The organism is Actinacidiphila sp. bgisy160 (genome assembly GCF_057707815.1).
Genome location: NZ_JBYIQW010000006.1, coordinates 57,672 through 112,212 on the forward strand (window position 1 = coordinate 57,672; position 54,541 = coordinate 112,212).

Annotated in this window: 58 protein-coding genes (2 of these 58 only partly in view); 33 read left to right on the forward strand and 25 right to left on the reverse strand. The window is 72.7% G+C overall.

Going from position 1 to position 54,541, the window contains the following annotated elements:
* Window positions 1-315, forward strand: the final stretch of a protein-coding gene (locus AC3EUJ_RS07980) for an ABC transporter ATP-binding protein (RefSeq protein ID WP_431960309.1). 735 nt of this gene lie to the left of the window's left edge; 315 of the gene's 1,050 nt are visible here — the last part of the coding sequence; the start codon falls outside the window, past its left edge; it ends in the stop codon at window positions 313-315.
* A 223-nt stretch (window positions 316-538) separates the two neighbouring features.
* On the opposite strand, the gene AC3EUJ_RS07985 is transcribed toward AC3EUJ_RS07980, so the two are convergent.
* The 5 genes from AC3EUJ_RS07985 to AC3EUJ_RS08005 form a co-directional block, all read right to left on the reverse strand.
* On the reverse strand, window positions 539-1,609 hold the full coding sequence (locus tag AC3EUJ_RS07985) for an ABC transporter ATP-binding protein (RefSeq protein WP_431960437.1): 1,071 nt from the start codon (window positions 1,607-1,609) through the stop codon (window positions 539-541).
* Between the two features lie 35 nt (window positions 1,610-1,644).
* On the reverse strand, window positions 1,645-2,736 hold the full coding sequence (locus tag AC3EUJ_RS07990) for an ABC transporter ATP-binding protein (RefSeq protein WP_431960310.1): 1,092 nt from the start codon (window positions 2,734-2,736) through the stop codon (window positions 1,645-1,647).
* Between the two features lie 37 nt (window positions 2,737-2,773).
* The gene (locus AC3EUJ_RS07995) at window positions 2,774-3,751 is read right to left on the reverse strand and encodes an ABC transporter permease (protein ID WP_431960311.1); all 978 of its coding nucleotides are present in this window, start codon (window positions 3,749-3,751) and stop codon (window positions 2,774-2,776) included.
* Between the two features lie 72 nt (window positions 3,752-3,823).
* Window positions 3,824-5,605, reverse strand: coding sequence for an ABC transporter substrate-binding protein (locus AC3EUJ_RS08000; RefSeq protein WP_431960312.1), 1,782 nt, complete (start codon window positions 5,603-5,605; stop codon window positions 3,824-3,826).
* An 86-nt stretch (window positions 5,606-5,691) separates the two neighbouring features.
* The gene (locus tag AC3EUJ_RS08005) at window positions 5,692-6,720 is read right to left on the reverse strand and encodes an ABC transporter permease (RefSeq protein ID WP_431960313.1); all 1,029 of its coding nucleotides are present in this window, start codon (window positions 6,718-6,720) and stop codon (window positions 5,692-5,694) included.
* Window positions 6,721-7,177: 457 nt separating this feature from the next.
* Between AC3EUJ_RS08005 and AC3EUJ_RS08010 the strand changes: the two genes are divergently transcribed.
* Window positions 7,178-8,170 (forward strand): hypothetical protein, encoded by a 993-nt coding sequence (locus tag AC3EUJ_RS08010; RefSeq protein WP_431960315.1) that lies wholly within the window; start codon window positions 7,178-7,180, stop codon window positions 8,168-8,170.
* Here AC3EUJ_RS08010 and AC3EUJ_RS08015 read toward each other — a convergent pair.
* Window positions 8,167-10,299, reverse strand: a complete 2,133-nt coding sequence (locus AC3EUJ_RS08015) for a S9 family peptidase (protein WP_431960316.1) — start codon at window positions 10,297-10,299, stop codon at window positions 8,167-8,169. The genes AC3EUJ_RS08010 and AC3EUJ_RS08015 overlap by 4 nt on opposite strands.
* A gap of 188 nt (window positions 10,300-10,487) precedes the next feature.
* Here AC3EUJ_RS08015 and AC3EUJ_RS08020 point away from each other — a divergent pair, with 188 nt between their 5' ends.
* The 7 genes from AC3EUJ_RS08020 (at window position 10,488) to AC3EUJ_RS08050 (ending at window position 16,991) form a co-directional block, all read left to right on the forward strand.
* Entirely contained in the window at window positions 10,488-10,682 is a 195-nt protein-coding gene (locus AC3EUJ_RS08020; RefSeq protein ID WP_431960318.1) for a hypothetical protein, read from the forward strand.
* Window positions 10,683-10,732: 50 nt separating this feature from the next.
* A complete protein-coding gene (mshB, locus tag AC3EUJ_RS08025; RefSeq protein ID WP_431960319.1) occupies window positions 10,733-11,626 on the forward strand; it encodes an N-acetyl-1-D-myo-inositol-2-amino-2-deoxy-alpha-D-glucopyranoside deacetylase in 894 nt (297 codons plus the stop codon).
* The gene (locus AC3EUJ_RS08030) at window positions 11,623-11,979 is read left to right on the forward strand and encodes a DUF6113 family protein (protein ID WP_431960320.1); all 357 of its coding nucleotides are present in this window, start codon (window positions 11,623-11,625) and stop codon (window positions 11,977-11,979) included. The genes mshB and AC3EUJ_RS08030 overlap by 4 nt, the downstream gene beginning before the upstream one ends.
* Before the next feature lie 398 nt (window positions 11,980-12,377).
* Window positions 12,378-14,276, forward strand: a complete 1,899-nt coding sequence (locus tag AC3EUJ_RS08035; RefSeq protein WP_431960321.1) for a VanW family protein — start codon at window positions 12,378-12,380, stop codon at window positions 14,274-14,276.
* 136 nt (window positions 14,277-14,412) lie between these two features.
* On the forward strand, window positions 14,413-15,192 hold the full coding sequence (locus tag AC3EUJ_RS08040) for an ABC transporter permease (RefSeq protein WP_431960322.1): 780 nt from the start codon (window positions 14,413-14,415) through the stop codon (window positions 15,190-15,192).
* Between the two features lie 13 nt (window positions 15,193-15,205).
* A complete protein-coding gene (locus tag AC3EUJ_RS08045; RefSeq protein ID WP_431960323.1) occupies window positions 15,206-16,453 on the forward strand; it encodes a sensor histidine kinase in 1,248 nt (415 codons plus the stop codon).
* A complete protein-coding gene (locus tag AC3EUJ_RS08050; protein ID WP_431960324.1) occupies window positions 16,383-16,991 on the forward strand; it encodes a response regulator in 609 nt (202 codons plus the stop codon). The genes AC3EUJ_RS08045 and AC3EUJ_RS08050 overlap by 71 nt, the downstream gene beginning before the upstream one ends.
* Before the next feature lie 127 nt (window positions 16,992-17,118).
* Here the strand turns inward: AC3EUJ_RS08050 and AC3EUJ_RS08055 are convergent, their stop codons facing one another.
* Window positions 17,119-17,943, reverse strand: coding sequence for a transglutaminase-like and tetratricopeptide repeat-containing protein (locus AC3EUJ_RS08055; protein ID WP_431960325.1), 825 nt, complete (start codon window positions 17,941-17,943; stop codon window positions 17,119-17,121).
* A 10-nt stretch (window positions 17,944-17,953) separates the two neighbouring features.
* Complete coding sequence (locus AC3EUJ_RS08060) at window positions 17,954-18,979, reverse strand: GNAT family N-acetyltransferase (RefSeq protein ID WP_431960438.1); 1,026 nt, start codon at window positions 18,977-18,979, stop codon at window positions 17,954-17,956.
* A 113-nt stretch (window positions 18,980-19,092) separates the two neighbouring features.
* Between AC3EUJ_RS08060 and fdxA the strand changes: the two genes are divergently transcribed.
* Together fdxA and dapC are read left to right on the forward strand one after the other, a co-directional pair.
* Window positions 19,093-19,413, forward strand: a complete 321-nt coding sequence (gene fdxA, locus AC3EUJ_RS08065; protein ID WP_018561461.1) for a ferredoxin — start codon at window positions 19,093-19,095, stop codon at window positions 19,411-19,413.
* Between the two features lie 94 nt (window positions 19,414-19,507).
* Window positions 19,508-20,620, forward strand: coding sequence for a succinyldiaminopimelate transaminase (dapC, locus tag AC3EUJ_RS08070; protein WP_431960326.1), 1,113 nt, complete (start codon window positions 19,508-19,510; stop codon window positions 20,618-20,620).
* 77 nt (window positions 20,621-20,697) lie between these two features.
* Here dapC and AC3EUJ_RS08075 read toward each other — a convergent pair whose 3' ends face one another.
* Together AC3EUJ_RS08075 and AC3EUJ_RS08080 are read right to left on the reverse strand one after the other, a co-directional pair.
* Window positions 20,698-21,111 (reverse strand): ATP-binding protein, encoded by a 414-nt coding sequence (locus AC3EUJ_RS08075; protein ID WP_431960327.1) that lies wholly within the window; start codon window positions 21,109-21,111, stop codon window positions 20,698-20,700.
* A 285-nt stretch (window positions 21,112-21,396) separates the two neighbouring features.
* Window positions 21,397-22,392 carry a VldE C-terminal domain-containing protein gene (locus tag AC3EUJ_RS08080; protein ID WP_431960328.1) on the reverse strand — a complete coding sequence of 332 codons (996 nt, stop codon included), beginning with the start codon at window positions 22,390-22,392 and terminating at the stop codon, window positions 21,397-21,399.
* A gap of 63 nt (window positions 22,393-22,455) precedes the next feature.
* Between AC3EUJ_RS08080 and dapE the strand changes: the two genes are divergently transcribed.
* Entirely contained in the window at window positions 22,456-23,523 is a 1,068-nt protein-coding gene (dapE, locus tag AC3EUJ_RS08085; protein ID WP_431960329.1) for a succinyl-diaminopimelate desuccinylase, read from the forward strand.
* A gap of 141 nt (window positions 23,524-23,664) precedes the next feature.
* Window positions 23,665-24,399, forward strand: a complete 735-nt coding sequence (locus tag AC3EUJ_RS08090) for an LOG family protein (RefSeq protein ID WP_431960439.1) — start codon at window positions 23,665-23,667, stop codon at window positions 24,397-24,399.
* A 10-nt stretch (window positions 24,400-24,409) separates the two neighbouring features.
* On the opposite strand, the gene folP is transcribed toward AC3EUJ_RS08090, so the two are convergent.
* Window positions 24,410-25,270 (reverse strand): dihydropteroate synthase, encoded by an 861-nt coding sequence (gene folP, locus AC3EUJ_RS08095; protein ID WP_431960330.1) that lies wholly within the window; start codon window positions 25,268-25,270, stop codon window positions 24,410-24,412.
* A gap of 123 nt (window positions 25,271-25,393) precedes the next feature.
* On the opposite strand from folP, the gene AC3EUJ_RS08100 reads away from it, so the two are divergent.
* Together AC3EUJ_RS08100 and AC3EUJ_RS08105 are read left to right on the forward strand one after the other, a co-directional pair.
* Window positions 25,394-25,774 (forward strand): cell division protein DivIVA, encoded by a 381-nt coding sequence (locus AC3EUJ_RS08100; protein WP_431960331.1) that lies wholly within the window; start codon window positions 25,394-25,396, stop codon window positions 25,772-25,774.
* Window positions 25,771-26,361, forward strand: a complete 591-nt coding sequence (locus AC3EUJ_RS08105) for a DNA-3-methyladenine glycosylase I (protein WP_431960332.1) — start codon at window positions 25,771-25,773, stop codon at window positions 26,359-26,361. Before AC3EUJ_RS08100 ends, AC3EUJ_RS08105 begins: the two co-directional genes overlap by 4 nt.
* A 37-nt stretch (window positions 26,362-26,398) precedes the next feature.
* On the opposite strand, the gene chcB is transcribed toward AC3EUJ_RS08105, so the two are convergent.
* Window positions 26,399-27,196, reverse strand: a complete 798-nt coding sequence (gene chcB, locus AC3EUJ_RS08110) for a 2-cyclohexenylcarbonyl CoA isomerase (protein WP_431960440.1) — start codon at window positions 27,194-27,196, stop codon at window positions 26,399-26,401.
* Window positions 27,197-27,458: 262 nt separating this feature from the next.
* Here chcB and AC3EUJ_RS08115 point away from each other — a divergent pair, with 262 nt between their 5' ends.
* Window positions 27,459-27,626 (forward strand): DUF3117 domain-containing protein, encoded by a 168-nt coding sequence (locus AC3EUJ_RS08115; protein WP_018561471.1) that lies wholly within the window; start codon window positions 27,459-27,461, stop codon window positions 27,624-27,626.
* A 124-nt stretch (window positions 27,627-27,750) separates the two neighbouring features.
* Here AC3EUJ_RS08115 and AC3EUJ_RS08120 read toward each other — a convergent pair whose 3' ends face one another.
* Window positions 27,751-28,416, reverse strand: coding sequence for an O-methyltransferase (locus AC3EUJ_RS08120; RefSeq protein WP_431960441.1), 666 nt, complete (start codon window positions 28,414-28,416; stop codon window positions 27,751-27,753).
* Between the two features lie 136 nt (window positions 28,417-28,552).
* Between AC3EUJ_RS08120 and sigE the strand changes: the two genes are divergently transcribed.
* The 5 genes from sigE (at window position 28,553) to AC3EUJ_RS08145 (ending at window position 33,121) form a co-directional block, all read left to right on the forward strand.
* Window positions 28,553-29,329 carry an RNA polymerase sigma factor SigE gene (gene sigE, locus AC3EUJ_RS08125; RefSeq protein WP_431960333.1) on the forward strand — a complete coding sequence of 259 codons (777 nt, stop codon included), beginning with the start codon at window positions 28,553-28,555 and terminating at the stop codon, window positions 29,327-29,329.
* The gene (locus AC3EUJ_RS08130; RefSeq protein WP_431960334.1) at window positions 29,326-30,294 is read left to right on the forward strand and encodes an anti-sigma factor family protein; all 969 of its coding nucleotides are present in this window, start codon (window positions 29,326-29,328) and stop codon (window positions 30,292-30,294) included. The genes sigE and AC3EUJ_RS08130 overlap by 4 nt, the downstream gene beginning before the upstream one ends.
* Before the next feature lie 69 nt (window positions 30,295-30,363).
* Window positions 30,364-31,851 carry a S1C family serine protease gene (locus tag AC3EUJ_RS08135; RefSeq protein ID WP_431960335.1) on the forward strand — a complete coding sequence of 496 codons (1,488 nt, stop codon included), beginning with the start codon at window positions 30,364-30,366 and terminating at the stop codon, window positions 31,849-31,851.
* A gap of 133 nt (window positions 31,852-31,984) precedes the next feature.
* Window positions 31,985-32,431: a sec-independent translocase gene (locus tag AC3EUJ_RS08140; RefSeq protein ID WP_431960336.1), complete on the forward strand. Its 447-nt coding sequence runs from the start codon at window positions 31,985-31,987 to the stop codon at window positions 32,429-32,431.
* 78 nt (window positions 32,432-32,509) lie between these two features.
* Window positions 32,510-33,121 carry a hypothetical protein gene (locus AC3EUJ_RS08145; protein WP_431960337.1) on the forward strand — a complete coding sequence of 204 codons (612 nt, stop codon included), beginning with the start codon at window positions 32,510-32,512 and terminating at the stop codon, window positions 33,119-33,121.
* A 93-nt stretch (window positions 33,122-33,214) separates the two neighbouring features.
* Here the strand turns inward: AC3EUJ_RS08145 and AC3EUJ_RS08150 are convergent, their stop codons facing one another.
* From AC3EUJ_RS08150 to AC3EUJ_RS08160, 3 genes are all read right to left on the reverse strand, one after another.
* Entirely contained in the window at window positions 33,215-34,399 is a 1,185-nt protein-coding gene (locus tag AC3EUJ_RS08150; RefSeq protein ID WP_431960338.1) for an Mrp/NBP35 family ATP-binding protein, read from the reverse strand.
* 64 nt (window positions 34,400-34,463) lie between these two features.
* Window positions 34,464-34,991 carry a DUF1003 domain-containing protein gene (locus AC3EUJ_RS08155; protein ID WP_431960442.1) on the reverse strand — a complete coding sequence of 176 codons (528 nt, stop codon included), beginning with the start codon at window positions 34,989-34,991 and terminating at the stop codon, window positions 34,464-34,466.
* Window positions 34,955-36,214 carry a magnesium transporter MgtE N-terminal domain-containing protein gene (locus AC3EUJ_RS08160; RefSeq protein ID WP_431960339.1) on the reverse strand — a complete coding sequence of 420 codons (1,260 nt, stop codon included), beginning with the start codon at window positions 36,212-36,214 and terminating at the stop codon, window positions 34,955-34,957. The genes AC3EUJ_RS08155 and AC3EUJ_RS08160 overlap by 37 nt, the downstream gene beginning before the upstream one ends.
* Before the next feature lie 212 nt (window positions 36,215-36,426).
* Here AC3EUJ_RS08160 and AC3EUJ_RS08165 point away from each other — a divergent pair, with 212 nt between their 5' ends.
* The gene (locus AC3EUJ_RS08165) at window positions 36,427-37,089 is read left to right on the forward strand and encodes a hypothetical protein (protein WP_431960443.1); all 663 of its coding nucleotides are present in this window, start codon (window positions 36,427-36,429) and stop codon (window positions 37,087-37,089) included.
* A gap of 10 nt (window positions 37,090-37,099) precedes the next feature.
* On the opposite strand, the gene AC3EUJ_RS08170 is transcribed toward AC3EUJ_RS08165, so the two are convergent.
* Window positions 37,100-37,627, reverse strand: coding sequence for a hypothetical protein (locus AC3EUJ_RS08170; RefSeq protein WP_431960340.1), 528 nt, complete (start codon window positions 37,625-37,627; stop codon window positions 37,100-37,102).
* A gap of 136 nt (window positions 37,628-37,763) precedes the next feature.
* Here AC3EUJ_RS08170 and AC3EUJ_RS08175 point away from each other — a divergent pair, with 136 nt between their 5' ends.
* Window positions 37,764-38,711, forward strand: a complete 948-nt coding sequence (locus tag AC3EUJ_RS08175; protein ID WP_431960341.1) for a DMT family transporter — start codon at window positions 37,764-37,766, stop codon at window positions 38,709-38,711.
* A 9-nt stretch (window positions 38,712-38,720) separates the two neighbouring features.
* On the opposite strand, the gene AC3EUJ_RS08180 is transcribed toward AC3EUJ_RS08175, so the two are convergent.
* A complete protein-coding gene (locus tag AC3EUJ_RS08180) occupies window positions 38,721-39,833 on the reverse strand; it encodes a magnesium and cobalt transport protein CorA (RefSeq protein ID WP_431960342.1) in 1,113 nt (370 codons plus the stop codon).
* A 437-nt stretch (window positions 39,834-40,270) separates the two neighbouring features.
* Between AC3EUJ_RS08180 and AC3EUJ_RS08185 the strand changes: the two genes are divergently transcribed.
* The 4 genes from AC3EUJ_RS08185 (at window position 40,271) to AC3EUJ_RS08200 (ending at window position 43,270) form a co-directional block, all read left to right on the forward strand.
* On the forward strand, window positions 40,271-40,861 hold the full coding sequence (locus AC3EUJ_RS08185) for a suppressor of fused domain protein (protein ID WP_431960343.1): 591 nt from the start codon (window positions 40,271-40,273) through the stop codon (window positions 40,859-40,861).
* A gap of 163 nt (window positions 40,862-41,024) precedes the next feature.
* Complete coding sequence (locus AC3EUJ_RS08190; RefSeq protein ID WP_431960344.1) at window positions 41,025-41,663, forward strand: DUF6758 family protein; 639 nt, start codon at window positions 41,025-41,027, stop codon at window positions 41,661-41,663.
* Between the two features lie 82 nt (window positions 41,664-41,745).
* Complete coding sequence (locus tag AC3EUJ_RS08195; protein ID WP_431960345.1) at window positions 41,746-42,612, forward strand: PHP domain-containing protein; 867 nt, start codon at window positions 41,746-41,748, stop codon at window positions 42,610-42,612.
* 43 nt (window positions 42,613-42,655) lie between these two features.
* Entirely contained in the window at window positions 42,656-43,270 is a 615-nt protein-coding gene (locus AC3EUJ_RS08200) for a MarC family protein (RefSeq protein ID WP_431960346.1), read from the forward strand.
* A gap of 107 nt (window positions 43,271-43,377) precedes the next feature.
* On the opposite strand, the gene AC3EUJ_RS08205 is transcribed toward AC3EUJ_RS08200, so the two are convergent.
* Entirely contained in the window at window positions 43,378-43,518 is a 141-nt protein-coding gene (locus AC3EUJ_RS08205) for a hypothetical protein (RefSeq protein ID WP_086020735.1), read from the reverse strand.
* Between the two features lie 231 nt (window positions 43,519-43,749).
* On the opposite strand from AC3EUJ_RS08205, the gene AC3EUJ_RS08210 reads away from it, so the two are divergent.
* A complete protein-coding gene (locus AC3EUJ_RS08210) occupies window positions 43,750-44,658 on the forward strand; it encodes an NYN domain-containing protein (protein ID WP_431960347.1) in 909 nt (302 codons plus the stop codon).
* 6 nt (window positions 44,659-44,664) lie between these two features.
* On the opposite strand, the gene AC3EUJ_RS08215 is transcribed toward AC3EUJ_RS08210, so the two are convergent.
* Window positions 44,665-45,564, reverse strand: a complete 900-nt coding sequence (locus tag AC3EUJ_RS08215; protein ID WP_431960348.1) for an alpha/beta fold hydrolase — start codon at window positions 45,562-45,564, stop codon at window positions 44,665-44,667.
* 128 nt (window positions 45,565-45,692) lie between these two features.
* The gene (locus AC3EUJ_RS08220) at window positions 45,693-47,525 is read right to left on the reverse strand and encodes a DEAD/DEAH box helicase (RefSeq protein ID WP_431960349.1); all 1,833 of its coding nucleotides are present in this window, start codon (window positions 47,523-47,525) and stop codon (window positions 45,693-45,695) included.
* A 320-nt stretch (window positions 47,526-47,845) separates the two neighbouring features.
* On the opposite strand from AC3EUJ_RS08220, the gene AC3EUJ_RS08225 reads away from it, so the two are divergent.
* Window positions 47,846-48,580: a ferritin-like fold-containing protein gene (locus AC3EUJ_RS08225; protein WP_431960351.1), complete on the forward strand. Its 735-nt coding sequence runs from the start codon at window positions 47,846-47,848 to the stop codon at window positions 48,578-48,580.
* Window positions 48,581-48,599: 19 nt separating this feature from the next.
* On the opposite strand, the gene AC3EUJ_RS08230 is transcribed toward AC3EUJ_RS08225, so the two are convergent.
* The 4 genes from AC3EUJ_RS08230 to AC3EUJ_RS08245 form a co-directional block, all read right to left on the reverse strand.
* The gene (locus AC3EUJ_RS08230; RefSeq protein WP_431960352.1) at window positions 48,600-48,875 is read right to left on the reverse strand and encodes a hypothetical protein; all 276 of its coding nucleotides are present in this window, start codon (window positions 48,873-48,875) and stop codon (window positions 48,600-48,602) included.
* A 150-nt stretch (window positions 48,876-49,025) separates the two neighbouring features.
* Window positions 49,026-49,256, reverse strand: a complete 231-nt coding sequence (locus AC3EUJ_RS08235) for a DUF3107 domain-containing protein (protein WP_431960353.1) — start codon at window positions 49,254-49,256, stop codon at window positions 49,026-49,028.
* Between the two features lie 133 nt (window positions 49,257-49,389).
* Complete coding sequence (locus AC3EUJ_RS08240; RefSeq protein WP_431960355.1) at window positions 49,390-50,025, reverse strand: TetR/AcrR family transcriptional regulator; 636 nt, start codon at window positions 50,023-50,025, stop codon at window positions 49,390-49,392.
* Window positions 50,026-50,125: 100 nt separating this feature from the next.
* The gene (locus AC3EUJ_RS08245; RefSeq protein ID WP_431960356.1) at window positions 50,126-50,344 is read right to left on the reverse strand and encodes a hypothetical protein; all 219 of its coding nucleotides are present in this window, start codon (window positions 50,342-50,344) and stop codon (window positions 50,126-50,128) included.
* A 187-nt stretch (window positions 50,345-50,531) separates the two neighbouring features.
* Between AC3EUJ_RS08245 and AC3EUJ_RS08250 the strand changes: the two genes are divergently transcribed.
* The 4 genes from AC3EUJ_RS08250 to AC3EUJ_RS08265 all read left to right on the forward strand — a co-directional run.
* The gene (locus AC3EUJ_RS08250; RefSeq protein ID WP_431960357.1) at window positions 50,532-51,500 is read left to right on the forward strand and encodes an alpha/beta fold hydrolase; all 969 of its coding nucleotides are present in this window, start codon (window positions 50,532-50,534) and stop codon (window positions 51,498-51,500) included.
* 4 nt (window positions 51,501-51,504) lie between these two features.
* Complete coding sequence (locus tag AC3EUJ_RS08255; protein WP_431960358.1) at window positions 51,505-52,899, forward strand: DUF3152 domain-containing protein; 1,395 nt, start codon at window positions 51,505-51,507, stop codon at window positions 52,897-52,899.
* A 40-nt stretch (window positions 52,900-52,939) separates the two neighbouring features.
* Window positions 52,940-53,056, forward strand: a complete 117-nt coding sequence (locus AC3EUJ_RS08260) for an Ms4533A family Cys-rich leader peptide (protein WP_431960359.1) — start codon at window positions 52,940-52,942, stop codon at window positions 53,054-53,056.
* Window positions 53,057-53,214: 158 nt separating this feature from the next.
* A protein-coding gene (locus tag AC3EUJ_RS08265; protein WP_431960360.1) for an ABC transporter substrate-binding protein crosses the window boundary here: on the forward strand, window positions 53,215-54,541 show its 5' portion. 386 nt of this gene lie beyond the right edge of the window; the window shows 1,327 of its 1,713 coding nt (coding positions 1-1,327); the start codon lies at window positions 53,215-53,217; its stop codon lies off the right edge, out of view.

Here is a 54,541-nt window from a genome sequence, read left to right on the forward strand (position 1 = left end):
ACCCAGATCTACGAGCACCCCACCCACCCGTACACCCAGGCGCTGCTCTCGGCGGTGCCGGTGCCGGACCCCGGCGCGCGCGGGCGCCGCGAGCGCATCATCCTCAGCGGCGACGTCCCCTCACCCGCCGATCCGCCGTCCGGCTGCCGCTTCCGCACCCGTTGCTGGAAGGCGCGGGAACGCTGCACGCTGGAGGTGCCGGCGCTGGCGGTGCCCGCGGTCTTCCGCGGTGTGGACTCCCCGGCGGCACACGACAGCGCGTGCCACTTCGCCGAGGAGAGGACGGTGGTGCCGCCGGAGCCCCGGGGCGAGTGAGCCGAAGGGGCGCGGCCGGTGCCGGAAGGGAGAGCACGCCAAGGTCCCGGGGACGAGGGACCGAGCACGGCCGGCCTCCCCCGGCCCGGCGGCTGGGGGTGCCCCCATCGCCGGCCGGGGCGCCCCGGCGGCGGACCGAGCCACGAGAAACCCGGCCCGCGCCCGGTGGTGCAGGGGTGTGGGCGCGGGCCGGGCTCGGAGCGGAGACGTCTGTCGGCCCGGGTCAAGGGGTCTTGTCGGCGGGCGTCTCCTCGAGCGCGGCGAGCGCGGGGTCGAGGACGACGTCCTCGCCCCGTGCCGCGGTCGTCGGCTCCTCGGGGAAGTGGCACGCGCTCAGGTGCCCGTCCCGGTTCCCTTCCAGCCGGACCAGGGGCGGTTCCTCGGTCGCGCACTTGTCCTGCGCCTTCCAGCAGCGCGTACGGAAGCGGCAGCCGGACGGCGGAGAGACGGGCGAGGGCACGTCGCCGGCGAGGCGGATGCGCTCGTTGGCCACCCGCTCGTCCGGGTCCGGCTCGGGGGAGGCGGACAGCAGCGCGTGAGTGTACGGGTGGCGGGGCCGCTCGTAGATGTCCCGGCGGTCGCCGATCTCCACGATCCGCCCGAGGTACATCACCGCCACGCGCTGCGAGAAGTGCCGTACCACCGCGAGGTCGTGGGCGATGAAGAGGAAGGCGATCCCCAGTTCCCGCTGCAGGCGCTGCAGCAGGTTGACCACCTGGGCCTGGATCGACACGTCCAGTGCCGAGACCGGCTCGTCCGCCACGATGAGCCTGGGCTCCAGCGCCAGCGCCCTGGCCACCCCGATGCGCTGCCGCTGGCCGCCGGAGAACTCGTGCGGGAAGCGGTTGTAGTGCTCGGGGCTCAGGCCCACGGTCTCCAGCAGCTCGCGCACCCGCTTCTCGCGACCGCCCGGCGGGTTGATCCCGTTGATCTCCAAAGGCGCCGAGACGATGTGCCCCACGGTCTGCCGCGGGTTCAGCGAGGCGTACGGGTCCTGGAAGATCATCTGGATCTCGGAGCGGATCGGGGCCAGTTCCTTGCGCGAGGAGTGCGCGATGTCCTTGCCGCGGTAGCTGATCCGTCCCGCGGAGGGCTCCAGCAGCCGGGTCACCAGCCGCCCGGTGGTGGACTTGCCGCAGCCCGACTCGCCGACCAGGCCCAGGCTCTCGCCCTCGGCGATGCTGAAGTCGATGCCGTCCACGGCCCGTACGTCGGCCACATGGCGCTTGATCAGGAAGCCGCTCCGCACGGGGAAGTACTTGCGCAGACCGGTCACTTCGAGCAGCGTGCTCATGGTCTCCCTCGGCGCGTCGTCCTGCTGCGGGATGCTCACGGCGCACCTCCGCCGAGCCGCGGCCGGATCTGCCCGGCGAAGATCTCCCGCTTCCGTTCCTGGCCCAGGTGACAGGCGGAGCCGCGCCGCTCGCCCTCCGGCAGCCCGGGCCGCACGGTTGCGCAGCGCCCGCCGCCGACCTCCTCGGCGAAGGCGCACCGCGGATGGAAGGGACAGCCGGAGGGCGGGTCGAGCAGGCTGGGCGGGGTGCCGGGGATCGGGGACAGGGGCAGGTCCACCGGCGCCGACAGCCGCGGGATGGACGCCAGCAGGCCCCAGGAGTAGGGGTGTTCGGGAGTCCGCAGGATCTCGCGCACCGCGCCGCGCTCCACGCAGCGCCCCGCGTACATCACCATCACGTCGTCCGCCGTGTCGGCCACCACGCCCAGGTCGTGGGTGATGATGATGATCGCCGTGCCCGTCTCCCGCTGCAGATCCTTCAGCAGGTCGAGGATCTGCGCCTGCACGGTGACGTCCAGCGCCGTCGTCGGCTCGTCGGCGATGACCAGCTCCGGGTCGCAGACCAGCGCCATCGCGATCATCGCGCGCTGCCGCATGCCCCCGGAGAATTGGTGCGGGAAGTCGTCCACCCGCAGCCGCGGCTGTGGGATGCCCACCCGGGTGAGCATCTCGATCGCACGCTCCCGGGCAGCCTTCTTCGAGGCGCCCATGTGTTTCATGTAGGGCTCGGCGATCTGCCGGCCGACCGTGTAGTACGGCGAGAGCGCGGTGAGCGAGTCCTGGAAGATCATCGCCATCTTCCGGCCGCGCAACCGTTCCAGGGTCCGCTCGGAGGCGCCCGTCAGCTCCTGCCCGTCCAGCACGATCTCGCCGCGGACGGTGGTGTTGCGGGGGTTGTGCAGGCCGAGGACCGCCAGGTTGGTGACCGACTTGCCGGAGCCGGACTCGCCGACGATGCCCAGGGTCCTGCCGCGCTCCAGGTCGAAGGAGAGCCCGTCGACGGCCTTGACCACGCCGTCCTCGGTGGCGAACTGCACGTACAGGTCGCGGACCGACAGGAACGGCCCGGACGGTGCGGGGTCCCCGGGCCCGGGCGGCCCCGCCTCGGTCTTGGTGAGGATGCTCAACTGTGCTTCTCCTCTGCGTGCCGGCAGGCGTCCCGGCTCACGAAAGCCTGATCCGCGGGTCGATGAGGGCGTAGGCGGCGTCGACGACGATGTTGCAGACGACGATGATCGTGGCGCCGATCAGCATCACTGCCATCTCCAGCGGCAGGTCGCTGCGGAGGACGGCCTGCACGGACAGCAGGCCGAGGCCGTGCAGTCCGAAGGTGACCTCGGTGATGATCGCGCCGCCGAGGACGGAGCTCAGGTCGATGCCGAAGACGGTGATGATGGAGGCGGCGGCGCCGCGCAGCGCGTAGCGCAGGAACACGTAGCGGGAGGACATGCCCTTGGCGCGGGCCGCCCGGATGTGGTCCTCGGACATCTGCTCCACCATCAGCGAGCGGGTCTGCCGGCTGTAGTTGGACCAGAAGATCACTGACATCACCAGGCAGGGCAGGATCAGCCCCCGCACCGAACCCCACGGGTCGTGCGACCAGTCGGGGTCGTGTCCGCGGTCCAGGAGGTGCCAGCTGGTGGCGAACAGGCCGATGGCGATCGGTCCGAGGAAGTAGATCTGAACGGAGTTGCCGACCAGCGAGACGCCGCTGGCGATCCGGTCGAAGGCCCTGCCCTGCTGCCAGGCGGCGACGAGCCCGAGGCCGACGCCGATGGCCAGGAAGGCGGAGGCCCCGCCGACGGCCAGCGACAAAGTGGTCGGGTACCGGTCGGCGATGGTGTCCCAGACGAGTTGCTGGTCGGCGAAGGAGTAGCCGAAGCACGGCGCCGGGCAGTGGCCGACGGGCATGTCGCGGCCGGCGAAGATGCCGACCATGAAGTGCCAGTACTGGGTCCAGATCGGCAGGTCCAGGCCGAGGTTCTTGCGGATCAGGGCCACGTTCTGCGGATCGCAGTTCTTGCCGCAGGACAGCAGTGCCGGGTCGGACGGCAGGAAGAAGAAGAGGAAGTACGTGATGGCGCTGATGAGCAGCAGGATGACCACGGCGCCCAGCGCTCGGCGTACCAGGAAACGCAGCATGGAACAGGCTCTTCCGTCGGGGCACCGGTCCCGGCCCGGGGAGGGGCCGGGACCGGCGCGGGTACGCTGGAGCTACTGCTTGACGTAGATCGTGCTCGGGTTGATGGCGCCGTAGACCTGGTTGTAGCTGACGCCGCCGAGGCCCGAGCCGTAGATGTTGAAGAACTTGTCGAAGATGAACGGGATCTGCGACGTGTCGTTCTTCAGCACGTACTCGGACAGGGTGCGCCACTCGTCGTTCTGCTTCGTGATGTCCGTGATCGCCAGGATGCGGTCGATCTCGGAGTTGACGTGCTCGTCGTTGAGGAACGAGTAGTTGTTGGTGCCGTCGGCGAGGTTGCGGCCGTCCATGGTCGGCGGGACCACGGTCGAGGCGCTCGGCCAGTCCGCGCCCCAGCCGGTGCGGTAGAGGTCGTACGGGGTGTCGAGCTTGCCGACCACCGTGTAGTAGGAGGTCTGGTCGATGGCCTTGCGCTGGACGTCGAAGCCGGCCTTCTCCAGGGCCTTCTCCAGGGTCAGTGACACGTTCTGCCAGCGCGGGGTGTTGGCGTAGGCGAAGGAGAGCTTGACCTTGCCGGTGACCCCGGCCTCCTTCAGCAGCTGCTTGGCCTTCTCGATGTCACCGGCCGGCTTGTCGAGCTTGCCGAAGGGGTCGTACTTCTTCCAGCCGGCGACGGTCGGGCTGAGCAGGGTGGTGCCGAGCTCGCCCTGGGCGCCGCCGCCGAAGGCCTGCTGCACCTGGGTCATCGGGAAGGCGTACATGATGGCCTGGCGGATCTTGGGGTCCGTGATCCGCTTGGTGTTGATGTTCATGACCTCGACGTACGGCTGGTACTCGTTCACCGTGCGCGACTTGTACTGGGCGTCCGTCGTCAGGGTCTGCATCTTCGACGGGTCCGACGAACCCCAGAGGTTCACCGCGTACTTGTCGTTGCCGTTCTCGGCGGCCAGCCGGTTGGTCAGGCCCGGCTCGGCGATGCCGAGCTGGAAGTTCCAGGTGTCCGGGTAGGCGTTGCGGATCGGGTCGCTCTTCGGGTCCCAGTTGGGGTTCCGCTCGAAGACCAGCTCCTTGCCCGGCTTGTAGCTCGCGATCTTGTACGGGCCGGTGGCGACCGGGTGGTTGTTGTACTTCTGCTTGTCGTCCTTGGCCTTCGGCACCGGCGAGATGTTGGGCATCGCCGCCGCGTAGGGAGCGTCGGCGTGCGCCTCCATGAAGTGGAAGACGATGGTCTTGTCGTCCGGGGTGTCGATCTTGTCGGAGGGGATCTCCTTGCCCTCGTACGGACCCGCGTACGCCTTGCGGTAGTCGGGGCCGAAGAGCCACTTCTGGATGTACTGCGGGCCCTGCGTCTGGTAGTCGGCGAACAGGCGCTCGATGCCGTACTTGACGTCCTTGGAGGTCACCGGGGTGCCGTCCTCGAACTTCAGGCCGTCCTTGAGGGTGTACGTCCAGGTCTTCGCTCCGTCGGACGACTTGCCCGTGTCGGTGGCCAGGTCGCCGACCAGGATCGTCTTGCCGGTCTTCGCGTCGATCTTGTAGCCGGTCAGCGAGCGGTTGTAGAGCAGCTGCACCGAGAGCTGGTCGCTGACGTACTGCTGGCCGGGGTCGAGGTAGTCGAAGCCCGCCTGGGAGAGGTCGTAGGCCGTGCCGCCCTTCTTGGCCCCCGGGACCTCCGGGGCGGGACCCTTGGAGTCGGCGGCCGTGCCGATGCCGAAGTTCTGCACGGTGGCCTTCTTGCCCTCACCGCCGCCGGTGCCCGTCCCCCCGCCGCCACCGCTGCTGCACGCGGCGGACAGTGTCAGAGCCCCCAACGCCAGGAACGCGGAGGCGTAACGCGCCTTGCGAATTCTCATTGATCCCTGCCTGTCAGTGAACCGAACTGCGGATACCGGCGTGCCCGGTCTCCCCCCACAGGGGCCCGGCGCGGCGGCTTGGACACCTAGCGCACGGTCTTGGGATCGAGTGCGTCCCGGACCGAATCCCCGAGCAGGTTGAAGGCGACCACGAAGATCACCATGGCGATGCCGGGGAAGAACATGAAGGTGACATCGGACTCGTAGTACGCCGCGGCCTGCTGGAACATCAGTCCCCAGTCCGGGGTGGGCGGCAGAATTCCGACGCCGAGATAGGAAAGGCCCGCCTCGGCGGTGACGTTCACCGGGAGCAGCAGGGTCGCCTGGACGAGGATCGTGGACCAGATGTTCGGCAGCAGTTCCTTGCGGATGATCCGCGCCGACGAGGCGCCGCTGATCCGCGCGGCCTCGATGAACTCGCGTTCGCGCAGGCTCAGCACCTGGGCCCGCACCAGCCGGCCCACGCTCATCCAGCCGAGGACGAACTGGACGATGACCAGCGCCGCGATACGGACGTAGGTCGGCTCCTCGTCACGGGGGGAGACGAACAGCGCCACGATCACCGGCGTGAAGGCGATGAAGAACAGCTGCTGCGGGAAGGACAGCATGAGGTCCGAGAACCGGCCCACGAAGTAGTCGGTACGCCCGCCGAGATACCCCTGGACGAGCCCGATGAGCACGCCGACGACGACGGAGACCGTGGTCACGGCGAGGGCGATGCCCAGCGAGGTGCGGATTCCGTAGATCAGCAGGGTGAACACATCGCGGCCGAGCTGCGGCTCGAGGCCGAACCAGAAGTCCCCGTCGATGCCGCCGTTCGGCTTGAGCGGGATCCCGTAGCTGTTGAGCAGACCCAGGTCCTGGCCGTACAGGTCGTAGGGGTTCTTCCCGTAGAGCTTGGAGATCAGCGGCGCGCCCAGCGCGATGACGATGTAGAAGAGCACCACGCCGGCGCAGAGCATTCCGGTGCGATCGCGCCGGAAACGCAGCCAGGCGAGCTGACCCGGGGATCGCCCGACGAGTTCGGAGGGTTCTTTCCCGGTGCCCTCGACATCGGCGGGGGCCTCTGCCGGAACGGGTTCCGGCCGGTTTGCGGCCGTGCTCGGACTGGACATGTCATCTGCCCCCGCACCAAAGAGTTTTGGTGGCGCCTGTGGGCGCCCGTGGCTAGCTAGCCGGTATTGGGCAATGGATTTGGCGGCCAGTCAAGAGGATGAAGCGACCGGAAGGCGAGATCGCCGTTATCTTGGGGCAAGGTTTTGCATATTGTCGCGAACGCGTGCTTGACAGCTTCCGGGTCGCTCCGGCGAATGCGGAGGATTCAGGATGAAACTCTTTTACACGCAGGCAACTTGATTGACGCATCACCGATATACGGACGTGTCACGCTGAACAGCGTACGGCCGTGCGGGTGCCGTGGGCCGGCCGGGGTGATCATGTCACCCCGGCCGGCCGCCGTGCGTCCCCGGTGAACGGTGGACCGCCCCGGTGCGTATCTCCCCGGAAGGCCGAACGACAGCTGCCGGAGCGGCCGGGGAGGTGGCCATGCGGCAGGCGTATCGACTCGGAGGGATGGTCTGTGCCGTCCTGGGGGCAGCCGAGGCGGTCTGGCTGGGCCAGGACCTCGTGCAGTTCCGGGCGGCGGGCGCCGTCAGGGTGTGGGCGGGGCTGGCGGTGCCGGCCGGCGGGGCGCCGCTGGTGACCTCCACCGTGGACCTGCTGCTCCTCGGGCTCTACGCGGCCGCCGCGGTCGCGTCCCTGAGGCCCGGCGGCGTCGGGGTCCTCGGGGCGGCCGCGGTGATCACCCTGGCGCTGCGCACCCCCACGGCGTACCTCCTGGCCCCCTCCTCGGGCGGCAGTCCGCCCGGCCTGCAGGGGGCCCTGCTGCTGACCGCGGGCGGGCAGATCGCCGGGGCCCTGGTGCTGCTCCTGGTCGTACGGCGCACCGGCCAGGACGCGCCCGCCCCGCCGCGGCCCGCGGCGGGCGTGCTGGCGGGGATGCTGCTGCTGGTGGTCGCGCTCATCGCCGGCGTCCTGGAGTTCTCCCGGCGGTCCGACCCGGCGGCGCTGCGGCCGCCGGGCTTCTTCTGGCGCACCGCCAAGGGCGGCTACCTGGTCGGCTCCCAACTGGGGGCGCCCTACGAGTGGCTGGTCTGGGCGACCGCCGGGCTGGCCGCGGCCGCGGGCCTCGCCGCGTTCGCGCGGGCCCCGTTCGCCCGGCCGCTGGGCATCTGCGTGGCCGGGCTGCTCGCCACGACCGCCGTCCCGGTGATCGGCACCTCCCGGATCGACGCCCCGGGCGCCGACGACTTCGCCGCCGCGTTCGCGGTGGGCGCCGCGCTGGTGGTGACGCTGCTGCTGGCCCCCGGCGACCTGGCGGCGGTGGGCGTGTCCGGCGGTGACCCGTACGCGGAGGCGGAGGTCCCCACGGCCGCCGGCACCCTGTCGATGCCGCTGTACGAGCAGACCGCCGTCCTCCCCGTCTTCGGCGCCTACGGGCAGCAGCAGCCGCCGCCCGGCCCCTCCTCCGAGGCGCGGGCGGCGTACCTGCAGGACCCGCCCTAACCCCGCGCGACCCCCAGGGAACGCTTCAGGAACGCGACCTGGAGGAGGAGCAGGTTCTCGGCGACCTCCTCCTGCGGGGTCATGTGCGTCACCCCGGACAGCGGCAGCACCTCGTGCGGGCGGCCGGCGGCCAGCAGCGCGGAGGACAGGCGCAGGGTGTGCGCGGCGACCACGTTGTCGTCGGCGAGGCCGTGGATGATCATCAGCGGCCGGACCTCGTCCGCCGGGTCGGCCAGACCGGCGTCGGTGACCAGGGAGTTGGTGGCGTACACCGCCGGCCGCTGTTCGGGGTGGCCGAGGTAGCGCTCGGTGTAGTGCGTGTCGTACAGCCGCCAGTCGGTGACCGGCGCGCCCGCCACCGCGGCGTGGAAGACGTCCGGGCGGCGCAGCACCGCGAGCGCCGCCAGATAGCCGCCGTAGGACCAGCCGCGGATGCCCACCCGGGTGAGGTCCAGGGGGTAGTGGCCGGCCAGCGCGTGCAGCGCGTGGATCTGGTCGTCGAGCGTGACACCCGCGAAGTCGCCGGCGATCGCCTTCTCCCAGGCGGGGGAGTGCCCGGGGGTGCCCCGGCCGTCCGCGACGACCACCGCGAAGCCCTGGTCGGCCAGCCACTGCGCCTGCAGGTAGCCGCGCTGGGCGCTCACCACCAGCTGGCCGTGCGGTCCGCCATAGGGGTCCATCAGCACCGGCAGCGGCCCGTCGCCCTCCCGGTGCCCCGAGGGGAGCAGCACCGCCACCGGCACGCCGCGCTCGCCGGCCCCGACGAGCACCGGGCGCGCGGTGAGGACCGGGGTCTCGGCGTGCGAGGCGATCTCCGCCACCTGCTCGCCGTCCCGCAGCACCCGGACCGCCGTGGCGGCCGACTCCAGGGACGCGGAGGACAGCACCGTGACGGCCCCGGCCCGTACCGCGGAGTGCACGCCCGGCGCACCGCTCAGCCGGACCGCGCCGGCGGGGCCTTCGCCGGCGCGGTACACATGAATCTCGCCGGTCTCCGGGTCCTTGGCGCCGTGCCCCGCGGAGGCCGCGAACAGCACGCCGTCGCCGTCCGTCCCGAGCACCGCGCGTACGTGCAACTCCGGTCCTGTCCAAGGCTGTTCGCCGACGAACAACGATCGTGAGCCGTTCTCGTCGGAGATCCGCACGAGGCGCTCGCCGGGCAACCAGGCAGGCACCCCGGGGAAAAGATCAAGCCAGATTTCGTCGCGGTCCCGGTGCACCTCCCGGGTGCCGCCGGTGGCGGTGTCCACTGCCAGGTACAGCTGCTCGCGCTGGTCGCGGGTCTGCACGAGCAGCAGCGGCGGACCCGCCGCCGACCAGTGCACCTGCGCGAGGTACGGGTAGCGCTCGCGGTCCCACTCCACCGCGGTGGCCGCACCGTCCAGCGTCAGCAGCACCAGAGTGACCTCGGCGTTCGGCGTGCCCGCCGCAGGGTAGGCCACCTCCGCCGGCTTCTGCCCGGGGTTGGCGGGGTCGGCGATCCACCAGCGGCGGACCGGGGACGCGTCCACCCGGGCCGCCAGTACGCAGGCGCTGTCCGGGGACCACCAGTAGCCGCGGCTGCGGGACATCTCCTCGGCGGCGATGAATTCCGCCAGCCCGTAAGTGACGTCCGGACCCTCGGGCCCGGCCAGCGCCCGGTCCTCGCCGCCGTCGGCGGCCACCACGCGCAGCGCGCCGTTCGCCACGTAGGCCACCCCGCGGCCGTCCGGCGACGGACGCGGGTCCACCACCGGGCCCGGCACGGCGATCTCCCGGGCCGTACCGGCCCGCAGCTCCGCGGTGAACAGCCGCCCGGACAAGGCGAACGCGGCCAGCTCCACCGCGTCGTCGGTCGCGTAGCCGACGATTCCGGCCGAGCCCTCCCGGCTGCGCTCCCGGCGCGCCCTCTCCTGTGGCGACAGCTCCTCCGCCGCGCCGGACAACAGCACCGCGGGGTCCGCCGCGACCCGCTCGGCGCCGGACTCCGGGTCCAGGACCCACAGCAGGTGCGAGCGGTCGGTGCCGGAACGGGAGCGCAGGAAGACGATCCGGCCGCCGTCCGGCGACACGGTGAAGGCGCGCGGGGCGCCGAGCGAGAACCGCTGCGTGCGGGCGTACTGCCGGGGGAACGAGAGCGCTTGCGTCATGGGTGGAGTGTGCCACCGCCCGCCGGTGAGCCCGGCGCACGCCAACCGCGAGATCCGGCCATGCGCCCCCGCGTGCTCCCGTGCGACGAGCTATGCGGTACGCCACAAAGTTATGATCCACTGCCGAGAGTGGGTAACAACCGGTTGGCAATTGCTGTCGGAACCTGACGCCCTGGAGGTGAGCCGCTGTGGCACTTTCGATTTCGGCGGTGCTGCTGCTGCTGATCGTCGTCTTCCTGCTGGTCAGGAAGGCCGGTTTGAAGGCGGGGCACGCGGTGGTCTGCGTACTGCTCGGGTTCTATCTGGCGAGCTCCTCCATCGCGCCGACGATCCGGGACCTCACCAACAATGTCGCGGGCATGATCGGGGACTTCAAGTTCTGAGCCCGTGGCTGCGCCCCGGTGAGCGGCGGGGCCTGCCCTAGGCTCTCCTCATGACCGCACTGCCCGCCCGCCGATTGCTGCTCGTCCACGCGCACCCCGACGACGAGTCGATCAACAACGGCGCCACCATGGCCAAGTACGCCGCCGAGGGCGCGCACGTCACCCTGGTGACGTGCACCCTCGGCGAGGAGGGCGAGGTCATCCCGCCCGAGCTGGCACACCTGGCCCCCGACCGCGACGACACCCTCGGCGCGCACCGGGCCGGCGAACTCGCCGACGCCATGGCGCAGCTCGGCGTCACCGACCACCGTTTCCTGGGCGGCCCCGGCCGCTTCCGGGATTCCGGGATGATGGGCGTGCCGCAGAACGACCGGCCCGAGAGCTTCTGGCAGGCGGACCTCGACCTGGCGGCCTCGTACCTCGTGGAGGTGATCCGCGAGGTCCGTCCGCAGGTCCTGGTCACCTACGACCCCGACGGCGGCTACGGCCACCCCGACCACATCCAGGCGCACCGCGTCGCCATGCGCGCCGCCGAACTGTCCGCCGAGCCGTCCTACCGGCGTGACCTCGGCGGCCCGCACTCCGTCGCCAAGATCTACTGGAACTGCATCCCGCGCCACGTGGTCGAGGAGGGCTTCGCCCGGCTGCGCGGGGCCGGGCGGCAGATCCCCTTCGAGGGCATCGCGACCGCCGACGACGTCCCCGGCGTGGTGGACGACGACCTGGTGACCGCCGCCATCGACGTGGAGGCCCGCTACGCCGAGCGGAAGGCCGCGGCGATGAAGGCCCACGTGACCCAGATCGCGGTGGACGGCCCGTTCTTCGCGCTCTCCAACGACCTCGGACAGCCCTTGTTCGGCGCCGAGTTCTACCGGCTGGTCAAGGGCGTTCCCGCGCCGGCCGGGAGCCTGGAGGACGACCTGTTCGCGGGGACCGGGGTATGAGGCGCGCCGCCTACCCCGTACTCGCGGTCCTGGGCGTGCTGGTCGCCGTCGCGGGGTCGCTGGTCCAGGCCGCCTGGTTCCCGGGCGGGTTGCTGCTCGCGCTCGCCGGGAGCGCGGCGCTCTTCCACGGCGGTGCCAGGCTCACCGGCACGCGGCTGGGCGCGGTGGTGCCGGCGGCGGTGTGGCTGATCACCGTGATGCTGCTCAGCTCCGCCCGGCCGGAGGGTGACTTCCTGTTCGCCAGCGGAATCAGCCCGTACGTCTACCTGTTGGGCGGAGCGATGGCCGGCGTGATGTCGGCCACCCTTGTGCAACCCCGTCCTCCCGCCGGTGGATCACTTGAGGCACGATAGGCGCCACGTTGCGTCCGTTGCGGAACGAGCGTCGCCCGTTTTGGCGGTTGGCGTCACATAAGCCCCTTTGATCAGGGCGGTCTCCATCCGGCGGGCGGGCGGCTTCGACGCGGCGCCCAGTATGGTGGTGCGCGCCGCCGGGCCACCCGCGGAAAGGCCGTGACGGGTGGCGAAGCGAACCGGGAGAGCCTGCTTTGAGTCGTGAAACTGATCGTCCGTCCCCCGGCCCCCAGGGCCGGGGCGGAGCCGCGTACCCGTCGGGTACCCCGCCGTACGGAACCCGACCGTTTCCGTCGCTGCATCCGCAGGAGGGCCCGCGCGACGGGGCCGCGGCCGGGGAGCCCGCTGCCGCTCCCGCCGCAGAGGAAACCAAGACCGAGACCACGCTGACCACCCGGGTGCGCATCAACATCCCCGGGTCCCGGCCGATCCCGCCGGTCGTCGTCCGCACCCCCGTCGAGGGCGGCGCGGAGGGCGAGGCACCCACCGGGTCCGCACCGGCCGCCGCCGCGGCCGAGTCGGCCCCCCTGCCGGCGGGCTGGACCGTCGGCGGCGGCACCGGGGCCGGTCAGGGCGCCCCGGCGCCCGCGCCGGAGCCCGCCGCGGAGCCGGCTCCCGCGCCGAAGAGCGAGAAGCCGACGAGCGACTGGTTCGCGCCGCGGAAGGCCGCCCCGGCGCCGGCCCCGGCGCCCGGTCCCGAGGCGGCGCAGGAGTTCGCCGCCCCCGAGGTCACCCAGCCGATGCAACGCGGCGACATCCCCGCCCAGCCCGGCCCGGCGGACCGCCGACCGGCCCCCGGGCCGGGCGCCGCACCCGCCGGACCCCGGCGCGGCGGCATCCCGTACCTGAACGACGGCGGGGTCGGCCCCGCGGGCCCGGGTGGTCCCGGCGGCCCCGTGGCGCCAGGTGGCCCGGCCGGTCCCGGTGGCCCCGTGGCGCCGGGCGGCCCGGGTGGTCCCGGCGGCCCGGCCGGTCCCGGACGCCCCGCCCCGGCGCCGCGCGCCTTCCCCGGCGGCCCCGGTGCGGGCCCGGCGAAGGGTCCCGGCGCCGGCGTGCCCTTCCCGGGGCAGCAGCCGCCGGCCGGGCCCACCGCGGGCCCGGTCACCGGGGAGATGAGGGTGCCCCCGGCGGCCCCCGCGGCCGGCCGTTCGCCCTACCCCACGCCGTTCCCGCCCTCCGCGGGCGAGCGGCTGTCCGGCGACACCGTCGTCGGCGGCATCCCGGCGGTTCCCCCCGCAGGGCCCTCCGCCAACCGGCAGGCCCCGCCCGGCGGCGAGATGTACCGCTTCGAGCAGGACGAGCCGGCGGCGCCGGCGAGTCGGCAGAGCACCGCGGAGCGCGAGGCCAAGGGCCGTTCCAAGCTCATACTGGTGGGCGTCGGCGTGCTCGGCCTGCTCGGCATCGCCTACGGCGCCGGACTGCTGATGGACCACTCCGACGTGCCGGCCGGCACCACCGTCTACGGCGTCGGGATCGGCGGCAAGTCCAAGGACCAGGCCGTCGCGCTCCTCGACCAGGCGCTCGGCTCCCGCAAGAACGCCCCGCTCACCGTCACCATCGGCGACGAGCGCAAGTCGCTCAAGCCCGCGGCCGCCGGTCTCGTCTTCGACACCGACGCGACCGTCCGCAACGTGGCGCACCGCGACTACAACCCGGTCACCGTCATCGGCTCTCTGTTCGGCGTCTCGCGCGCCGCCGACCCCGTGCTGACCACGGACAGCGAGAAGCTCCGCGCCCAGCTGGAGAAGCTCTCCCAGGGGCTCGGCGGCTCCGGCTCCGAGGGCATGGTCAAGTTCGTGAACGGCAAGGCCGTCGCGGTCCCCGGCAAGCCCCACCAGGGCGTGGACGCGGCCGCATCGATCGACGCCGTCACCGCCGCCTACGCCACGCAGGTCGCCACCGGCAAGGCGGGCGCGGTGAGCCTGAAGGTCACCACCGTCCAGCCCAAGGTGACCCAGGAGGCGCTCGACGAGGCCGTCAACGGCTTCGGGAAGACGGCCATGTCCGGGTTCGTCATGGTCCGGGCGGGCGCCGGGGCTCCCGTCCCGTTCAGCCCGCAGAAGTCGCTGTCGCAGATCCTCACGATGGTGCCGGACCAGGACGGCAACCTGACCCCGTACATCGACCGCAAGGTGCTCAAGGGCCTGTACGGCGGCGCCTTCGACGGTGTGCTGGTCGAACGCGGTGACGGCAGCAAGACCGCCGTCACCCCCGAGGACGTCGCCTCCGCGATGCTGCCCGCGCTGCAGACCACCGACACCGCCAAGAAGACGGTGACCATCGAGGGCACGTCCTGACCCCAGGTCGCGCGATCCGCGTGTGAGAGGTGTGGCCCCGGTACCCGTACCGGGACCACACCCATGACATCTGTCATCCGCGGGACAGGACGCCCGGCACTGCCGCGCGCACCCCGCCGTCCGCGACGCTGCTGCCATGACCGCAACAGTGTTCACCCACGTGAGCAAGAGCTTCGGTCAGGTCCGGGCCGTCGACGACCTGAGCCTGACCCTCCACCCCGGTGAGACCGTCGCCCTCCTGGGCCCCAACGGCGCCGGCAACTTCTCGGTGCTGTACCCGGTGCTGCTCTTCATGATCCTGACGGCGGGCCAGAAGGCGGCGATGGTGCCGTACTACATGGTCGCCATGTGCGCCTTCGGCGCCATGACCGCCGTGCTCATGGGCAACTCCGAGCGGATCGCCCGGGAGCGCGACAAGGGCTGGGTGCGCCAGTTGCGGCTCACCGCCCTCCCCGGGCGCGGCTACGTCCTGGCCAAGATCGCCGCGGCCGCCACGGTCAGCCTGCCCTCCATCGTGCTCGTGCTGCTCGCCGGCGGCGCCCTGAAGGGCGTACGGATGGCCGCCTGGCAGTGGGCCGGGGTGCTGCTCACCAGCTGGGCGGGGAGCTTCGTCTTCGCGGCGCTCGGCGTGGCCATCGGCTATGTCGCCTCGGCGGAGACCGCCCGTCCCGTCGCGATGATCGCCTACTTCGGGCTCGCGCTGCTCGGCGGCCTGTGGATGCCCTTCGACTCCTTCCCCGGCTGGCTGCGCGACATCGCGAACCTGCTGCCGGCCCGCCCGTACGCGGCACTCGGCCAGGCCGTCGAACTCGGCCGGGCCCCGCACGCGAGGGACATCGCCGTGCTGCTGGTCTACGGGCTGGTGTCCGGCGGGACAGCCGCTTGGATGTACCGCAAGGACACCGCGAGGACCTGAGAGGAGAAGGAACGTGGCCGTCGGAGCGACGCAGCAGCCGGAGGCCGCCGAGGCCCGGAACGCCCCGGCGATCGGCCGGGCCCCGGAGAACCGCCGCCAGGCCCTGATCAAGCTGGTCTGGGTGGCCATGTGGATGCTCTACCTCGGCGCCCCGGTCAGCGATCTCGCCGAGGGCGGCCGCGGCCTCACCGCGACCGTGCTCGGCTGGCTCGGGCTCGCCGCGTTCGTCGCCGTCTACCTGGGCATCGTCTTCCTGCGGACCAACGCCGAACACCAGCCGCGCCGGGTGTACGGGCAGCTCCTGCTGCTCGGCGCGCTGGCCCTGCTGATGACCCTCACCCTCGGCGACGACTTCCTCGTCCTGTTCGTCTACCTCGCCGTGGGCTGCGGGGCGGTGCTGCCCAGCCGCCAGGCGCACTGGGCGATCCCACCGGTCACGGCGGTGCTCGCGGGCGTCGCGGGACTCACCGGGGCGGGCGAGGGCCTGGTGATCTCGCTGCTCGTGCCGTGCCTGCTCGGCGGCTACGCCATGACCGGGGTGCGCCAGTTGGTGCGGACCACCCGCGAACTGCGCGAGGCCCGGGCGGCGGTGGCCCAGCTCGCCGCCACGGAGGAGCGGCTGCGGCTCGCCCGCGACCTGCACGACCTGCTCGGCCACTCACTGTCGCTGATCACCCTCAAGAGCGAACTGGCCGGACGCATGCTGCCCGGCCGCCCCGAGGACGCCGCCGCGCAGGTCGCCGACATCGAGCGGGTCAGCCGGCAGGCCCTGGTGGACGTCCGGGAGGCCGTCAGCGGCTATCGCATGCCCACCCTGGCCGCCGAGCTCGCCGGCGCCCGCGGCGCCCTGCGGGCCGCCGGCGTCCGCGCCGGGCTGCCCGCGACGGTGGCCGCCCCGCTCACCCCGGAGGCCGAGGGAGCCCTGGCCTGGGCCCTGCGCGAGGCCGTCACCAACGTCGTACGGCACAGCGGCGCCTCCCGCTGCACGGTCACCGTGGCCGAGGACGACGGCACGGTACGGCTCACCGTCGCCGACGACGGCCGTGGCGCCGGCCCCGGCGGCACACGGCGGGGCAACGGCCTGACGGGCCTGGAGGAGCGCCTGGAGCTCGCCGGTGGCCGTCTGGAGACCGCCGCGGACGGCGGCTTCACCCTCCGCGCCGTCGTCCCGGCCGACTACGCTCACGCCCATGATCCGGGTGCTGCTGGCGGAGGACCAGGCGATGGCGCGGGAGGCCCTGGCAGCGCTGCTGGGGCTTGAGGACGACATCGAGGTGGTCGCGCAGGTCGCCCGCGGCGAGGACGTCGTCGGCGCGGCCCGCGCCGCGGGCGTGCAGGTCGCCCTCCTCGACATCGAGATGCCCGGCGCGATGACCGGCCTCGACGCGGCTGCCGCGGTGCGGGCGGAACTGCCCGGGGTGCGCGTCGTCATCGTCACCACGTTCGGCCGGCCCGGGTACCTGCGCCGCGCCATGGAGGCGGGCGCCGACGCGTTCCTGGTCAAGGACGCGCCCGCGGGGGAACTCGCGGAGGCGGTGCGCGGGGTGCTGCGGGGGGAGAAGGTCATCGACCCGGTGCTCGCGGCGGCCGCGCTGTCGGAGGGGGCCGACCCCCTCACCCCGCGGGAGCGCGACGTCCTGCGCGCGGCCGCCGACGGGTCCCTCAACGCGGACATCGCCCGCCGCCTCCACCTCTCCGAGGGGACCGTCCGCAACTACCTGTCCACCGCGATCCAGAAGACCGCGGCCCGCAACCGCGCCGAAGTGGTCCGCATCGCGCTGGAGCGCGGCTGGCTCTAGCCGGTTCGGCTCCCCGTCCGACTCGCGCCCGAAGGGCGCGAGACGAACCCGTGCCCGAGAACCGGCGGCACCCCGGCACCCAGCACCGCCGACCGGGACCACCAGCACCGTTCGCACCCCTACGTGGTCAGTTCAGGAGCGCGCGGGCGGCCCGCGCCTGTCGCCGCAACGCCGTCGCGGCGGACGGCTCCGCCTCGGCGAGCACGTCCGCGTACGCCTCCATCTCCGCCGCGCCCCGCGCGAAGTCCCCCTTTCGCACCAGCAGTTGCGCGTGCTCGAAGCGCAGCCGCGCCGGATGGTGCGGCAGCAGCAGCGCCAGCTCGACCGCCCACAGTTGCGTGGCCAGGTGCTCCGGCCGCGCCGAGGCCCAGGCACGGATGTTGTTGAGCACGCGCAGCACGATGTCCAGCGGATCCGCCGGCTCCAGCATCGCCGGGGACGGCGCGGTCCCCGTCGCGCCCGCCACCAGCAGGCGCACGTCCTCCTCGCCGAGCCGCCGGCCGCCGTTGAAGGGGTCGGCCAGCACGAACCCGCCCGCGGGGTCGCCGAAGCCCACGACGAAGTGCCCGGGGAGGGCCACCCCGTGGACCGGCCCGCCGGCCCGCCGGACGACCTCCATCCAGATCACCGACAGCAGGATCGGCAGCCCGCGCCGCCGCCGCAGCACCTCATGCAGCAGCGAGGACTCCAGCCGCTGGTAGTCGGCGGGGGAGCCGCGGTACCCGCAGCGGCGGCCGAGGAGTTCGGCGGCGGCGGCGGCCCAGTCGGCGGGGGCGGCGAGGCCGTACGGCAGGAGCCCGGCGAGGCGGTCGAGTTCCATCTGCGCGGCGTCCGTCCCGGCCTCGTCGAGGGAAGGGTCGGCCGCGGCCCCGATGAGCAGGCACAGGTCCGCGAGGTCGGGGCGCGGCTCGCGGGCGGCCTCGGCGAAGCGCTGCCTGATGGCGTCGTCCATACCGGGTCGCTCACCCTCCCGCGGACAGCGGGCCGCGCCGGTAGTGGTAGGCGTGGTGGGTGGTGAAGCCCATCAGGTCGTAGAGGGCGATCGCGCCCTCGTTGCCGGTCTCGACCTGCAGGTACGCGCCGGAAGCGCCCTCGTCCAGGGCCTTGCGGGCGAGCGCGGCCATCACGGCCCGGGCCAGTCCGCGCCGCCGGTGGGACGGGGCCACCTCGACGGCTCCGAAGGAGGCGAACCGGCCGTCGACGACGCAGCGGCCGATCGCCGCGGGCCCGGTGCCGGCGATGTCGCCGTCTCCCGGCACCGTGGCGAACCACACCGAGGGGCCACCGCTCAGCACCTTCAGTGCCGCGTCGCTCAGGCCACCCGTGCGGTGGTAGCGGGCGAGCCATGCCGCGTCGGCCTCGCGGGACAGGCACACGGCCTCGGCGCCCGGCAGGTCCGCGATCGGCGCCAGGGCGGCCGTACGCAGCAGGGCGTGGCCCTCCGCCGTCCAGCCGAGGCCGTCCAGCGCCTCCGCCAGAGTCTGGTCGGAGTCCTCGCTACCCGTGGTGACCTGCACGTACGCCGGCAGGCCGCGGTCGCCGTACCAGCGGGCGATCCGCGCGACGGCCTCCGTCAGCGGGACACCGGGATCGCCGAGCGGCAGCACGGAGTTGGCGCGCCGGGTGAAGCCGCCGGCGGCCCGGAGCGTCCAGGCGCCCAGCCGGGCGGTCTCCGGTGCGGGCCAGCCGCGGCTGGCGGATTCCTGCAGTTCCCGGGCCGTCGCGCGGGGCGCGCGGGCGCCGCGACGCGCCGGTGCGTCGGGCACGATCTTGCCCGCCACCAGGGACGATTCCGCGATGTGGACGTTTTCGCCGTCCCGACGGGTGACAACAAGCACCCCTTCGTCCCACGATGTGAGAATACCGACGGCGTCGGCGAACACCGGCCGTCCCTCGACGATCTCCGCGATCCTGCGTACCGAAACGCGTTTGCCCACGTCAGAAGGGGTTATGCGCACCTCGAGCCGGCCTCCGGCGGTGAAATCCATGCTCATGACCGCCCCTCCTGTTCGTCTGCTGCCCAAGAACGGAGATACTAGGGGCGGGCATCGACGACGCCGCGCTCCCGCGCGAGACAGCCCTATCGAGGAGGAACGACAGCGTGACCTACGTCATCGCGCAGCCTTGTGTCGACGTCAAGGACAAGGCGTGCATCGAGGAGTGCCCCGTCGACTGCATCTACGAGGGCCAGCGGTCCTTGTACATCCACCCGGACGAATGCGTCGACTGCGGAGCCTGTGAGCCGGTCTGCCCGGTGGAGGCCATCTTCTACGAGGATGACACCCCGGAGGAGTGGAAGGACTACTACAAGGCGAACGTCGAGTTCTTCGACGAGCTCGGCTCGCCCGGTGGTGCCTCCAAGCTCGGGCTGATCGAGCGCGACCACCCCTTCATCGCCGCCCTGCCCCCGCAGGGCGAGTGACCCGAGAATCGCGGGCGGTCCCGCACGGCACGGCGCCGTGCGGGACCGCCGTGTTCCAGGCAGCGGCAGGCCGCGGGCCTGCGAGGAACGGAAAGTGAGCACCACCGTGGCGCAGCCAGTCTCGTCCAGACTCCCCGTCTTCCCGTGGGACCGGCTCGAACCGTACAAGGCCACGGCCGCCGCGCACCCCGGCGGCATCGTCGACCTGTCGGTCGGCACCCCGGTCGACCCGGTCCCGCACATCGTGCAGCGTGCCCTGGCGGGGGCGGCGGACAGCCCCGGGTACCCGACCGTGTGGGGGACGCCCGAGCTGCGCGCCGCCATCACCGGATGGGCCGCCCGGCGGCTGGGCGCCGCCGGGCTGACCGACGCGCACGTGCTGCCGGTCGTCGGCTCCAAGGAGCTGGTCGCCTGGCTGCCGACCCAACTGGGCCTCGGGGCGGGCGACAAGGTGGCCCACCCGCGGCTGGCCTACCCGACGTACGAGGTCGGGGCGCGGCTGGCGGGCGCCGAGCCGGTGGTCTACGACGACCCGACCGAGCCCGACCCGGCCGGGCTGCGGCTGCTGTGGCTCAACAGCCCCTCCAACCCCACCGGTCGTGTGCTGTCCAAGGACGAGCTGACCCGTGCCGTCGCCTGGGCGCGTGAGAACGGCGTGCTGGTGTTCAGCGACGAGTGCTACCTGGAGCTGGGCTGGGACGCCGCCCCGGTCTCGGTCCTGCACCCGGACGTCTGCGGCGGTTCCTACGAGGGCATCGTGGCCGTCCACTCGCTGTCCAAGCGCTCCAATCTGGCCGGCTACCGCTCGGCCTTCCTCCTCGGAGACCCGGCGGTGCTCGGCGAGCTGCTGCAGATCCGCAAGCACGGCGGCATGATGACGCCCGCCCCGGTGCAGGCCGCCACGGTCGCCGCGCTCGGGGACGACGCCCACGTGGCCCGGCAGCGGGAGCGCTACGCGCGGCGGCGGGCGGCCCTGCGGGAGGCCTTCGAGGCCGCCGGCTTCCGGATAGAGCACAGCGAGGCGAGCCTGTACCTGTGGGCGACGCGCGACGAGTCCTGCTGGGACACCGTCGCGGATCTGTCCAAGCAGGGCATCCTCGTGGCGCCCGGCGAGTTCTACGGCGCGGCGGGGGAGCGGTTCGTCCGGGTTGCCTTCACGGCCACCGACGAGCGGGTGGCGGCGGCGGTGCGCCGGCTGTCCTCCTGAGCCGCGAGGTCACCACGACGGCGCGAAGGGCCCGGGGAGCACCGCTCCCCGGGCCCTTTCGGCGCCGCTGTGGGGGGTCAGCCGCCGATGGGGAGCCCCTGCACGGGCAGCCGGCCGGCGGAGGGCAGGCCGCCCGGCAGCCCGGAGCCCTCGGCGGTCCTCCCGAGCTCCTGGGCGGCGCCGCCGACGGTCTTGGCGACCTGCGTCGCGGCGCCCCCGGCGGCCGGCTGGGCGCTCTTGGCCAGGCCGCCGACGGTGCCCGACGTGACGGGCAGCGCCTCCTGCACGGTCTTCACGGCGCCGGACTGCTTGGCCACGCCGTTCACGGTGCCGGTGAGCTCGGGGGTCTTGTCCACGTTGGTCAGCCCACCCAGGTCGCCGACCTGCGGCAGCTCGGCGGCGGACGCGGCACCGGCACCGATGAGAGGAGCCGCGGCCGCGCCGACCAGCAGGGCGGCCCGGGCGATCCGACGCGCGAGGGGGAGAGACATGGTGCTCCTTTTACGGAGAGACGACGGTTTCGACGTGACATGTCCGCGGGGCGGACGTCGTGACTACCGCGTGAAGGGGGTCGGAGGTTGCGGCCGCCAAGAGTAAAGACTTGGTAATGCGGACGGATTCCCGGGGTGGTGAAGCGGAGCAATTCGGACGGAGCCGGAAGTGCCGCGGAAACGTCGCAGCCCTAGATCAGAAGCTTTTTTCGCACCCCCGAACGAGGGGATTCACATCTGATGGGTTTGGCGTATCAATCACCCGCCTGGGGGTGAATGCCCGCACTATTGCGCGACGGTGATCCTGACGTCGCCCGCGGTCTCGCGCGCGGCGCCGGAATTCGACGCCGTCCACCCCCGTTCGGATGCCTTCGCCGACCACTCGCGGTCGTCGAAGGACACCTTCTCCACCTTCAGTTCATGCGCGTGGGCCACCGCCCACTGGGCCAGCTCCCAGCCCCGCCGGCGTTCGTCGCCGCGCTCCTCGTTCCCCGCCGGGGCGGACGGCACGGCCACCGTGCGCCGCGCCGGATGGCCGCCCCGCGCACCGTTCTTGGCGTCCCGCGCGAACTCGCCGTCCGGGTCCGCGGGCGTCTCGGTGGTCCGCGGCGCCACATCGGCCCCGAACTCCCGCACCAGCCGTTCCCGCACCTTCGCCGGGTCGCCCCCGGAGACCGTCCCCGCGGCCTTCGCGGTGACGCAGCTCAGCGCCCCGGCGTGCCGGCCGGTCAGCGCGCCGGCCAGCAGCGCGGCGTCCCCCTCGTGCTTGGCGTACGCCTGCGGGAAGCCGCTCTTCTGCACCTTCTGCGCGGCCACCGTGAGGGGGAGCCGGGAATACCCGTGGATCTTCACCAGCCCGTCGAAGAATTCGTTGGAGGCGTAGACCGGGTCCATGATCTGTGCGGCCGTGCCCCAGCCCTGCGAAGGGCGCTGCTGGAACAGCCCCACCGAGTCGCGGTCGCCGTGGTCGAGGTTGCGCAGCGCCGACTCCTGCATCGACGTGGCCAGCGCTATCGTCACCGCCCGCTCCGGCAGCCCGCGCGAGGTCGCCACCGCGGCGATCGTCGAGGCGTTCGCCGCCTGCTGCGGCTCCAGCGTCAGGCTGCCGGCCTCCGTGGTGACCGTGCAGGCCGGGCGGCGCGGACCGACGCCGACGAGGTGGTACGCGGCGTAGCCCGCGACCCCCAGCAGGACCAGGCCCGCGGTGACCAGACGGGCTGCGCGCCCCCGCCTGCGGGGGGCGCGTGCGGCGGGTGTCGAGGTCGACGGTGGCTTCGGCACGCGCACACCGTACCGAAGCCTGCTGTGCCGGGGCCCCGTCCGGCCCCCGGTAGGGTCGGCGGCATGGAACGGCCCGTGCTCGATCTCAGTCAGGACGCCGCCGCCGTGACGGCGCAACTCGTCGACATCCCCTCCGTCAGCCTCGCCGAGAAGCCGCTCGCGGACGCCGTGGAGAGCGCCCTGCGCGCCCTGCCGCACCTGACGGTGGACCGGGACGGGGACGCCGTCGTCGCCCGCACCCGGCTCGGCAGAGCCGAGCGGGTCGTGCTCGCCGGGCACCTGGACACCGTGCCGATCGCCGAGAACGTGCCCTCCCGCCTCGACGGGGACGGGGTCCTGTGGGGCTGCGGCACCTCCGACATGAAGTCCGGGGTCGCCGTCCAGCTGCGACTGGCCGCCACCCTCACCGCGCCCAGCCGCGACCTGACCTTCGTCTTCTACGACGCCGAGGAGATCGCGGCGGAGCGCAACGGACTGAGGAGGCTCGCCGAGTACCACCCGGAGTGGCTGGCCGGGGACTTCGCCGTCCTCCTGGAGCCCACCGGCGCCAAGGTCGAGGGCGGCTGCCAGGGCACCCTGCGGGTCCGCGTGGAGACCACCGGCCGGCGCGCCCACTCCGCGCGCAGCTGGCTGGGCGAGAACGCCATCCACAAGGCCGCGCCCGTGCTGGCCCGGCTGGCCGCCTACGAGCCGCGGAAGGCGGTCGTTGACGGCCTCACCTACCGCGAGGGCCTCAACGCGGTCATGATCGAGGGCGGTCACGCCGGCAACGTGATCCCCGACTCCTGCGCGGTGATCGTCAACTTCCGCTTCGCCCCCGACCGTTCCGAGGCGGAGGCGTTCGCCCACGTCCGCGAGGTCTTCGAGGGCTACGACGTGCGGCTGACCGACAGCGCCCCCGGAGCCCTGCCGGGCCTGTCCCACCCGGTGGCGGCCGCCTTCGTCCAGGCCATCGGCACCGAGCCCGCGCCCAAGGAGGCCTGGACCGACGTCGCGCGCTTCTCCGCCCTCGGTGTCCCGGCGGTGAACTACGGCCCCGGCGACCCCAGGCTCGCCCACACCCGCGAGGAGCACGTCGCCGTCGCCGACGTCCTGGAGGCGGAGGAGAAGCTGCGCGCCTGGCTGTCGTAACGAGCAATTCAGCGGCGCGTTCTTGATCCGCCCGGCGGACGCGGTCGTACCCTGACCGGACGGCAGCGAAAGGAGCGCGACATGGACAGTGACGCGGAGGAGGCGGCCGCCGCCGAGACAGCCGCGGCGGAGGGCCGCCCCATGGGGCGCGGCTGGCCCGAGCGCCAGACCGGTCCCGTGGTGCGGCGCCGGGGCCAGGTGCAGAAGTCGACGACCGACCAGCGGCTGCTGGACACCCGCGGACCATCGGACTGGGTCCACAGCGACCCGTGGCGCGTGATGCGCATCCAGTCCGAGTTCGTCGAGGGCTTCGGCGCGCTCGCCGAACTCGGCAGGGCGGTGAGCGTCTTCGGCTCCGCCCGGGTGGCGGAGGGCACGGCCGACTACGAGACCGGCGTCCGCATCGGCCGCGCCCTGGCCGAGGCCGGTTTCGCCGTCATCACCGGCGGCGGCCCCGGCGCGATGGAGGCGGCCAACCGGGGCGCCTGCGAGGCCGGCGGAGTCTCGGTGGGGCTGGGCATCGAGCTGCCCTTCGAGCAGGGTCTCAACCCCTATGTCGACATCGGCGTGAACTTCCGCTACTTCTTCGTCCGCAAGACGATGTTCGTCAAGTACGCCTCCGGGTTCATCGTCCTGCCGGGCGGCTTCGGCACCCTCGACGAGCTCTTCGAGGCCCTGACGCTGGTCCAGACCCGCAAGGTCACGCAATTCCCCATCGTCCTGTTCGGCTCCGCCTACTGGCGCGGCCTGGTCGACTGGGTCCGCGACTCCGTCGTGGCCGGCGGCAAGGCCTCCCCCGTCGACCTGGAACTGCTCCACGTCACGGACGATGTCGACGAGGCGGTCGCGCTGGTGACCAAGGAGATCGGCGACTGACCTGCGGGCCCTACGCCAGCCCCCGCCGGGCGACCGCCGGGGGCCGGTGTCCCGCGATCGAGGCCACCATGTCCAGCACCTGACGGGTCTCGGCGACCTCGTGCACCCGGTACACCCGGGCGCCCAGCCACGCCGAGACGGCGGTCGTGGCCAGGGTGCCGATCAGCCGATCCTTGACAGGGCGGTCCAGGGTCTCGCCCACGAAGTCCTTGTTGGACAGCGAGACCAGCACCGGCCAGCCCGTGGCCCTCATCTCCGGCAGCCGCCGGGTCGCCTCCAGCGAGTGCCGGGTGTTCTTCCCGAAGTCGTGGCCGGGGTCGATGAGGATGCCGTCCCGCCGCACGCCGAGCGCGGCCGCCCGCTCGGCGAGGCCCACGGTCACCTTCAGGATGTCGGCCATCACGTCCTCGTAGCCCACCCGGTGCGGCCGGGTCCGCGGCCGCGCGCCCCCCGCGTGGGTGCAGACCAGGCCGGCGCCGTGCTTCGCGGCGACCTCGGCGAGCCGGGGGTCGACGCCGCCCCAGGCGTCGTTGAGCAGGTCCGCGCCGGCCTCGCAGACCGCCTCGCCGACCTCGTGGCGCCAGGTGTCGACACTGATCACCACGTCGGGGTGGCGCCTGCGTACCTCGGCGACGAAACCGGCGGTCCTGCGGATCTCCTCCTGAGCCGAGACCTCCTCGCCCGGGCCCGCCTTCACCCCGCCGACGTCGATGATCGCGGCACCCTCCGCGATCGCGCGCTCGACGCGTTCCAGGGCCGGTGCGTCGGTGAACGTGGCGCCCTGGTCGTAGAACGAGTCCGGCGTCCGGTTCACGATCGCCATGATCACGGGCTCGTGCTCGCCGAATTCCCGTGTGCCCAGCCGCAGCATGTCGCGCCTGCCTCCCTCGAAATGTCGTACGCCGATCGAAGATAGTCGCCGACCGCACACCGCGCGCACGGCGCGACGTGGCACGATCGTGGCGTACACGTCGGGCCGACCCCGGGAGAGGTCTTGTTCTGGTTCTTGCTCATCGCGTTGGTCGCGGTGGTCGCCGCGGTCGCCCTCGCGGTGCTCGGCGACGGCGGGGTGCTCCGTGACGTGGAGCCGGACCGGGTGGACGACCGGCTGCCGCCGGAGCGGCCGGTGGGCCGCGCGGACGTCGAGCGGCTGCGCCTGCCGGTGACCGTACGCGGTTACCGCATGGTGGACGTCGACGACGTGCTGGAGCGCCTCGGCGCGGAACTGGCCCAGCGCGACGCCCACATCGCCGACCTGGAGGCCGCGCTGGCCGGCGCCCACGCCACCCGGCTCGGCGGCCACTCGCTGGTCAAGGACGCCGACGACGTTCCGCGAGCCCCCGAGGACCCGCGTGCCCCGGGGAGCGAGCTGTGAGCGACGGCGACGTGGTGACCGGCCCGGACGGCCTGGCGCGCTGCCCGTGGGGGCTGTCCACCGACGATTACGTCGAGTACCACGACACCGAGTGGGGCCGCCCGGTGCACGGCGAGGGGGCCCTCTACGAGCGGCTGTCCCTGGAGGCCTTCCAGTCGGGCCTGTCGTGGATCACGATCCTGCGTCGCCGCGAGGGCTTCCGGAAGGCCTTCGCCGGCTTCTCCCCGGATGCCGTCGCCGCCTTCACCGACGAGGACCGGGAGCGGCTGCTCGCCGACACCGGCATCATCCGCAACCGCGCGAAGATCGACGCCGCCGTCGCCAACGCGCGCGCCACCCTGGCGCTGCGCGAGGCTCACGAGGGCGGCCTGGACGCCCTGGTCTGGTCGTACGCGCCGGATCCCGCCGGACGTCCGGCACCCCGCACCGTCGCGGACGTGCCGGCCGTCACGGCGGAGTCCACCGCGCTGGCCAAGGACCTCAAGAAGCGCGGCTTCCGCTTCGTCGGCCCCACCACCGCCTACGCGCTGATGCAGGCCTGCGGCCTGGTGGACGACCACCTGGCCGGCTGCTGCGCCCGCCGCTGAGCGCCCCGGGCGCCCCGGCGCGCCTGCGCCGCCCGGATCAGCGGCCCAGGAAGCGGGGCTTCTCCTTCTTCAGGAAGGCCTCGACGGCGATCCGGTGGTCCTCGGAGGCGCCGGCGGCCGTCTGCAACTCGTCCTCCTTGGCCAGGGTGTCCAGGAGCGAGTGCTCCTCGCCGTACGCGATGGAGGCCTTGACCGCCGCGTAGGCCACCGTCGGGCCCTCGGCGAGCCGGCGGGCGACCGAGACGGCCTCGGCGGCCAGATCGCCGGCCGGCACCAGACGGTTGGCGATGCCCAGCTCGTACGCCTCCTGCGCGCCGATCGTGCGCGGGAAGAGCAGCAGATCGGCGGCGCGGCTGCGGCCGACCAGCCGGGGCAGCGTCCAGGAGGCCCCCGAGTCGGCGGTCAGGGCGACGCCGACGAAGGAGGTGTTGAAGGCGGCGGTGTCGGCGACCACGCGGTAGTCGCAGGCGAAGGCGAAGCCCGCGCCCGCTCCGGCGGCGACCCCGTTGACCCCCGCGACGACGGGCTTGGGCATGGTGGCGATCGCGGTGACGATCGGGTTGTAGTGCTCCCGCACCGTGGACATCACGCCCCCCGGCCCGCCGCCGGCCTCGGCGATGAGTGCGACGTGCTCCTTGAGGTCCTGGCCGACGCAGAAAGCCTTGCCGTTCGCGGTCAGCAGCACGGCCCGCACCGCGGTGTCGGCGCCCGCCGTCTGCAGGGCGTCCCGCAGGGCGACCTTGGTCTCGACGTTCAGCGAATTCATCGCTTCGGGGCGGTTCAGGGTGATGGTGGCGAGCCCGTCGCTCACCTCGTACAGCACGGTGTCGGCCATGTGGTCCCCTTCGTCGCGGCTCACGTTCGGGGTCAGCATGCCGGAGATCGCCCGGCGCGGACATGTGACCTCCGTCAAACGCGCCGGAGAGTGCGATCACCGAAATGGACGGTTTTGCGGGACAGGGTTCTCGAACGGATGGGAACCGATGTTGGTCATCAGGTCACCCGATGCGGGATAATGGCCGAGAACCAATGTGTTCGAGTCCGGTGGCGCCTGGGCCACCGTGTGCGAAGAGCTGGTTTCAGGAAGGGGAACGAGCATGGCGGCCATGAAGCCGCGGACGGGTGATGGCCCGCTCGAGGTGACCAAGGAGGGGCGGAGCATCATCATGCGCGTTCCGCTCGAGGGCGGCGGACGGCTTGTCGTCGAGCTGACTCCGGACGAGGCGGATGCACTCGGCGAGGCTTTGAAGAAGGCCATCGCCTGACAACCGGCCAATCCAAGCCTTGGGCCCCTGGCGGCATGCGCCGGGGGCCCACTTGTTTGTCCGTTCCGCGTTTGCCCTTTGGTGCGCCAGCCCGGAAACGGGTGCATTCCGGGCGGGGGAATGGTCAGCCGCGCCGTACGGCGCAGAGCAGGCCGTCGTCGGTCGGGAGCAGGACGGGGGCGAGGGCCGGGTTGTCCCGTACCGTCCGCATCAGTTCGCGCAGCCGGATCACCTCCGGCTCGGAGTGGGCGGCGTCCATGGAGCGGCCCTGCGCGAAGGCCCCCTCGAAGCAGACCAGTCCGCCGGGACGCAGCAGGCGCAACGATTCGCCCAGGTAGTCCGGGTACTCCAGCCGGTCCCCGTCGCAGAACACCAGGTCGTAGCCGCCGTCGGCGAGCCTGGGGAGGACGTCCAGCGCCCGGCCGGGGATGAAGCGGGCGCGGTTCCCCGCGAACCCCGCCTCCCGGTAGGCGGTGCGGGCGAGCTGCTGGCGGTCCGGTTCGGTGTCGACGGTGGTCAGCACGCCGTCGGGGCGCATGCCGTGCAGCAGGTGGATGCCGGAGACCCCAGTGCCGGTGCCGATCTCCACCACCGCCTTGGCGTCCGTGGCGGCGGCCAGCAGACGCAGCGCCGCGCCGGTGCCGGGGGAGACGGGGCGCAACCCTGCCTCACGAGCTCGCCCGCGGGCTCGTATCAGCGCGTCGTCCTCGGCGACGAAAGCGTCCGCGAACGCCCAGCTCGCCTGCCGGTTGCCGGTAATTGCCCTCTCCTGTCCGCCTGACGGTTGCAGCCCGCCTGGCGACTGTATCCGTTGCGGTCGGGAACCCGCAGATGGGACCGCTCGTTGGTACCTGCGACAGACCTGAACCACAGGAGCCGGGAGCGATGAGCCCGGCATTTATCCGGAGCTAACGGGCGAGGTGGCTATGGTAGGGGCTCTACTGGACACCACCAGAGCCGACAGGGGAGGTGCGGCTGCGGCGGGTCACCGGGGAGTGCTCTCGCGCTTCCGCAGGTCGGCCGGCGAGCCGAAATCCGTGACCAATACAGCTGACGAACGTCCGCGCACCGACGAGTCCGCGACTGTGGCCGCCAACGCGACCTTCGCCACCGACGGGGACAGTCAGGCATGGACCCCCCCTTCCTGGGAGGAGATCGTCAGTACGCACAGTGCCCGGGTCTACCGCCTCGCGTACCGTCTCACCGGAAACCAGCACGACGCCGAGGACCTCACCCAGGAGGTCTTCGTCCGGGTCTTCCGCTCGCTGTCGACGTACACCCCCGGCACCTTCGAGGGCTGGTTGCACCGCATCACCACCAACCTCTTCCTCGACATGGTCCGCCGCCGTCAGCGCATCCGTTTCGACGCCCTGGGCGACGACGCCGCCGAGCGGCTGCCGAGCCGCGAGCCGTCCCCCGCGCAGCACTTCGCCGACACCCACTTCGACGCGGACATCCAGCAGGCGCTGGACACCCTCGCCCCGGAGTTCCGCGCGGCCGTCGTGCTCTGTGACATCGAGGGCCTGTCGTACGAGGAGATCGCCGCGACGCTCGGCGTGAAGCTGGGCACCGTGCGCAGCCGTATCCACCGCGGTCGTTCGCACCTGCGCAAGGCGCTGGAGCACCGTGCGCCGGCCGCCCGTCCGGGCCGTGCGCCCGTCCTGGCCACCGGCCGGCCGGCCCTGGAGGGCGGGAGCACGTGAGCAGCGGTGTCAGCCGGCACTTCACGTGTGCCGACCAGCACTTGGGTGACCATCTCGCCGCCTTCGTCGACGGTGAGCTGCACGACGACGCCCGCGACCGGGTGCTCGCGCACCTGGCGACCTGCCCCGACTGCAAGACCGCTGCCGACGAGCAGCGCCGGATGAAGGACGTGGTGGCCGCCGCGGCGCCGCCCGCCCTCTCCGCCGGCCTGCTCGCCCGCCTCCAGGAGCTGCCCGGGGGTGACGGGGACGGCGGAAGAGGGCCGTTCGGCGACGGCGGACTGATGGAGACGGCCAGCCTCGGCGGTGAACGCCTCGGCGGCGACCTGTTCGGAAAGGCGCGCGAGGAGTTCTCGCTGCCCCTGTCCGCCTCCGTGTCCCGCGGCTTCCGGATCCACGAGAGCGGCCGCTCCGGCGCCGGGGCCGCACCCCTCGGCCCCGCCTCGTCCGCCGCCGCGGTCCGCGGCCGGCGCCGCTTCGCCTTCGCCGCGGCGGGCGCGGTCTCCATGGCGGCCATCGCGCTCGGCGGCGCCCTGCCGCTGGAAGCCGCGGTCGACGCAGCCGGTGGCACCCCGCTCTCCCGCAGCGGCGCGGGCACCCCCGCGGCTCCACTCACCGGCGAGACCGCCCGCGCGGCCGCCGACGTGTGGAGCACGGCCACCAGCGACCTGCTGCACCCCGTCTCCCGCGGCATGCACCCGTACGGCGTCGCCGCACCCGACGGCCACGTGCCCCCCGGTACGCTCACCCGGCCGCTGGGTCTGTCCGGGGACGGCCGGTCACTCCCCGCCCCGGCCGCATCCGTGCTTCCCGGCGTCACCCCGGCACCCGCGGTGGCCCCGCCGGCGACCGCGAGCCCGTCCGTCTCCGCCACCCCGCCGAGCGGCGCGGCGGACTCCCCGGCCGCGCCCGTTCCGCTCGACTCGGTCGTCCCCCTGGTCGGCCACTTCCCCGTGACCCGCTGAGCGGTCGGCTGCGGGCGGCGCCGACTCCTGGTTCAATCCAGGGAGGACTGGTCGTCGTAGGGGAGCACCGTGGACGAGGGGAAGGCCGAAGGGCCGAAGTGGTGGAGCAGGCCGGAGACGGTCGCGCCGGTTCCCCCTGAGCCGCGGGACGGGCCCGCCCCGGACGCGGTCCCCGAGGCACCCGCCGGGCCCTCCGCCGGAGCGGCCCCCCGGCACGCCACTGACGCGTACGACACCCCGCCGTACGGCGAGCCCGGCCCCTGGGCGCCCGCGCCGCCGGTGCAGCCCCCCGCCGGCGCGGCACCGCCGCACCACCCCGCACCCCCGCCGCCCAGCGGCCCGCCGGCGCCCCCGGCCCCGCTGTCCGTCGGCCAGTGGCACCGCTACGACCCCTGGGCGCCCCCGGGCGCCGCCGCGGGCCCGCGGCGTCCCGCCCAGCCCTCGGGGAGCCGCCGTGCCCCGCTGGCGGCCGCCCTGATCGCCGTGACCCTGATCGCGGGGGGCGTCGGCGGGGTGCTGGGCGCCTACGTCCACGACAACGGCGGCACGCCGGACGTGACCCTGCCGCAGGCCACCGCGGGGGCCGGCACCCGCGCCCCGGACAGCATCGCGGGCATCGCGGCCAAGGTCCTGCCCGGCGTCGTCTACATCCACGTCAAGGGCGACGGCGGCGAGGGCACCGGCACCGGCTTCGTGCTGGACGGCGAGGGCCACATCCTCACCAACAACCACGTGGTGGAGAGCGTCGCCAAGAGCGGCACCATCTCGGTGACCTTCAACGGCGGCCAGGTGAAGCCCGCCACGATCGTGGGTCACGACACCGGCTACGACCTGGCGGTCATCAAGGTCGGCGGCGTCGCGGGACTCCACCCGCTGACCCTCGGCGACTCCGACGCGGCCCAGGTCGGCGACCCGGTCGTCGCCATCGGTGCCCCGTACGGCCTCGAGGGCACCGTGACCTCCGGCATCATCAGCGCCACCCAGCGCCCGATCACCGCGGGCGGGGAGACCAGCAGCAGCGACGTCAGCTACGTCGACGCCATCCAGACCGACGCCCCGATCAACCCCGGGAACTCCGGCGGTCCGCTGGTCGACGCCAAGGGGCTGGTCATCGGGATCAACAGCGCCATCCGCTCGGCGGACAGCGGCTCCGACCCCTTCGGCAACAGCAGCCAGGGCGGGAGCATCGGCCTCGGCTTCGCGATCCCGGTCAACCAGGCCAAGCGGGTGGCCGAGCAGCTGATCAACGACGGCAAGGCCACCCACCCGGTGATCGGCGTCAGCATCAACCTGCAGTACTCCGGCGACGGCGCCCAGGTCAGCCCCGAGGGCCAGGGCGAGGGGGACTCGGTGACCCCGAACGGCCCGGGCGCCAAGGCGGGCATCGAGCCGGGCGACGTGATCACCGCCATCGACGGCAAGCGGGTGCACAGCGGCGAGGAGCTGATCGTGCGGATCCGCGCCCACCGGCCCGGCGACACGCTGCAGCTGACCTTGAAGCGGGACGGCAAGCAGCGCGCCGTGGAGCTGACCCTGGGCTCAGCCGGCGGGAGCTGAGCACGGCGCATTCGGGATTTACCGGGCCGCGGCCTACTGTTGACCGTGCCCACTCCCGTGCGGACGGTTGGGGCAGGTACGGTGAGATCCGCCGGATTCCGTCCATCGGCCGAGGACCACGAGGAGCTGCACGGTGTTTTCAGACATAGGCGCGCTGGAGGTCGTCGCGCTCGTGATCCTTGCCGTGCTCGTGTTCGGGCCGGACAAGCTGCCCAAGGTCATCAGGGACGTGATGCAGTTCATCCGCAAGGTGCGGGAGTTCTCGGACAGCGCGAAGGCGGACATCCGCAACGAGCTGGGCCCGGAGTTCAAGGACTTCGAATTCGAGGACCTGCACCCGAAGAACTTCGTCCGCAAGCAGCTGCTGGACAACGACGAGCTGGGCCTGAAGGAGATCCGCAACGGGTTCGACTTCAAGGAGGAGATGTCGGCGGTCACCGACGCCGTGCACGGCCGCGAGAGCGGCGGCGGCTCGGCTTCCGCAGGCTCCTCGGGCTCCTCGGGCACTCCTGACCTGCTGCGCAAGCGCGACGGCCTGACGCCCGGCGAGGCCCCGCCGTTCGATTCCGACGCCACCTGAGACGGGGGCCTGCCCCGTTCACGCAGCGCGAGTGGCTATTCTCCCTTTGTTTGCCCTTATGGAGGAGGCGCCGCGCGTATGGAGACCACAGCTGACCCGGCGGATCGTACGGTCGGCGGCCATCTCAAGGCCGACTTCCCCTGGTACGGGCTGGACGAGGCATTCACCGGCGACCGCTGGCTCGCCCCCGTCGGCATGAGCGCCGACGGCACGGTCGAGCACGGCTCCACCGGCCACGGCGACGAACCGTCCGTGAAGGTCGAGCCCACGCCCGACAACCGCCGCTTCGTGGTGGTCGTCACGGTCGCCGACCGCCCGGTGCGGCACAGCTCGGACGGCACCGGCGTGCTGGAGGCCACCTCGGTCGCCTCGGCGGCCTGGCTGGCGGGCTCGGGACTGCTGTCCTGCACCTGGCCCACCCAGATGGAACGGCACCTGCGGCAGGACTGGCTCGACCAGCAGACCGCCATCGCCTGGGACCTCGCGGACCATCTCGAGGGACCCGTCTGGTCGGAGCTCAGCCTGCCGGTGGACGGCGTCCCCACGCCCTTCCACTACCGGGAGTCCGAGTACGGCTGGGTGATGGCCGGATCGGCGCGCGGGGTGCACCTGGGTGCCTTCGGGCGCGGGATGAGTGCCTACGGCCTCGGCCTGGCCCAGGTGAAGGACATCACCACGTACCGGCCGTGACAGACGGCTCAGGGGCGCTTCCCGGCCCGGGAGGCGCCCCTGAGGTGTTCCGGGGCCGGTCGCGGCCGCCCGCCGGTGATCGCAGGTGCCGGATCAGAACTTGTTGCGCGGCGTGATGCCCAGCGACAGGCCGGCCAGACCGCGCTGGCGCCCGCCGAGCTTGCCCGCGATGGCCCGCAGGGCCGAGCCGGCCGGGGACTGCGGGTCGGTCAGGACGACCGGGCGGCCGTCGTCGCCGCCCTCGCGCAGTCGCACGTCGATGGGGATCTGCCCGAGCACCGGCACGGTGGCGCCGGTGGTGCGGGTCAGGCCCTCGGCGACCCGCTCGCCGCCGCCGGTGCCGAAGACGTCGACCATCTCGCCGCAGTGCGGGCAGGGCAGCCCGGACATGTTCTCGATGACGCCGACGATCTTCTGGTGGGTCTGCACGGCGATGGTGCCCGCGCGCTCGGCGACCTCGGCCGCCGCCTGCTGGGGCGTGGTCACCACGAGGATCTCGGCGTTCGGCACCAGCTGCGCGACGGAGATCGCGATGTCGCCCGTGCCGGGCGGCAGGTCGAGCAGCAGCACGTCCAGGTCGCCCCAGTAGACGTCGGCGAGGAACTGCTGCAGTGCCCGGTGGAGCATCGGGCCGCGCCACACCACCGGGGCGTTGCCCGGGGTGAACATGCCGATGGAGATGACCTTCACGCCGTTGGCCGAGGGCGGCATGATCATGTTCTCGACCTGGGTCGGACGGCCGTCCGCGCCCAGCATCCGCGGCACGCTGTGGCCGTAGATGTCGGCGTCGACCACACCGACCTTCAGGCCGTCGGCGGCCATCGCGGCCGCCAGGTTGACCGTCACCGAGGACTTGCCGACACCGCCCTTGCCGGAGGCGACCGCGTACACCCGGGTCAGCGATCCGGGCTTGGCGAACGGGATCTCCCGCTCCGCCTGCCCGCCGCGCAGCGAGGTGGCCAGCTCGCGGCGCTGCTCGTCGCTCATCACGTCCAGCTCGACGGTCACCCCGGTGACCCCGGAGACCTTCGACACGGCGGTGGTCACCAGGCTGGTGATGGTGTCCCGCAGCGGGCAGCCCGACACCGTCAGGTACACGGCCACCCGCACCGCGCCGTCGTCCGCGATGTCCACGGACTTGACCATGCCCAGGTCGGTGATCGGCTTGTGGATCTCGGGATCGTTCACCGTCGCGAGCGCGGCGCGCACCGCGTCGGGCGAGGGGGAGGAGCCTGGGGGTGCCTCCCAGGCCGAAGTCTCTGGGGGTTCGGTAGCCATGCGTCGATGGTACGTCCCGCACCGTGCCCGCAGGACCCCGGTGGGCGGGCTCACACGGGGGCGATCACTCCAGCTCGGCCCGCTGCCGCTGGTCGATGTCCTTCAGCAGCTCCTGCAGTTCGGAGCGGATCCAGTCGCGTGTGGCGACCTCCCCCAGCCCCAGTCGCAGCGCGGCCACCTCACGGGTCAGGTATTCCGTGTCGGCGATGCTGCGGTCGTTCGCCTTGCGGTCCTGCTCCAGGTTGACCCGGTCGCGGTCGTCCTGCCGGTTCTGGGCCAGCAGGATCAGCGGGGCGGCATAGGAGGCCTGCAGCGACAGCATCAGGGTGAGGAAGATGAAGGGGTACGAGTCCCAGCGCAGATCGCGCGGCGCCAGCGCGTTCCACGACACCCACGCCACGATCACGACCGTCATCCAGACGATGAAGCGCCCGGTCCCCAGGAAACGGGCGATCTTCTCCGACAGCCGTCCGAAGGCCTCCGGGTCGTAGGAGGGCAGGAGGCTGATTCGCGGCACCCGCGGCTGGTCGAGGCGGATGCGTGGGCGTTCGTCGCTCACGGCGCCGCCTCGTGCAGCTCCGTCTCGCGCCAGTCCTCCGGCAGCAGGTGGTCCAGGACGTCGTCGACGGTGACGGCGCCCAGCAGCGATCCGCTGTCGTCGACGACCGGCACGGACACCATGTTGTACGTCGCGAGGAAGCTGGTGACCGCCGGCAGCGGCGTGTCCGGCGCCAGCGGCTGCAGGTCGCTGTCCAGGAGGGCGCTGACCAGGGTGAACGGGGGGTCGCGCAGCAGCCGCTGGAAGTGCACCGTGCCCAGGTACTTGCCGGTCGGGGTCTCGTCCGGCGGCCGGCAGACGTACACCTGGGCGGCGAGCGCGGGGGACAGGTCCGGGTTGCGGACCCGGGCCAGCGCGTCGGCGACGGTGGCGTCGGGGCGCAGCACGATCGGCTCGGTGGTCATCAGACCGCCGGCGGTGCGCTCCTCGTACGACATCAGCCGGCGCATGTCGGCCGCCTCGTGCGGCTCCATCAGGCCCAGCAGCCGTTCCTGCTCCTCCTCGGGCAGCTCGGCCAGCAGGTCGGCGGCGTCGTCCGGGTCCATCGCCTCCAGGACGTCGGCGGCCCGCTCCTGCTTGAGCTTGCCGAGGATCTCCACCTGGTCGTCGTCCGGCAGCTCCTCCAGGACGTCGGCGAGCCGGTCGTCGTCGAGGGCCGCGGCGACCTCGGCGCGGCGCTTGGGTGAGAGGTGGTGCAGGACGTTCGCCAGGTCGGCGGGGCGCAGCTGTTCGAAGGTGGCGAGCAGCGCCGCGGCCCCTTGCGCGTGCTCGTCCAGCGAGAAGCCGGTCACCGCAGACCACTCGACGGTCAGCGTCTCCCCGGTGCGGCGCAGCGGGCCGCCCTTGCCGCGGCGGACGAAGACCTTGTCGATCTCCCAGTCGCGGCGCGCGGCCAGGCGCACCATCGACACGTCCAGCACGGTCACTTCCTCGCCGGACTCCACCAGCGTCACCCGCCGGTCGAGCAGTTCGCCGAGGACGAGGGTCTCGGTCGGGCGCTGTTCGAAGCGCTGCATGTTGACGACACCCGTGGTGATCACCTGACCGGACTCCACGCCCGTCACCCGCGTGATCGGCAGGAAGATCCGGCGCCGGCTGACGACCTCCACCACCAGTCCCAGCACACGCGGCGGCCGGCCCCCGACCCGCAGCATCACGACCACGTCCCGGACCCGGCCGACCTGGTCGCCGTTGGGATCGAAGACCCGCACCCCGGAAAGGTGCGAGACGAAGACCCGGGAGGTTCCCGCTGGCATGCCGCCAGGCTAACGCCGCCCCCGCCGGCCGGGCGCGTCGTAATGCTCCACGGGGGCTTCGCACGGTGTTCACAGGGGTTCACCCGGCCAGCGGTACGCTGCGGTAGCTTCGGCTCCGCTTCGCCGCTCCCCTCGTGTGACGGGCGCGTACAACCGCAGGAGGAAGAGAACACGTGATCCCCGGCCGCAGGTCAGCCGTCCTCGTGAGCCTTCTGGGCGCGGTCCTCGTGCTCGCCGGAACGACAGGGTGCGCGGGCGACCCGGACGCGGGGACCAACGGCGTCGGCAAACTGCCGGCCGAGACCATCGAGAAGCGCGCCCGCACCGCCGCCGACGCGGCCGACACGGTGCGGCTGGCCGGCACCGTCGTCAGCAAGGGCCGTACCTACACGCTCGACATGCGGCTGCGCGGCAACGGCGGCCTGGGCGAGGTCACCTCCGATGGCAGCACCTTCGAACTGCTGCGGGTGGGGGACGACCTCTACCTCAAGGCGGGCGCCGGCTTCTACGGCGACCAGGTCGGCGCCAAGCTCAAGAACAAGTACGTCAAGGTGCCGTCCGGAGACCCCACGTACGACCAGTTCAGCGGCTTCACCGACAAGGAGGTGCTGCTGGAGGGCCTGTTCGTCCTGCACGGCGCACTCGCCGTCGGGGACCACCGCTCGGTCGGCGGCGTCCGCACCATCGCCGTCACCGCGGACGGCGGCAACGGCGGCACGATCGACGTGTCCCTGGAGGGCAAGCCGTACCCGCTGCGCTACGAACGCGCGGGCGGCGCGGGCACGCTGACCATGGACGACTGGGGCAAGGACTTCACGCTGCGCGCGCCGGACGAGGACGATGTCGTCGACTACGGCAAGGCCGTGACGCAGTAGGTCCCGGGGTTCAGGCCTTCCTGCGGCGCCGCAGCAGCAGCTTCGGCAGGGCCGCCGGGACCGGGTGGCGGGTGATCGCGGCCGTCGGCACGGGGGCCGCGGCGCCACTGCCGTCCGGCATCGCGCCGGGGCGCTCCAGGGGGTGGCCGGCGGGCTCCAGGCGCAGCACGTGGCACTCGCGGGCCCAGCGTCCGGCCATGGTCCCGGCGTCCGGCGCGTTCAGCCGCTTGCCCTTGAGCTCCTCCACCGCGGCCGTCCACGCCTCGCCCTCCGGGCGCAACTCGGTGACCCGGACCGGGAAGGCGACCAGCCGGCCGCCCTTGTCCTTGCTGCGGACGATGACCGTGGCGGTGCCGCCGTCGGTGAGTCCGGGCCCGGGCAGCGGCTGCTCGCCGGGGCCGCCGCCGACGACCACCACGGCGCCGTCGACCCAGGCGTGCCACAGGGCCTGACCGTCGACCCACAGCAGGCCGGACTTCTTCACGGCCTCCTCGATCAGGGCCTGGTCCAGCTGTGGCTGCGTCACGGTCTCCGTCATGCGACCCACCCTATGGCGTGGGCCGCGCCCGTCGCCGCCGTGGTGCCGCACACATGGTGAGACGACAGGGGCTCGGGGCCCGGACGGGCCTTACGCTAAGGGGGTCACCGCCCACCGTGCCCCGAGGAGACACCGCGTGTCCGCCGCGCCGTCCGCCAGAACCACGCCCGCCGTACCGAAGGCGGACGCCGAGTCCGGCGCAGCCGCGCACGGGAAGGCGCCGCTGGACTTCGCGCTCCTGGGCGTCGCCATCGCCGGTGTCTCCCTTTCCGCGCCGCTGATCGCCGCCACCGCCGCGCCCGCGCTGGCCATCGCCTTCTGGCGGAACGCCATGGCCGTCGGAGTGCTGAGCCCGTTCGCCTGGCTGCGGCACGGGCGGGAGCTGCGGGGGATGGGCCGCCGGGCCCTCGGGCTCTCGGTCGCCTCCGGCCTGGTGCTGGCGCTGCACTTCGGGCTGTGGCTGCCGAGCCTGACCATGACCTCGGTCGCGTCCTCGACGGCACTGGGCACGACGACGCCGGTGTGGACCACCCTGATCCTGTGGATGCGCGGACACCGGCCGCCCCGGATGGTGTGGCTGGGTTCCGCGCTGGCGGTCGCCGGCGTGGTGCTGCTGACCGGCGTCGACCTGTCGCTCTCGCCGCGCGCCCTGGCCGGGGACGCGCTGGCGCTGGGCGGCGGCATCGCGGCGGCGGGGTACGTCCTGCTCGGCGCGGAGGTTCGACGGACCGTCAGCACGACCGCCTACACCTATGTCTGCTACACCACCACGGCCGTCGCCCTGCTGGCCGTCTGTCTGGTCTCGGGCTCGGCGCTCGGCGGCTACGACGCGAGCACCTGGGCGAAACTCGCCGCCCTGACCGTGGCCGCGCAGCTGCTCGGCCACAGCCTGCTCAACCGCGTGGTGCGCGGGCTCGGGGCGTCGACCACGTCCACCGCGATCCTGCTGGAGACGCCGGGTGCCGCCCTGGTGGCGGCGGTCTGGCTGGGCCAGACCCCGCCCGTGGCGGCCTACCCGGCGCTCCTGGTGATCCTCGCCGGGCTCGCCCTGGTGATCCTGGCCGACCGCCGGAGGGCCGGTTAGGGCCGGGCCCTACAGCCAGCCGTTGCGGCGCAGGATGCGGTGGATGGCGAAGCAGATCCCGCCGATGGCGACCAGCACCATCGGGTAGCCGAACCTCCAGCGCAGTTCGGGCATGTAGTCGAAGTTCATCCCGTACACACCGCAGATCATGGTCGGGACGGCGATGATCGCCGCCCATGAGGTGATCTTGCGCATGTCCTCGTTCTGCGCCACTGCCGCCTGGGCGAGGTTGGCCTGCAGGATGGAGTTGAGCAGGTCGTCGAAGCCGACCACCATCTCGTGGACGCGGGCGACGTGGTCGGCGACGTCCCGGAAGTACTTCTGGATCTCCGGGTCCACCACGCGCATCGGCCGCTCGCTGAGCATCTGCATCGGGCGCAGCAACGGGGAGACCGCCCGCTTGAACTCCAGCACCTCGCGCTTGAGCTGGTAGATGCGCCCGGCGTCGGTGGCGCGCGGGGACTTGCCCTGGGCGGAGAAGACGTCGATCTCCACCTCGTCGATGTCGTCCTGCACGGCCTCGCTGACCGCCAGGTAGTCGTCCACGACCTGGTCGGCGATGGCGTGCAGCACCGCGGAGGGGCCCTTGGCCAGCAGCTCGGGGTCGTCCTCGAGGCGGTGGCGCAGGGCGCGCAGCGAGCCGTGGCCGCCGTGCCGGACGGTGATGACGAAGTGCCGGCCGGTGAAGACCATCACCTCGCCGCTCTCCACCACCTCACTGGTGGCGGTGAGTTCGGCGTGCTCGACGTAGCGGATGGTCTTGAACACCATGAAGAGCGTGTCGTCGTAGCGCTCCAGCTTCGGCCGCTGGTGGGCGTGGACGGCGTCCTCCACGGCCAGCGGGTGCAGTCCGAACACCTCGGCGATCTCCGCGAACTCCCGCTCCGACGGCTCGTGCAGGCCGATCCAGACGAACCCGTCGCCGCCGCGCACCTTCTCCAGGGCCTCGCGCGGCGAGATGTGGTCGCTGCCGCGGCGGCCGTCCCGGTAGACGGCGCAGTCCACGACCGAGCTGGGCGTGGCGGACGACATACGGGAGCGGTCCGGTCCGTAGTCGTACGACGTGCTGCTCTTGCGCAGGGCGGGGCGGACGACTGCGCGCAGGTCGCGGATCATCGACATGGCAAGCTCCTTCACGGACTGGCCGGGCTGAAATGCGGATCAGGGCAGGGGTGATCACCGTTGATCACTGCGCAGTTCAGGGAGCTCTTCCGGAAGCGGCGGGGCGGACCCGGGCAGGCCTCGAAAGCGGGCACAGTTCGACGTCACACGCTCGTGCTCGCGGAGATTTCCGGGATTCCCCGAGGGTTCCGTGGTTCCTTGGTTTCAGCCCCGGGTGACCGGGTACGGAACGCGGGGGATCAGGAGGGTTGCCGGGCGGAAGAGCTGCCGGTACTGCACGGTCGACTAGGATCCATCGCAGCCCCACCTCCTCCGGCCGATCCCCGCTGGGGGAAAGCGGCACGCCTCTACCGGCGTAGCCGACGGCCCACCCTATCAGGCGGCTCCAGCGCGAAGCCGCGCCTTTGCACGTTCCATACGCGCTCTATGCTCACTTCATGGTCGACGTACTGGGGCTCGTCGAGGCGCGGCTGCGCATGGCCTTCGGTGAGCCGGACGCCCGTGCCGCGGTCACCTTCCTGGGCACCGAACGGATCGAGGTGCTGCGTTTCCGGGACGGCGAGCTGCTGCGCTATGTGACCCTCGGCATGTCGCGCGCGCCGATGAACGACCCCGTCACCGTGGTCGCGGACCCGGTGCGCGGCCCGCGCGCGGAGCTCGTGCTCAGCCTGCGCGCCGGGCGCGGCGCCGACACGGACAAGGTCCTGCGGCCGCTCGCGGTGCTGGCCGCCGCCCCTCAGGTCGAAGGCGTCGTCGTCGCGCCGGGGAACTCGCTGGACGTGGGTGAACCGCTGTGGCCGGGGGCGGCGTTCTCGGCCGTTATGGTCGCCGAGCCCGGCGGTCTCGTGGCGGACCTGGAACTCGACGCCCCGATGGACCCGGTCCGCTTCTTCCCGCTTCTGCCGATGACGGCGAACGAGGCGGCGTGGAAGCGGGTGCGGGGCGCGGGGGCGCTCCAGGAGCGCTGGCTGCAGGCGGGGACCGATCTGCGCGACCCGAGGCGCGCGGCGGTGGCGCTGACGGACTGAGCCGCGGCGGTCCGTGACGCCCCCTCAGCGGTTCGGGCAAACCCGCCGACGCGGGAGCGATGTGACCCGCGGGGGAGGTGTGCCGCGCGACGGCGCCACGCGCCGAACCCGGACGGGTGATCGTCCTTGACGCGCGCACGCCGCCAGAGGACCGTGGGGCGGTATGAGAGGCGAACCCAGTTGCCCGAAGTGCGGTGGCCGGGTCCGAGCGCCCGGGCTCTTCGCCGACTCCTGGCAGTGCGACGAGCACGGCGCCGTGTATCCGCTGCAGCCTGTCGTGCCGCCGAGCGTGGAAGCCCTCGGCGTGGTCGTGAGCCGGTCGCGCGTCCCGGTGTGGATGCCCTGGCCGCTGCCCGTCGGCTGGCTGTTCACCGGCGTCGCGTCCGCCGGGGACGACCGCAGCGGCGGACGGGCCACGGCGGTGGCGTGCTCGGGACCGGGGCCGCTCGGCGGGCAGGGCGAGATGGTGCTGGTGGCGGAGGAGCTCGGGGTCGGGCTCGGGGCGAGGTTCGCCGGGATCCCGGGACCGGACCCCGGACCGGCGATGTGCGTCGGCAAGCCGCCGGCCGCCAAGGTGATCGCGGCCGGGAGGCCGACCGGCCTGTGGCACGTGAACGGGACGCCACCGGACCGCGCGGTCTTCGCCGGCGAGTCCTTCGGGCTCTGGCTGTGGGCGATCGTGTGGCCGGAGGAGTCGGGCCTGCTCATGTACGACGAGCTGATACTGACCGATCTGCGCGAGGCCGGCGCCGAAGTCGATCTCGTACCGTGCGGGGCGCTCTCCCCTCGCCTGCTCTCCTGAGATTCACAGGTTGGCCGGGCAGTTATCCTGGTAATCACAACCCCTGAATCTGCCCGAGCACCGAGCGCCTGGAGTGACCCGAGTGCGAATCGATCTGCACACCCACTCCACGGCCTCCGACGGCACGGACACCCCCGCAGAGCTGGTCCGGGCCGCGGCCGCCGCCGGGCTGGACGTCGTGGCCCTCACCGACCACGACACGGTCGGCGGCTACGCCGAGGCCGAGAAGGCGCTGGCGGAACTGCACGCCACCGGCGCCGCGGCGCCGGTCCTGGTCACCGGCGCCGAACTGTCCTGCCGCATCGACGGGGTGAGCCTGCACATGCTCGCCTACCTCTTCGACCCGCAGGAACCGGAGCTTTACCGGGAGCGCGAACTCGTGCGCGACGACCGGGTGCCCCGCGCGCAGGCCATGGTCGCCCGGCTCCGCGAGCACGGCGTTCCGGTGACCTGGGAGCGCGTCGCCGAGATCGCCGGCGACGGTGCCGTGGGCCGGCCGCACATCGCCCAGGCGCTGATCGAGGCGGGCCTGGTGGACAGCATCGCGGAGGCGTTCACGCCTCAGTGGATAGGGCCCGGCGGCCGCGCCTACGTCGAGAAGCACGAACTCGACCCCTTCGAGGCGATCCGGCTCGTGAAGAGCGCGGGCGGGGTGACGGTCTTCGCCCATCCCGCCGCCGTCAAGCGCGGCACCTGCGTGCCCGAGAGCGTCATCCACGACCTGGCCGCGGCCGGGCTCGACGGCATCGAGGTGGACCACATGGACCACGACGAGCCGACCCGTGCCCACCTGCGCACCCTCGCCGCGAGGCTGGGACTGCTCACCACCGGGTCCAGCGACTACCACGGCACCCGCAAGACCGTCCGGCTCGGGGAGTACACCACCGACCCCGAGGTCTACCGGGAGATCGTCCGCCGGGCCACCGGCGCGGCGCCCATCACCCCGTGACCCCCTGACCCGCGACCCCTGTAACCGCACCACCGCTAGGCCCATGGATCTCTTCTCCCTCACCCTGTTCGGTTCGGTCTTCGTCACGCTCTTCGTGATCATGGACCCGCCCGGAATCACCCCGATCTTCCTCGCCCTCACCTCCGGCCGCGCGGCCAAGGTCCAGCGCCGCATGGCCTGGCAGGCCGCCGGTGTCGCGCTGGGCGTCGTCACCGTCTTCGGCATCTGCGGCCAGCAGATCCTCGACTACCTGCACGTCTCGGTGCCGGCCCTGATGATCGCCGGCGGTCTGCTCCTGCTGCTCATCGCCCTCGACCTGCTCACCGGCAAGGCGGACGAGCCCACCCAGACCAAGGACGTCAACGTCGCGCTGGTACCGCTCGGCATGCCGCTGCTCGCCGGGCCGGGCGCGATCGTGACGGTGATCCTCGCGGTGCAGCGCGCGCACGGTTTCGGGCAGCAGCTGTCGGTGTGGGGCGCCATCGTCGCGATGCACGTAGTGCTCTGGCTGACGATGCGTTACTCACTGGTGATCATCCGTCTGATCAAGGACGGCGGTGTGGTGCTGGTCACCCGGCTCTCCGGCATGCTGCTCTCGGCGATCGCCGTGCAGCAGATCGCGGGCGGGGTCTTCGGCTTCATCCGCGGCGAGGGCTGACGGACCGTCGGCGCGATCCGGACGCGACAAGGGCCCCGTACCGTGGTGTACGGGGCCCTTCGCGTTCATGGCGTCCGGCCGTGCGGCCACGCCGGGGTGACGGAGCCTTACTGGGCGGGGCGGATGTAGATGCGCTGGCCGATCGCGGCGGCCTGCTGGACGATCTGGTCGACGGAGGCGGCGTCCACGACCGTGCAGTCGACGGCGCGGCCGTCCTGGTCGTTGAGGCGCATGATCTCGAAGCGCATGGTGTTCACGGCTTCTCCCTTCGTCCGGGCACTCCTCCATTGGAGTACGGGGCTGCTTCGCAGCCGTTACTTGCCGGGGTCATTCATGTATCGACAACAGTTGCCGCGACGAAAACCTTCCCTGTCCTAAAGAAATCTTTTCCCACGCATCTACTGGCCGGTAGCCACCGGTACCGGCGGTCCTGGTTCCGGTTGTGTGTGCGGACGAAACCGCCGGACAATGTGATCTCTATGAACGACGACGCCCTTTCCGCCATCGCCGCCGGCATCGAGCGCACGAACGAGCTCCTGCAGCGGGTGCTCGCCGAGGTCGCCACGACCCCGGCGACCCACGCCGTGTTCGTGGACGCCGGGTACGTGTACGCCGCGGCCGGTCGCCTCGTCGCGGGCACCGAGGACCGGAGGGCCTTCGAACTCGACGCCGAGGGCATCATCGAGGCCTTCATCGACCGGGCCCGCACCCTCTTCGCCGACAGCCGCCTGCTGCGCGTCTACTGGTACGACGGCGCCCGCCGCCGCATCCACACCGCCGAGCAGGAACGCATCGCCGAGCTGCCCGACGTCAAGGTCCGGCTCGGCAACCTCAACGCCAGCCGGCAGCAGAAGGGCGTCGACTCCCTGATCCGCAGCGACCTGGAGTCACTGGCCCGGCACCGCGCCATCAGCGACGCCGTCCTCATCGGCGGCGACGAGGACCTGGTGTCCGCGGTCGAGGCCGCTCAGGGGTACGGCGCCCGCGTCCACCTGTGGGGCATCGAGGCCGCCGACGGCCGCAACCAGGCCGACCCCCTGCTGTGGGAGGTCGACAGCCTGCGCACCCTCGACCTCGACTTCTGCAAGCCGTACATCACCCGGCGCACGGCCCCCGTCTACGGCGACGCGCCGATCCCCACCGGGCCCATCCCGACCCGCGAGGACGTGCACTTCGTCGGGGCCCGGGTGGCCTCGCAGTGGCTGGCGACGCGCGGTCGCGACTCCCTGGCCGAGCTGCTGCCCGGCCACCCGTACCTGCCGCCGGCCTACGACCAGGAACTGCTCGTCGAGGCCGAGGGCATGCTCAACATCTCGCTGCGCGGCCACGCCGACCTGCGGCGCGTACTGCGCGACGGCTTCTGGGAGCACCTGCAGGCGCGCCTGTAGGTGGGCTCAGGCCCCGGAACCGGGACCGTCCCAGAACTCCCGGAGGGCCTGGGCGGTGGGGTCCGGGCGTTCGGCGTTGGGGGAGTGCTCGGCCCCCTCGACCACGACCCGGCGGGCGGCCAGGCGCTCGGCCATCGCGTCCAGCCACGGGACGGGCCAGGCGTAGTCCACCGCCCCAGAGACCACCAGCTTCGGCAGCGGGACCGCCGCGAGCTCCGCCACCCGGTCCGGCTCGTCGAGCAGTTGCCGACCGGTGACGATCAGCTGCTCGGGCACCGTCGCCAGCCAGCGGCGGTGCAGGAACTCCTCGATCGCGTCCCCGGCGTTCGCCGTGCCCTCCAGGTCCTCGGCGTCCAGGTCGCGCATCGCGCGCCACACGCCCTCCATGTCCATTCCGGACAGCGCATCGAGCAGCAGCTTCGTACGGGCCTGCTGGGCGGGTTCGATGGCGGCGGGGCCGGAGCTCATCAGGGTGAGCGACGTCCAGGGCAGGGCGGCGCCGGCGCCGTGCGCGGCCAGGACGGCGGCGCGGACGACCAGGCCGCCCATCGAGTGCCCCAGCAGGTGCACCGGCTCGCCGGCCGGGGTTCCCAGCGCGGCGGTCTGCGCGACGACGTCGGCGGCCAGCTCTTCTTGTGCGTACGCCGCCTCGTCCCGCGGGCCCGGCGACTCGTGCTGGCCGCGCCCGTCCACGGCGACCGTGCGGTAGCCGGCGGCCGTGAGCGGTGCCAGCAGTGCGACGAAGTCCTCCTTGCTGCCGGTGAACCCGGGCACCAGCAGGGCGGTGCCGCGCCGCGGCGTGCCGGCCGGGGGGACGGCGTCCAGCACGGCGAAGGCGCCGCGGTCCGTCTCCAGGGGGTACGCGATGGCGTTCTCGGGCAGCGTCAGGAACGGCGGTCGGCTCATGCGCCGAGGCTAGCCGGGCCGGGTTGCCCCCACATGACGCGGGACCCGATCCCGGGCGCCACCCAGGCGGAACGCCGACGGCCGGGCACCCCTCAGGGGCGCCCGGCCGTGCGCGTACGGGTGTCGCGTCAGCCGGTGGCCTCGTCGGCCGGCTTGGCCGTCCGTGTACGGCGACGGCGGCGGACGGTCTTGGCCGCGCCCTCGCCCTCGGCGGGTGCCGCTTCCGGGGTCGCCGCCTCCGCGGCGGCCGGAGTCTCGGCGGCGGAACCGGCCCGCGTGCGGCGACGGCGCGGGGCCGGGACCTCCTCGGCCACCGGGGCGGCCGGGGCGGACGTGGCGGTCTCGGTGCTCGCGGTGCCGGCGGTGGTCGCGCCGCCCGCGCCCGCACGGGTGCGGCGACGGCGGCGCGGAGCGGCGGCGGTGGCCTCGGCAGCCGGGGCCTCGACGGCCTCGACGACCGCCTCCGCCTCGGCGGGTGCCTCGCCGAGCGCCTGCCCGCCGCGGGTGCGGCGGCGCTGGCGCGGCGTACGGGTGCGCGCCGGACGCTCCTCCGCCTCGGCCGAGGCGGCCGGGCCGGACTTGCGGCCGCCGCGGCCGCGACCGCGGCCTCCGGTCTCGCCGAGGTCCTCGATCTCCTCCGCTTCGAGCCCCGCACGGGTGCGCTCGGCACGCGGCAGGACGCCCTTGGTGCCCTCGGGGATGCCGAGCAGCTCGTAGAGGTGCGAGGAGGTGGAGTAGGTCTCCTCCGGATCGTTGAACGGCAGGTCCAGCGCCTTGTTGATCAGCTGCCAGCGCGGGATGTCGTCCCAGTCGACCAGGGTGATCGCCGTGCCGGACGCGCCCGCGCGGCCGGTGCGGCCGATGCGGTGGAGGTAGGTCTTCTCGTCCTCCGGCGTCTGGTAGTTGATCACGTGCGTGACGCCCTCGACGTCGATGCCGCGGGCGGCGACGTCGGTGCAGACCAGGACGTCGACCTTGCCGTTGCGGAAGGCGCGCAGCGCCTGCTCGCGGGCGCCCTGGCCGAGGTCGCCGTGGACGGCGCCGGAGGCGAAGCCGCGGCGTTCGAGCTGCTCGGCGACGTCCGCGGCGGTGCGCTTGGTGCGGCAGAAGATCATCGCCAGGCCGCGGCCCTCCGCCTGCAGGACGCGGGAGACGAGCTCCGGCTTGTCCAGCGAGTGGGCGCGGAAGATGTGCTGGGTGATGTTGGCGACGGTCGCGCCCTCGTCGTCCGGCGAGGTGGCCCGGATGTGCGTGGGCTGCGACATGTAGCGGCGGGCGAGGCCGATGACGGCGCCCGGCATCGTCGCGGAGAAGAGCATCGTCTGCCGCTTGGCCGGCAGCATCTCGATGATCTTCTCGACGTCGGGGAGGAAGCCCAGGTCCAGCATCTCGTCGGCCTCGTCGAGGACGAGTGCGCGGACGTGGCGCAGGCTGAGCTTCTTCTGGCCCGCCAGGTCCAGCAGCCGGCCCGGAGTGCCGACGATCACGTCGACGCCCTTCTTCAGGGCCTCGACCTGCGGCTCGTAGGCACGGCCGCCGTAGATCGCCAGGACGCGGACGTTGCGCACCTTGCCGGCGGTCAGCAGGTCGTTGGTGACCTGCGTGCACAGCTCTCGGGTGGGGACGATGACCAGGGCCTGCGGACCGTCGACGACGTCCTCGGGCGTCGCCCGCCCGGCCTCGACGTCGGCCGGGACGACGACCCGCTCCAGGAGCGGCAGGCCGAAGCCCAGGGTCTTGCCGGTGCCGGTCTTCGCCTGGCCGATGACGTCGTTGCCGGCGAGGGCGACGGGGAGCGTCATCTCCTGGATCGGGAAGGGAGTGGTGATGCCGACGGCCTCGAGTGCCTCGGCGGTCTCGGGGAGGATCCCCAGATCGCGGAAAGTCGTGGTGGTGGTCAGGATGCTGCCTCTTCTGTTGGGACGCGGCGACGAGCGGTTTCCGGGGAGGGTCGGGCGCAAGGAACTGCGCTGACCGCGCGGAGCGTCGTTCGGCCTTCGGTGGCCGAGGTGCGCGGGACCACTGCCCTCGTGCGCGCCGCGAATCTGTCCCCTCCCCATGTGAGGAGGGCGGTCGGTAGGAGCCGATCGGGCCACCGACCGGGCATCCATTCATGCGTGACCCGCCGGGTCACCTGGCGGGTCCATATCACTGTACCCCGGAATCACGCACCTGCGGCGGATGGATTTTCCGGTAGGAGCGACAGGTCACGGCGCGACTTCCGCGCCGCGGGCCGCGCGGGAGGGTTGCCGCGCTGGTGGGGTTGGCTATTGTGCGCAGCATGGAGACGCCTGACACCCCCGCCGAGACCCCCGCCGAGACGACCATCGCCGCCAAGGACTGGGCCGCCGCGTCCGCGGACCCGCAGTACCGCGCGGCGGTCGTGGACCTGCTCGGGGCACTCGCGTACGGCGAACTGGCCGCCTTCGAGCGGCTCGCGGAGGACGCGAAGCTCGCACCGTCCCTGGAGGACAAGGCGGAGCTCGCGGCGATGGCGTCCGCCGAGTTCCACCACTTCGAGCAGCTCCGCGCGCGGCTCAGCACCATCGAGACGGACCCGACCGCGGCGATGGAGCCCTTCGCCGCCGCGCTGGACGAGTTCCACCGCCTGACCGCGCCGTCGGACTGGCTGGAGGGCCTGGTCAAGGCGTACGTCGGCGACTCCATCGCGTCCGACTTCTACCGCGAGGTCGCCGCCCGCCTCGACGCCGACACCCGTGAACTGGTGCTGGCGGTGCTGGACGACACCGGCCATGCCGGCTTCGCGGTGGAGAAGGTGCGCTCGGCCATCGAGGCCGACCCCCGGGTCGGCGGACGGCTCGCGCTGTGGGCGCGCCGGCTGATGGGCGAGGCGCTGTCGCAGGCGCAGCGGGTCGTGGCGGACCGCGACGCGCTCAGCACGATGCTGGTCGGCGGGGTCGCCGACGGATTCGATCTCGCGGAGGTCGGCCGGATGTTCACCCGGATCACCGAGGCCCACACCAAGCGGATGGCGGCGCTGGGCCTGGCCGCCTGAGCGGCCCGGGCCGCACGGCTCAGGCCGTGCGCGGCGCCGGCCGGCGGGTGCTCCGCGGCGGGCGCACCAGCAGCGAGAGCAGGGCGGCCGCCACCCCCACCGACACGGCGAGGTTGATCAGGAACCGGTCGGAGCCGAGGACGGTACGGGTGATCAGGCCGCCGAGGACGGCGGCGACCGCTCCCGTGGCGAGCACGAGCGTCGCCGCGGGAAGGCGGCGACGAGGGAGCAGCCGGGTCGCGGCGTACGCGACGGACAGCCCGACGGCGGCGAACGCGAGTGCTTCCCACATCATCGTGCGGCCCTCCCGGAGACTTCGGTCGCACGGGTCCTACCCCCCGGACCCGCCCAGCGAAACGGCGGGTCACCCCATTCGGGGGTGACCCGCCGTGCGTCGTCCCGTACGGGAGCGGCGAGGCTCGCGACCTGCTTTGACGACAGGACCTTAAAGCTGGGCCCCGAAGCCCACCCGGCGCGCCGCCGGCTCGCCGATCTCCACGTAGGCCAGCCGGTCGGCCGGCACGAGCACGCGCTTGCCGTGCTCGTCGGTGAGGCTGAGCAGCTTGCCGGTGCCCGTCAGCGCCTCGGCGACGGCCTTCTCGACCTCCTCGGCCGTCTGCGCGCTCTCGATGATGATCTCGCGCGGCGCGTGCTGCACGCCGATCTTGACCTCCACGGCTTTCGTCCCTCCGAACGGTCTGCGGTGTGCGCGGTTGGAAATCGCGCCGTACGCAGGACACATTAGCCGCGCCCGGTCCCGGGGCACGGGCTGGACGGGCACGCCCAGAGCGAACAGTCGCCGGGCGGTGTCAGTGCTCGGCGCCGTGCAGCGGGAAGCCGGCGATGCCGCGCCAGGCCAGGGACGTCAGCAGCTGCACCGCGGTCTCGCGGGGCATGGAGCTGCCGCTGGAGAGCCAGTAACGGGCCACGACCTGCGAGACGCCGCCGAGTCCGACGGCGAGCAGCATGGACTGCTCGGTGGTCAGCCCCGTGTCCTCGGCGATGACCTCGCTGATCGCCTCGGCGCACTGGAGCGCGACCTTGTCGACACGCTCGCGGACGGCCGGCTCGTTGGTGAGGTCGGACTCGAAGACCAGACGGAAGGCGCCGCCCTCGTCCTCCACGTACGCGAAGTACGCGTCCATGGTCGCCGCCACGCGCTGCTTGTTGTCGGTGGTGGAGGCCAGGGCGGTGCGCACCGCGTCCAGCAGGGCCTCGCAGTGCTGGTCCAGCAGGGCCAGGTAGAGCTCGAGCTTGCCGGGGAAGTGCTGGTAGAGCACGGGCTTGCTGACGCCCGCACGCTCGGCGATGTCGTCCATCGCGGCGGCGTGATAACCCTGGGCGACGAACACTTCCTGCGCCGCGCCCAGCAGCTGGTTTCTCCGGGCCCGGCGCGGCAGGCGTGTGCCGCGAGGGCGCGCCTCAGTCTGCTCGATGGCTGTCACGCCGCCTCCCAAGTGATGTCGTTCTGCGCTGCGGGTGCCATCGTACTTTTCGGTAGCGGGGGCATGCGCTGTGCGAACGCACATTCTCACCAAGCGGAACTCAGCGATAGTCGTCCTCGTCGAGTTCCACCACCCGGTGCTGCTCGGCGACGTCCGCGGGATCGGCGTCGTCCGGGCGTTCGGTGATCGGGACGTCGCGGTGCTGCAGCAGTTCGAGGTGCTGTTCGGCGATGTCCGCCTCGGGCGCCTCGATGTCGGCCTCGGCGTCCTCCAGGTCGTCGATGGCGTCGTCGTCGAAGGTCTCGATGTCGTCGGACACGGGCACCTCCCGTCTGGTCGTGTGCTGCCGGTCCCCCGCTGCTACCCACTGTTTCCCTCTTTCCCCTTCTGCGAGCGTAGGAGACAGGGACGGGGTCTGCAGGGTGACGGAAGATGCGGAGAATCGCCACGACGCGTGTGAGGGCGAACACACGAGCGCACGCGTGATCACCTCGTAACATTGCCCCATGTCCTCGACGGAGCCGCCCGAAACCGCACTCGCCGCCGTGCCCGTACCGCCTTCGGGAGCCAGAGCGGGGGACGGGGAGACCGTGCTGACCGTGGCCCTGCCCGGGCGGACACTGACCGTACGAGCGCGGACGGAGCAGGCCGAAGGGCTGCCGCCCGCGCTCTTCGTGCACGGCCTGGGCGGGTCGTCCGCCAACTGGTCCGCGCTGATGCGGCTGCTGGCGAACCGCGTGTCCTGCGAGGCCCTCGACCTGCCCGGTTTCGGGTACTCCCCGCCACCGGACGACGGCAACTACTCGATCGGGGGGCACGCGCGCGCCGTCGTGCGCCTGCTGGAGGCTTCCGGGCGCGGGCCGGTGCACCTCTTCGGCAACTCGCTGGGCGGCGCCGTCGCCACCAAGGTCGCCGCGGCCCGGCCCGACCTGGTCCGCACCCTGACGCTGATCTCGCCCGCCCTGCCGGAGGTGCCGCCGCAGCGCGGCGCCTGGCCGACCGCGTTCCTCGGGCTGCCGGGCGCGACCATGCTGGTGACCCGTGCCACCCGCGGCTGGTCCGTGGAGCGGCGCACCCGGCAGTTGCTGGCGCTCTGCTACGGCGACCCGGCCAAGGTCAGCCAGGAGGCCTTCGCCGAGCACGCCTCGGAGTACGAGCGCCGGCTGGCGCTGCCGTACTTCTGGGACGCGCTGACCCGCTCGGCGCGCGGCATCGTCGACGCCTACACGCTCGGCGGCCAGCACAACCTGTGGCGGCAGGCCGAGCGGGTGCTCGCGCCGACCCTGCTGGTGTACGGGGGCCGGGACAAGCTGGTCGCCCCCCGGATGGCGTACCGTGCCGCCCGGACGTTCCGTGACGCGCGGCTGCTCACGCTCCCCGACAGCGGGCACGTCGCGATGATGGAGCACCCCGACACGGTGGAGCGGGCCTTCCGCGAACTGCTGGACGCCACGGACGCGCGGACGGATCACTGACTTCATGGGCAGGCACAGCGCACCGGGCGGCCGGGACGGCCGCCGCGACGACGTACCGGGCATAGGCGGCGGCGGCTGGGGCAGCGGACGCCGCCGGCGTCCCGGCCCGGCGGCGACGACCCCGCAGCGGCCGGGCGGACCGGGCCGGGTGCCCGGTGGTCCCGTGCCGGGCGGCCGGGAGGACGGCTTCGGGCCCGGGGACCCCGGGCACGGTCACCACGACGTGCCGGGCCACTCCCACCCCGAGCACCGGGAGCACTCGGCCTGGGGCCGGGCCGGCTCCTGGGCCCCGCCCCGCACGCCGCGCGGGACCCGGCCCGCCGAACTGGCGGAGACCGCCCTCGGCACCGAGTACCCGGAGGACGACGACCCCCTCGACCCCGGCGTCTTCACCGCGCCGCGAATATCCGGCTTCCCGCGCCCGCGCCGGGCGCCCGGCGCGGGAGCCCGTGACGTCCCCGGCCCGAGGCGGGAGTTCGTCGCGGCCTTCGACGCACCCTCCGCCACCACCGGATCCGGGGCACCCGTCGGGGGCGCCGAGGAGGCCGAGAAGAGCGGGGAACAACCCGAACGGCCCAAGAAGGCCGGCAGGACTCGCGCCCTCAGCGGCGCCGCCGCGGCGGCGGTCGTGACCGTGCTCGCCGTCGTCGCCGCGGGCCAGATGGCCACCGGGGGTGACAAGCGCCACTCGTCCGCCACCGCGGCACCGGGCGGCAGCCGGGGCGCCGACGACTCGGCGTCCCGTTCCCAGGGCCGGGCGACCCCCTCGGCCTCACCTTCCGCGGTCGCCGCCCCGCTCACCTACGACCAGGCGATGACCCGGCGCTATCCGCTCGACCAGGACCTGGGGCTGGCCGGGAGGTTCCAGACCGTGGGCGGCCACGAGAAGGCCCCCGGCAAGGGCAAGCTGTTGCGCGTACGGGTGGACGTCGAGAAGGGGCTGCCGCTGGACGGACGGCTCTTCGCGGACGCGGTCTACAGGACGCTGAACGACAAGCGGAGTTGGGCACACGCCGGCGCCCGCACCTTCGAACGGGTCTCAACGGGCCACGCCGACATCGTGATCACGCTCGCCAGCCCCGGCACCACGGCTACGTGGTGCGCCAAGTCCGATCTCGACACGACAGTTGACAACGTGTCATGTGACGCGGCGTCGACTCCCCGGACGATGATCAACGCATACCGCTGGGCTCAGGGGTCGGAGACCTACGGCCCCGGCCGGATGCTCGCCTACCGCGAGATGCTGATCAACCACGAGGTCGGGCACCGGCTCGGCTACGGCCATGTCCTCTGCCCGAAGCAGGGCGCCCTGGCCCCGGTGATGATGCAGCAGACGAAGTTCCTCTCCTACGGCGGCCTGACCTGCAAGCCCAACGCCTGGCCCTACCCCCGGGGCTAGCTTTTTGACATCGGGCGATTAATCGTTCAATGTTTTCGGCATGCCGCACAGCCCCGCCGCAGACGCCGACGCCAGCATCGAGCTGGCGCTCATCGGTGTGGCCGGGCACAGCGTGGCCGACATCCTGTGTCGGTGTTCCACGGTGCCGGGCGCTTAAAGGGCACGTTTCCCCCTCGCCCCGGTCCTTCCCGCCCGTGGGCACAGTGCTCGACACACGATCGATCCTTCACGGCCTCCCCATGAGGTCGTCGCCGCTGCCTGCGGGCCTTCCACAGCCCTGCCTCCGCCATCTCGCAGCCGCGAAAGGGATCCTCGATGTCTCACCCGTCCGTCACACCCCGCCGCCTCGCAGCGGCAGCCGTCGTCCTGGCGATCACCGGTGGCGCCGCCGCCTGCGGTCCGGAGGACAGCGGGGCCAAGGCGGCCGGCGGCAAGCCCGCCAAGGGCGGCACGCTGTACGTCCTCAACCAGTCCCCGCAGGAGGACTTCGACCCCGCCCGGCTCTACACCTCCGGCGGCGGCAACATCCCCGGACTGGTTTTCCGCACGCTGACCACCCGCAACCGCGAGAACGGCGCGCCCGGCGCGAAGGTCGTCCCCGACCTCGCCACCGACACCGGGACGCCCAACAAGGACGCCACCGTCTGGACGTACCGCCTCAAGGACGGCCTGAAGTACGAGGACGGCAGCCCGATCACCACCGCCGACATCAAGTACGGCATCGAGCGCTCCTTCGCCGCCGAACTGTCCGGGGGCGCCCCCTACCTGCGCGACTGGCTGGTCGGCGGCAAGGACTACCAGGGTCCGTACAAGGACAAGGCCGGCCTGGCCTCCATCGAGACCCCGGACGCGAAGACCATCGTCTTCCACCTGAACAAGCCCGAGGGCGACTTCCCGTTCCTGGCCACCCAGACCTCCTTCGCCCCGGTGCCCAAGGCCAAGGACACCGGCACCAAGTACGAGAACCACCCCTTCTCCTCGGGCCCCTACAAGGTCGTCAGCAACGAGAACGACGGCGAGCACCTCGTCCTGGAGCGCAACACCCACTGGGACCCCAGGACCGACGAGGAGCGCCGGGCCTACCCGGACCGCGTCGACGTGCGCTCCGGCCTCGACGCCGCCGTGATCAACCAGCGGCTGTCCGCCGGCTCCGGCAAGGACGCGGCGACGGTCACCACCGACACCAACCTCACCGCCGCCGAACTCGCCAGGATCACCGGCGACAAGGAGCTCGCGAGCCGCGTCGGCACCGGCCACTTCGGCTACACCGACTACATCGCCTTCAACCCGAAGGTGAAGCCCTTCGACAACCCCAAGGTGCGCCAGGCCATCTCCTACGCTGTCGACCGGACCACCGTCGTCAACGCCCTCGGCGGCTCCTCGCTCGCCGAGCCGGCCACCACCTTCCTGCCCGCGCAGGAGGCCTTCGGCCACACCCCGTACGACGCCTTCCCGGCCGGCAAGAGCGGTGACGCCGCCAAGGCCAGGGAGCTGCTGAAGGAGGCCGGCTACCCGAACGGTCTGACCGTCACGCTGACCCACGACAGCAGCGCCGGCGACGAACAGGGCCCCGAGGTCGCCACCGCCCTGCAGGACGCCCTGAAGAAGGCCGGCATCACCGTCCGGCTCCAGGGCCTGGAGT

Coding starts and splice junctions, on each gene's coding strand:
- AC3EUJ_RS08005 (WP_431960313.1), bottom strand. CDS start 6,720: ATGTCCAGTCCGAGCACGGCCGCAAACCGGCCGGAACCCGTTCCGGCA.
- AC3EUJ_RS08230 (WP_431960352.1), bottom strand. CDS start 48,875: ATGATGTGGGAAGCACTCGCGTTCGCCGCCGTCGGGCTGTCCGTCGCG.
- AC3EUJ_RS08205 (WP_086020735.1), bottom strand. CDS start 43,518: ATGCGCTTCGAGATCATGCGCCTCAACGACCAGGACGGCCGCGCCGTC.
- AC3EUJ_RS08185 (WP_431960343.1), top strand. CDS start 40,271: ATGGTCGACGTACTGGGGCTCGTCGAGGCGCGGCTGCGCATGGCCTTC.
- AC3EUJ_RS08250 (WP_431960357.1), top strand. CDS start 50,532: ATGTCCTCGACGGAGCCGCCCGAAACCGCACTCGCCGCCGTGCCCGTA.
- AC3EUJ_RS08180 (WP_431960342.1), bottom strand. CDS start 39,833: ATGTCGATGATCCGCGACCTGCGCGCAGTCGTCCGCCCCGCCCTGCGC.
- AC3EUJ_RS08000 (WP_431960312.1), bottom strand. CDS start 5,605: ATGAGAATTCGCAAGGCGCGTTACGCCTCCGCGTTCCTGGCGTTGGGG.
- AC3EUJ_RS08115 (WP_018561471.1), top strand. CDS start 27,459: ATGGCGGCCATGAAGCCGCGGACGGGTGATGGCCCGCTCGAGGTGACC.
- AC3EUJ_RS07995 (WP_431960311.1), bottom strand. CDS start 3,751: ATGCTGCGTTTCCTGGTACGCCGAGCGCTGGGCGCCGTGGTCATCCTG.
- AC3EUJ_RS07985 (WP_431960437.1), bottom strand. CDS start 1,609: ATGAGCACGCTGCTCGAAGTGACCGGTCTGCGCAAGTACTTCCCCGTG.
- sigE (WP_431960333.1), top strand. CDS start 28,553: ATGGTAGGGGCTCTACTGGACACCACCAGAGCCGACAGGGGAGGTGCG.
- AC3EUJ_RS08030 (WP_431960320.1), top strand. CDS start 11,623: ATGAGGCGCGCCGCCTACCCCGTACTCGCGGTCCTGGGCGTGCTGGTC.
- AC3EUJ_RS08170 (WP_431960340.1), bottom strand. CDS start 37,627: ATGACGGAGACCGTGACGCAGCCACAGCTGGACCAGGCCCTGATCGAG.
- folP (WP_431960330.1), bottom strand. CDS start 25,270: ATGCTGCGGCTGGGCACACGGGAATTCGGCGAGCACGAGCCCGTGATC.
- AC3EUJ_RS08190 (WP_431960344.1), top strand. CDS start 41,025: ATGAGAGGCGAACCCAGTTGCCCGAAGTGCGGTGGCCGGGTCCGAGCG.
- AC3EUJ_RS08150 (WP_431960338.1), bottom strand. CDS start 34,399: ATGGCTACCGAACCCCCAGAGACTTCGGCCTGGGAGGCACCCCCAGGC.
- AC3EUJ_RS08015 (WP_431960316.1), bottom strand. CDS start 10,299: ATGACGCAAGCGCTCTCGTTCCCCCGGCAGTACGCCCGCACGCAGCGG.
- mshB (WP_431960319.1), top strand. CDS start 10,733: ATGACCGCACTGCCCGCCCGCCGATTGCTGCTCGTCCACGCGCACCCC.
- AC3EUJ_RS08160 (WP_431960339.1), bottom strand. CDS start 36,214: ATGCCAGCGGGAACCTCCCGGGTCTTCGTCTCGCACCTTTCCGGGGTG.
- AC3EUJ_RS08145 (WP_431960337.1), top strand. CDS start 32,510: ATGGAGACCACAGCTGACCCGGCGGATCGTACGGTCGGCGGCCATCTC.
- AC3EUJ_RS08260 (WP_431960359.1), top strand. CDS start 52,940: ATGCCGCACAGCCCCGCCGCAGACGCCGACGCCAGCATCGAGCTGGCG.
- AC3EUJ_RS08040 (WP_431960322.1), top strand. CDS start 14,413: ATGACCGCAACAGTGTTCACCCACGTGAGCAAGAGCTTCGGTCAGGTC.
- AC3EUJ_RS08060 (WP_431960438.1), bottom strand. CDS start 18,979: ATGGATTTCACCGCCGGAGGCCGGCTCGAGGTGCGCATAACCCCTTCT.
- chcB (WP_431960440.1), bottom strand. CDS start 27,196: ATGGCCGACACCGTGCTGTACGAGGTGAGCGACGGGCTCGCCACCATC.
- AC3EUJ_RS08200 (WP_431960346.1), top strand. CDS start 42,656: ATGGATCTCTTCTCCCTCACCCTGTTCGGTTCGGTCTTCGTCACGCTC.
- AC3EUJ_RS08075 (WP_431960327.1), bottom strand. CDS start 21,111: ATGTCTCTCCCCCTCGCGCGTCGGATCGCCCGGGCCGCCCTGCTGGTC.
- AC3EUJ_RS08225 (WP_431960351.1), top strand. CDS start 47,846: ATGGAGACGCCTGACACCCCCGCCGAGACCCCCGCCGAGACGACCATC.
- AC3EUJ_RS08210 (WP_431960347.1), top strand. CDS start 43,750: ATGAACGACGACGCCCTTTCCGCCATCGCCGCCGGCATCGAGCGCACG.
- AC3EUJ_RS08215 (WP_431960348.1), bottom strand. CDS start 45,564: ATGAGCCGACCGCCGTTCCTGACGCTGCCCGAGAACGCCATCGCGTAC.
- AC3EUJ_RS08090 (WP_431960439.1), top strand. CDS start 23,665: ATGGGGCGCGGCTGGCCCGAGCGCCAGACCGGTCCCGTGGTGCGGCGC.
- AC3EUJ_RS08055 (WP_431960325.1), bottom strand. CDS start 17,943: ATGGACGACGCCATCAGGCAGCGCTTCGCCGAGGCCGCCCGCGAGCCG.
- AC3EUJ_RS08010 (WP_431960315.1), top strand. CDS start 7,178: ATGGTCTGTGCCGTCCTGGGGGCAGCCGAGGCGGTCTGGCTGGGCCAG.
- AC3EUJ_RS08050 (WP_431960324.1), top strand. CDS start 16,383: ATGATCCGGGTGCTGCTGGCGGAGGACCAGGCGATGGCGCGGGAGGCC.
- AC3EUJ_RS08255 (WP_431960358.1), top strand. CDS start 51,505: ATGGGCAGGCACAGCGCACCGGGCGGCCGGGACGGCCGCCGCGACGAC.
- dapE (WP_431960329.1), top strand. CDS start 22,456: ATGGAACGGCCCGTGCTCGATCTCAGTCAGGACGCCGCCGCCGTGACG.